The sequence below is a fragment of the Kitasatospora sp. NPDC088548 genome (assembly GCF_044753005.1).
Classification (GTDB): domain Bacteria; phylum Actinomycetota; class Actinomycetes; order Streptomycetales; family Streptomycetaceae; genus Kitasatospora.
Genome location: NZ_JBIVMI010000023.1, coordinates 89,501 through 147,171 on the forward strand (window position 1 = coordinate 89,501; position 57,671 = coordinate 147,171).

Consider the following 57,671-nt stretch of genomic DNA (forward strand, 5'->3'; position numbering starts at 1 on the left):
CGACGTGACCAAACCGCGCGCAGTGGCCGATCTGCTGGACGCACTACACCAAGCCAGGGCTGACGAAGCTGTCAGGACCGTGGGAGCACGAGCCGCCCACCTTACCGATTTGACCGAAACAGGCATGGTGGCGCATCTGCTGGACGCACTACAGCGGAACGGGGCTAACGAAGCCGCCAGGACCCTGGGGACACGAGCTGCCATGGACGCCACGGTGCTCAACGGGGGACCGGCACTCACGCTGCTGCGCACACTACGCGAAACGGAGCACTGCGATCTGGAGATTCTGGCTGCGCGACTGGTGAACGCCGGACACCATCCCAACAGTTTCGCACCGTACGGGCGCACACCTGAAGGTCAGATGACTTCGCGGTGGGTCCTGCGCGACGTCATCCGCGGCATTCCCAGCGACTGACGACTCGCAGGCGTGCCAATTCGCCGAGATCCTGGAGCCTGGTGCTCCGGCTGCCACTTCGCGTCATCGGCCCCTCGGCCCGGTGAGGACGAAGTCGTGCTGGGTGAGTTCGGCGCGCAGTCGTTGTTCGGCGATGTCGGCGTAGTGCGAGTTGAGTTCGATGCCGAGGAAGCGCCGGCCTTCGCGCAGGGCGGCGACGCCGGTGGAGCCGGCGCCGGTGAAGGGGTCGAGGACGGTGCCGCCTTCGGGGCAGATCTGGACGAGCTGCCGCATGATCTCCATCGGCTTCTGGATGGCGTGGTCCTGGTCCTTGCCGGGCTGGGTGGCGGTGAAGTGGCCGGGCAGGTAAAGGTCGCAGCTGGTGTCGAGGGTGCCCTTGACGCCCCAAGTGATGAATTCGGCGGACTGCTTGAAGCCGCTCTTGCGGGGCTGGCTGACGGGCTTGATCCAGGGGATGGCGCCTTTCCAGGTCCAGCCGGCCACCCGGAGAGCTTCGATGATGTCTGGCTTCTGCCGCCAGTCGGAGAAGATCATCGCGACTGCGTGCTCGGTGCTTTCCTGGTATGCCTCGGTGAGTAGGTCGGCGAGCCAGGCGAGCTGGTGGTCGCGGTTCTCGTCGGGGAAGGTCTTGAGGTCGTGGACGCGACTGCCGGTGAGCTTGCCGCGGGTGTCGCGGCTGGTGCGCCCGTCGCTGCTGTACGGCGGGTTGGTGATGACGGCGTTGACGGACTCGTCCGGGAGTGTCTTCATCACGGTGAGGGCGTCGCCTCGGTGCAGCTGGTAGCTCACGGGTCTTCCTTCCGCATGGTGTGGGCCTCGACTCCGCCCGAATCTGGGGCCACCCCCTGGCCCTCTACGAGATGACCACCACCCTGGCCATCTCACACAAACGCACCGGAGAACACGAGGACGCTCTCCGGCTCTACGAGGACGGCCGAACCCTCGCCATCGAGGACCAGGACCCCGTCCGCATCGCCCAGTGCACCGCCGGCATCGGCGCCACCCTGTACGAGGCCGAGCGGTCCGCCGTCGCCGAGCCCGAACTCACCCGCGCCATCGAGCTCTACGCCGACCTCGACGACCGGCGCGGCGTCGGCCTCGCCGAGATCCTCCTCGGCTCCGCCGCCGCCCGCCAGGGCAACACCGACCTCGGCATCCCGCTGCTCCAGCAGGCCGTCGCCGACCTCGAATCGCTCACCCCGCCCGACCCGCTGAACGTGGCCCGGGCGAAGGTCTTCCTGGGCGAGGCCCAGTCCCTGGCCGGCGAGCACGACGTCGCGGCGGGCACCATCAACACCGCCGTGCAGGAGTTCGTGCGCCTCGGCCACCGCCACTGGGCGGCCTACGGCATCGAGTTCCTCGGACAGGCCGCCGAACGCGGCAACCTGCCCGCACTCGCCGCCAGCTGGTACGCCGCCAGCCAGGACCAGTACCGGAACCTGGGCAGCAGCCGCGACGTGGAACGCCTGCAGAGTCGGCTGCTCGCGCTACTGCCCGGGTGAACTCCGCTCGCGGCCCCTGCGGTCCGCCCGCTCCGCACGCTGAGCGACGCCCCACCACACCGTCAAGACGGTTCAGCTCAGAGCTCAGGAATGTGAATCGCCATGCTCATCGTCGCCGTGCTGCCGGGTCGGAGGTCAGGCCGCTATCGCGGCCCGCAGCCGCGCCAAGGCGTCGCCCGCGCGTTCCCGGACCTCGGGCAGGCTGCGACCGGCCCGCAGGACGCGCTGGAGCTGATGCGGCAGATGGTGGAGGGTCGCCCCGTCGACCGCTGCGCCGAGCTGCTGCGCCGCTCCGGTGGAATCCCCTTTCCTCAGCAGCACGTCGCCCGCGGTGATCGCCGCGATGATCCGCCACTGGGAGGTCGCCGCGAGTCCGGCGACGGGCGCGCGGTCGAGCTGCCGGACGGCCTCCGCGACCCGGCCCGTGCTCATGAGACCCCGGAGGCGGACCTCGTGGAGGGTGAACCCGGAGAACAGGGCGGTGGGCGCCGCCTCGTCCAGGAGACGGTGACCCTCCTCGATCGCGGTGTCGAAGACGACGGCGTTGCCTGCGGCCCCGGCGGCGCGGGCGAGCAGGACGACCGCCTCGGCGCGTTCGGTGGCGGTGCGGGCGGTGTCTCGGGCCTGCCCGAGTCGGTCCAGCGCGCGCAGGTGCAACCCTGCTTTGCGGAGCTCGTTGCCGTGGTGGCGCAGAGCGTTGGCGTGCAGGCCGGGGTCGCCCAGGCGCCGGGCGACGTTCAGGCCCTTGCCGGTCCAGCGGGCGGCGGTGGCCAGGCGCTCCTCCGGCAGGACGTGGCCGAGGGCGACGCCGAGGCCGACTCGGGCCCGGGCGAGCAGGCGCAAGGTGTCGAGGTCGGCGTGGCCGTCGGCGGTGCGGGCCTCCAGGCGGGCGACCAACGGCCACAGCTCGGCGACGGCGGTGGTGGCCTGGCCGGCCTGGCGGGCGATCTCGGCCAGTCGCAGCACGGATTCGGCGAGCTGGATCACGAGTTGATGGTCTCCGTCCGCGTCGTCGGTGATACCGAGGCAGTGCGGCGGGAGGCCGAGGCGTTCGGCGATGTGGCGCAGGGCGCCCAGGTCGGTGATGGTGCGCGAGCCGGTCTCGATGCGGGAGACGTAGCTGGTGGAGTAGCCGAGGACGTCGGCGAGTTCCTGCTGCGGCAGCCCGTGGAGTTCGCGGTAGAGCTGGAGGATCTCGGGCAGGGCTCGGCGGCGCAGGATGTCCTGGGCCCTGGGGGTGGTCCAGTGCCAGCGGATGCCGCCGTGGGGGTCGATCCGGGTCACCGGTCAGGCCTGGTGGTGCAGTTCGTACCAGCGGGCGATGGAGTCCTTGTAGCCCTGCGGCATGGCCAGGCCGGGCACCTCGTCGCGGTGGAAGAGGCCGGCTTCCTTGTGTTCGTGGCTCACGACCGGGGCCTGGTGCGCGTCGGTCGCGTTGCAGCCGTAGGTGACGATGAAGACCTGGCGGCCGGGGATCGGTTCGTACATCCACACGTCCAGCAGGGGGCCGGCGGTGGCCGTCCAGCCGCTCTCCTCGTGGATCTCGGTGACAACCCGCTCTTCGGGGGTCTCGGTGCCTTCCAGCTTCCCACCGGGCAGCTCCCACTCCTGGCGCTCGTTCTTCAGCAGCAGCACCCGTTGCTGCGGGTCGAGGACGACGCCCTTGATGGAGATCGGGAAGGTCTTTGGCACGTAGGGCTGTTCAGTCTCGTTCATCGCTTCTTCCGAGGCACGCAGACGGGCACGGGCCTGTCGAAGGTAGCAGCCACGGGCCTCCGCGATGCCCCACGGTGCGGTGATCTCGCTTTGACAATCTGTCACTTTCCATCGGGTGGGTGGGGCGTGGAGAGTGTGTCGCCTCCCACCCACTCGGTCCCACGAGGGAGCTTCACCATGCCGTCGTTCAACACCAGTGGCACCAGCGGAGACGACTTCGTCACGGGCGGACTTGACGGAGCGGCGCGCGAGCAGGCCGGTGAGGTGTTGCGTGAGGGCGGCCTGCTGAGGCTCGCAAGGTTGGGCGGTCGGGACGATGTGCTCGTCGCGACCGGCCGGTTGATGTCCTCGTTGTGGCAGCACCGGGATGCCGACCCGGACGGGCTGACCGTCATCCACGACACCGGCCACCACAGCGGGCGACCGGGCTTCGCGGGCCTGGGGCGCGGCGCGCTGGCCCTGCACACCGAGTGCGCGCAGCACTCGGATCCGCCCCGGCTGCTTCTGCTGGCGTGTGCGCGGGCCGGCGACGCGGGAGGTGAGAGCCTGCTGGTGGACGGCCGGGCCGTCCTCGCCGAGCTGGCCGCGCACCACCCCGCCGCCATCGAGGCATTGTCCGCGGAGCGAGCCGCGTACTTCGGCGGATCGAGTGGCCACTTCGCCTCGGTGTTCCAGCAACTGCCCGCCGGGTGGTGGCGGTTGCGACTGCGCCAGGACGACCTGGCCCGGTTCTCCCCCGACGCCCAGGCCCACCTGCCCACCCTCCGCCAGGCCATCGAACGGAACACTCAACGACTCCGGCTGGCCCCCGGACAGGGCGTCGTGCTGAACAACCACCGTCTGCTGCACGGCCGCACCGCCTTCTCGGGCGAGCGGCTGATACTGCGCGCGCTGGGCGAGCCGCACCCCGCGCTCGGCCTCGGACCCGGCTTCCGCCAGCCGTGGTCCCCCACCAGCCTCTCCACCCCGCACGGGCGCGCCCACGCCGCAGAGTCCGTCGAACCGCCCGCCCCCGCCGGGCAGTCGGCCGTCGAATCGCGGCGCTGCCGACCCATCGACTCCTGGTGATGCGGGGCGCACCCGCGCCCCGGCTCCAGGCACCCGCAAGGGAAACCCTCAAGGAGGAGCCACCATGGCTCAGATGATCCCGGCCGAGACCAAGGCCACCACGGCCGTCGCGGTCAGCGACGAGTTCGACCTCGACGTGCGCACCGTCGAGACCACCGACGCGGCCAGCCTGCAGGTCCTCACCGACGACGGCTGCGGCTCCACCTGCGGCGCCTGCACCACTGGCGTGCACTGACCCTCCCGAGGGTTCCCCGGGACTTGTTCCCGGGGAACCCCCCGCCCCCGCCCACCTCCGAATCCCGAGGTCCGCAGCGATGCGCCCACCCCCTCCCACGGCCGCCTACCACGCCGCCGACGTGGCGCTCGTACGCGCCGTCGCCCGCCCCGACCTGCGAGTGCCGGCCTGGCCCGACCTCTCGGCCGCCGGACCTGCCGAGGCCCTCCAGCAGGCACAGTGGCTACGGGCCCTGTGGGCCGACGACCACCTCGCCCGCGCCTTTGAACTGGCCAGCCCGGCCCTCGCCGATCGCGTTGCCCAGTTGCTCGGCCACTCGCAACCCGCCGTGCGCGAAGTGCGGCGTGCCGCGCTCTCCACCGCCCGCTACCTCCTGCGTGCGGCCGGCCGCGCCACCCCGTTCGGACGCTTCGCGGGTGTGCAGGCGGCATCGTTCGGACCTTCCTGCGTGGTGCGTTGGGGCGACCGGCACCGCACTGTCACCAGTGCCTCGGAGTCCCTGCTCGCACAGGCTGTCGGCCTGCTGGAGTGCCGCCCCGCCGTGCTGGCACTCCTGGACGTGGCGGCGAACAACACCGTCCAGGTGCGGGGCGATCGCCTCGTCGTCCCCTATCGACCGGTCCCCCGGGCCGGCGGCAGCACGGCCACGGCCGAGACGACACTACGACACACCCGTCCCGTCGCCTTCGCCCTCTCTGCTGCCCGTCTTCCGCTCCGCTTCCGGGACTTGGCCGAAGCCGTCCACACCGAGTTCCCCGCCGCATCGGCCGAACAGGTCACCGGCATCCTGTCCGAGCTCGTCGCCCAGCGAGTGCTCATCACGAACCTGCACGCTCCGGCGACCGACCCCACCCCGCTCGGGCACCTCCTCACGGTCTTGTCGAAGATCAGCGCCGAGCACGTCCCCGAGGCAGCCGAGATCCTGACGGACCTCCGGACCCCCGGCAGTCGTCCTCCGGTGACCGCCGTCGACCTCCGACTGGACGCCGACCTGGTCCTCCCCCGCTCGGTGGCTGACGAGGCCGCCCGAGCCGCCCATCTACTGGCCCGGCTCAGTGGCGCGCCCAACGGCACGGCATCATGGCGGGCCTACCACCAGCGTTTCTACGAGCGCTACGGCCGCGGCACCCTGGTCCCGCTGCTCGACATGGTGGCCGACAGCGGAATCGGCTGGCCCGACGGCTACCCCGGTGCCCGGCCCGTCGAGAAGCCGCGCTTCGACGAGCGCGATGAGTTGCTCGCCGCGCTCGCCCAGCGAGCCGCTCTCGACGGCGCGCGTGAGGTCGTCCTTAACGAAGCGCTGTTGGCTTCCCTCCAGCTGGGCCCGGACGAACCCCGTCTTCCTCCGCACCTGGAGGTCATCACCCGCGTCCACGCCCGCAGTCGGGAGACGCTCGACCGGGGCGAGTTCCGGTTGGAGGTGGTCTCGGTGTCCCGGGCCGCCGGCGTCTCGGTCGGCCGTTTCCTCCACCTCCTCGAACCCGAGAACCGGACTGCCTTCACCACCCTGCTGGCGAACCTCCCGACGATGGACGAGCACGCCGTCACCGCCCAGATCTCGTTCCCGCCTCTGGATCCCGCCAGCGGGCATGTCACCCGAAGCCTGCCGACGGGTCGGCTGGTGATCAGCCTCGCCGAGCACCGCATCGCCGCCGAAGGCGTACTCAGCCCGCAGGACCTGGCGGTGGGCTGCGACGGGCGGCGCATGTACCTGGCGGCACCGGCACTCGGTGTGAGAATCGAGGCCGCCGCCACCCACGCCCTCAACCTCCGCCACCACACCCCGCCGCTCGCCCGGCTGGTCACCGAGCTGTCCCGCGCCCAGGCCGCACAGGTCACCCGATTCGACTGGGGTTCGCTCCACGCACTGCCCTTCCGTCCTCGGCTGCGGCACCGGCGGGTCATCCTCTCCCCCGCCATCTGGCGTCTCACCGCCGCCGAACTTCCCTCCGGCGACGCCTCGCAGCGACGGTGGGATGAGGCCCTCACGTCGTGGGCGGAGCGGCGCCGAGCCCCGCGGCACGTGTTGCTGGCCGCCGACAGCCAGGGCCTGCCGCTCGACCTCGACCATCCCGGCCACCGGGCCCTGCTACGCGACCACCTCCGCTCCACCCCGCACGCTGTCCTGGTCGAGGAGCCCGAGCCCGCCGACCTCGGCTGGGCCAGCGGTCGAGCCCACGAGATCGTCGTTCCCATCACCGTCACCCGGGCGCCGGCGTGGCCGCGCCTGCCCAAGCCCACCCCGAGCCGAATCCTGCGACGGGGCCACGGCGAAGCGCCGGGCACCTCCCGCGTACTGCTCGCCTCCCTCTACGGCGACCTGGAACGCCAGGACATCGTCCTCGCCCGACACCTTCCCGACCTCCTGGAGCGGCTCGGCAACCCGAAGTGGTGGTTCGTCCGCTTCCGTGACCCGCGCCACCACCTGCGGTTGCGCATCGCCCTGCCCGAGCCAGCCGCTTTCGGGCCCGCCGCCACCGTGATCAGCACCTGGACCTCCGACCTCAACCAAGCCGGACTGCTCGCGGAGGTCGTGTACCCCACCTCGTACCCGGAGACCGGCCGGTGGGGCGAAGGACCCGCTTGGGCTGCAGCAGAGGAAGTCTTCCGCGCGGACTCCGCCACCGTTCTCGCTCAGCTCTCCCAACCCACGCTGCCCGACCGGCAGGCGCTGCTCGCAGCCCACGCCGTCGCCATCACGGCAGGGTTCGCCGGCTCGGCCACCGCCGGGCTGCGCTGGCTCGTTGACAACGTCCCCTCCCAGGCACCGGCCGCCGTCCCACGACCCGTGTTCCGCGAGGCCGTACGCCTGGCCGACCCGGCTCACGACTGGGCAGCCCTGCGTGCCGAGCCCACCGGTGCCGCAATCCTGGGCGCCTGGCCCACACGCCATCAGGCGCTCGACGCCTACCGCCGCTTCTTCCCCAGCCCGCACACCGAAGGCGTGCAGGTGGACGACGTCCTCGGCTCCCTCCTCCACTGCTCCTTCGTCCGGGCGCACCGCATCGACTTCGACGACGAAGCCCAGGTCCTCTACCTGGCGCGCGCCACCGCCCTCGCCCGCCTCGCCCGGGACGGTGACCGGTGACCACCCCACACCCCGCTCTCCGGCTGTCCAACCGGATCGCCGAACTGCTCACCGACCCCGACGCCGTGCCGCCCGCCTGGTCGTCCCGCCCACAGTGGCGCCAGTCCCTCGCCCACGGCGCCCCCGGCATCGCCCTGCTCCACATCGAACGCGCCGCCACCGGCCGAGGCCCGTGGGAACCGGTCCGCACCTGGCTGTCCGTCGCCGCCGCGACCCCGGTGACGCGCGGCGCCGACAGCTACCTGTACTACGGTGCGCCGGCCCTCGCACACGCCCTCGCCTGCGCCACGCAGGCCCGGCCTGGCTCCTACCAGCGCGCCCTCGCCCACCTCGACCAGGTCGTGGCGAACGACGCGATGCGGCGCTGCGACGCAGCCCTCGCCCGGTTCGACCACGGCGACCTGCCGGCGCTCGCGGAGTTCGACGCCATCCGGGGCCTGGCCGGCATCGGCTCCGTACTTCTGGGTCGGTCGCCCGGCGGCGAGGCCATCCGTCGGGTCCTGGGCTGCTTGGTCCGCCTCACCGACGACGTCAAGCACGACAGCCGAACGCTGCCGGGCTGGTGGACGTTGGTCGGGCCCTCCGGCAGGCCGGATGAGCGGTTCCCGGACGGGCACGCCAACACCGGCGTGGCACACGGCATCGCAGGCCCCCTGGCACTGCTCGCCCTGGCCCTGCGCCTCGGCATCGAGGTTGACGGCCAGCGCGAAGCGATCCGCACCATCCTGGCCTGGCTGGAACGCTGGCGCGAAGGCCACGCCTGGCCGTACTGGATCACGCCCGCCCATCTGGACGGCGCCGGGCGCAGGCGATTGCTGCCGCCCCAGCGGCCGAGCTGGTGCTACGGCGCCGCCGGAATCGCGCGCGCCCAACAGCTCGCCGCCCTCGCCCTCGGCGACGACCACCTGCGCAACGACGCCGAGCGCGCTCTCGCCGCAGCACTGGCCGATCCGAAGGCACTCACAGCGATCACCGACTTGTCGGCCTGCCACGGCTACGCCGGTCTCGCCCACATCGCCCACCGCGCCGCCACCGACGCCCTCCCCCACAACGCGGACCACCTGCGCTCCGCCACCTCCCTGCTCCTCGACACCGCCCACCCGCCCCGCACCGACCCCGACGCGCAAGCCCACCACGTCCTCGCCACGGCGGGGCCCGCCTTCCTGGAGGGCGCGGCCGGCACCGCCCTCGCCCTACTCGCCCCCGCAACTGGCACCACGCCGGTGACCCGCTGGGACGCCTGTCTCCTGACCGCCTGACCAAGGACCCCCTTGATGACCACCGACTGGATCCAGCACGACCTCACATTCAACGACCCCTGCATCGTCGAACAGGTCGCCGCCCACCACCTGGCCCCCGTCCTCGACCACGCCCAGAACTCCGGCGTGCTGGAGGACTGGTGGTACATGCGCAAGAAGGGGCTGCGGCTGCGCTACCGCGCCGCCGCCTCCGCCCCCGTCGTCACCGCACTCCTGGACACGCTCGTCGAGACGGGACTCGTCACGGGCTGGGCCACAGTGGTCTACGAGCCGGAGACCGAGGCGTTCGGCGGCCCCGAGGCCATGGAGATCACCCACCGGCTCTTCCACACCGACAGCCGACACCTGATGGCCCGTGCCGCCAAGCCCGACCCGCCTGCACTCCGCAGCACCGAGACCTTCGTCGTCCTCGTCTCCGCCATGCTCCGCGCGGCCGGCCTCGACTGGTACGAACAGGGCGACGTCTGGGCCAAGTTCGCTGCCGAACGCCCCGCGCCGCCGGGCCTCGCCCCCGAACGGACCGCCGCGCTGAACGCCGCGATGCGCCGCCTGATGACCCTCGACACCCGCCGACTCGCCCGCCCCGGCGAACCGCTCGCCGGCCACATCGGCTGGGTCGACGCCTTCGAGACGGCCGGACAGGACCTCGTCCACCTGGCACGCGAAGGCCGCCTCACCCGCGGACTGCGCGCCGTCCTCGCCCACCTGTTGCTCTTCCACGCCAACCGCGCCGGATTGCCGATCGATCACCAATCCGCCACCGCCGCACGCGCGTTGGACACCATCTTCCACCCCGGCGAGGGCCCAGCACCCTCGCAGTCCACCATCCGCACAACCACTAGGGTCGCCCACGTGACTACTCTCAGCGACAGCGCCACCACCCCGACCGCCGAGCAGCTGCGCGACAGCCTCACCGACCGCCTGCTCGACCAGGAAGCCATCCGCACCAGCGGGGTCGAGGCCGCCTTCCGTGCCGTGCCCCGCGAGCACTTCCTGCCCGGCTTCCCCCTGGGGACCGCCTACGCCGACAACCCCACCTACACCAAGGCCGACGGCTCCGGCACCCAGATCAGCGCCGCCTCCCAACCCGCCATCGTCGCCCTGATGCTGGAACAGCTCGACCCGCAGCCCGGCGAGCGGATCTTCGAAGCCGGGGCCGGCACCGGCGTCAACGCCGCCTACCTCGGACACATCGTCGGCCCCGACGGGCACGTGGTGACCGTGGATGTGGACGAGGACCTCGTCGAAGGCGCTCGCAAGCACCTCGCCGACGCCGGCACCACCAACGTCGAGGCCGTCCTCGGCGACGGCGCGCTCGGCCACCCCGACCGCGCCCCGTACGACCGGCTGATCGCCACGGTGAGCACCAGCGAGATGCCCACCGCCTGGCTCCAGCAGGTCAAGCCCACCGGACGGATCGTCCTGCCCCTGCGCCTGCGCGGCACCGCCTCGCGCACCATCGCCTTCGAGCGCGGCGAGAACGGCTGGATGTCCGTCGACGACCAGCTCGCCGTCTTCATGCCGCTACGCGGCAGCATGGACGACGCCCGCCGCACCGTCGCCCTCACCCACGAGGGCGACGTCACTCTCCAGGTCCACAAGGACCAGCACGATGCTGTTGACGCCGACCTGCTGCTCGGTGTCCTCGACACCGAGCGCCACAACGTCTGGACCGGCGTCGCCATCCCGGCCGGCACCACCTACGAGTACCAGGACCTGTGGCTGGCCCTCACCCTCCCCAACTCCCTGATGCGGATGAGCGTCACCAGCAACGCCCGTGAACGCGGCATCACCCCCATGTTCGGCTGGGGCGCCATGGCCACCGTGGACGCCGGCTCCCTCGCCTACCTCACCCTGCGCCCCGGCGAGCCCGACGCCGAAGGCCGCAAGACGTACGAGACCGGCGTCATCGGCCACGGCCCAGCGGGCGCCGCCCTCGCCGACCTCGTCGCCGAGCAGATCCGCACCTGGAACACCGACTTCCGTGCCCGCGCCCTGCGCATCGAACTCCCCGACGCCCCCGCCACCGCCGACCCGGCGGCCGGCCGCTTTGCCCTGGACCGTCCCCACCACCCCATCACCGTCACCTGGGAGTAGCCCGCGTGCACCCGACCGGACCGATCGCCCAGCGCTTCCCGCTGGTCGCACGCCACCGGCCCGCGTGCCTGCCCCTGAACGACCGTGTCGGCCGGCTCTCCGAGCTGGCCGACACGGCCTCCCGGCAGAACGACCCGGGCCTCGCCTCCACCGTCTTCAACCAAGCCGCCCTCCTCGCCTCCGACCTCGCCCTGCCCACCTACGCCCGCGAGCTCTGCCACCGCCACGCCGCCCTCTACCTCACGCGCGGCCCACTCCCCGCGATGAGCGCCATCCGCGGCCTGGAACCGATCGTCAACCTCGCCCGCCTCCACATCCGCGCCGGCCGCCACCAACGCGGTCACCAACTCCTCCTCAACCTCTACCGCGCCGTCACCACCAGCACCGAGGCAACGCTCGACGGCGTCACCGTCCCCGCCCACCTCACCGAAACCTCCGAGCAGCGCGCCGAAGTCGTCGCGTGGCTGTGGCGCGTCGTCATCGCCGACGGCACCCGCGCCCTCACCACCGCCGGCCGCTGGACGGACGCCCTGCACCACATCGAGGCGCACCACGGCATCGGCCAACGCATCCTCGACGGCCGCCAAGTCGCCATCCTCGCCCGCGCCACCACCGGCGACCTCCCCGGTACCCTCGCCCTGCTGGCCGCCACCGAGCCAGGCGAAGCATGGGAGGACGCCGTCACCGCCGCCCTCACCTCGCTGTGCTGCCCCGACGACCGGCACGCCGCCGAGACCGCGATCGCTCACTGCCTCGCCTTCGAACCGGACGAGAGCCTAGCCGTGTTCACCACCCGCCTCGCCCTCACCGCGATCGACGCCGCCGGCCAGGCAACGCCCGCCACCCGAAACCTGATCGAGCAACTGTCCAGCAGAACGGGTGAATCCGGCGACGGCTACCCACTCCGGGATCTCCTCGCCCACCCAGTGGTCCTCGCTCACCTTCACACCGCCCAGGTGGAGTCCCTCAAGAAGTCCCTGGCGGCCTGCGCATTGAACACCGGCGCCCTGCCGCCACGCCTCAGAACTGTCCTGGAGAAAGCCCTCGCCTGCGCGAGGACAGTGCTGGAATCCGCCCCGCTCGATCCGATCCGCCCTGAGGTACCGGCCTGGACCGAAGCCGGCCAGTGATCAACACGTGGTGCACTCGCGCTCCGTGCGGGGGTGACCAGCGAGTTCGACAGGGCCGATGTCAGCGGAGGATGGTAGGGCGGATGCCGTAGCGGATGCGAAGCGGCGGCGGTGACTGCCGGAGGGCAGCGGTGAGGAGCTGGCAGTGAGTGATCGCAGTGGCATCGAGTGGACGGAGGCGACGTGGAATCCCACCACCGGATGTGACCGCGTCTCGGCTGGCTGTGACAACTGCTACGCCCTCGCACTCGCGAAGAGATTGAAGGCGATGGGTGCGGCCAAGTACCAAGCCGACGGCGACGCACGGACGTCCGGTCCAGGGTTCGCTCTGACGCTCCACCGGGATGCCCTGGAGGTACCGTACGGCTGGAAGAGCCCGCGGACGGTGTTCGTGAACTCGATGTCGGACCTCTTCCACGCGAAGGTCCCGCTCGACTTCGTTCGCCGGGTCTTCGCGGTGATGGCGGACACCCCTCAGCACACCTATCAGGTGCTCACCAAGCGGGCCAGGAGACTACGGCGCGTCGCCGATCGGCTGGACTGGCCGGCGAACCTGTGGATGGGGGTGTCCGTGGAGACCGCGACCGAACTCGACCGGGTCGACGACCTACGCACCGTTCCTGCCGCCGTTCGGTTCCTGTCCTGCGAGCCGCTGCTCGGTCCGCTCGACGGGCTCGACCTGGACGGCATCCACTGGGTGATCGCCGGAGGCGAGTCGGGCCCCGCCCACCGCCCGATGGAGGCAGCCTGGGCCCGGCAGGTACGTGACGCCTGCCTGGAGAAGGACGTCGCGTTCTTCTTCAAGCAGTGGGGCGGGCGCACGCCCAAGGCCGGCGGTCGACTCCTGGACGGACGGACCTGGAACCAGATGCCGTTGCCGGTCAGCGCGTGAGCAGTGGCCTCACCAACAGGTCGTAGACCTTCTCGCGCTGATGACTCATACCGTCGCTCGGTGTCCCACCCCTGCGGTGCAGCAGCTTGATCGCATCGCGCGCAGCAGTCTCGGTGACCTGACCGTAGTACTCGCCGAACACCTCCAGCGTGTGGTCGACCAATCTGATGGTGCGGCCGCGACGCAACAGACGAGCGAGGTTGTCGGCCATCGCGGGCACGGCGAGATCGCGGACCTTCTGCGGGTCGGGCCGTTGCAGACTGACCACGGGGAACAACCCGTCGTCCGTCGCCTCCTCCTGGAGTTCGAGTTGCTGCCACCAGGTGTCACGGGCCCGGGCGTGGGCGTCGCCGAACGCCCACAGGCCGTGCTGGCGGCGGGTGCCGAACACCAAGTTGTAGACGGCCTTGTGCCCTGGTGCCTTGGTGACCGGTACGGAGCGCATCTGCATGCCGACGGCTTTGCCCAGCCTGGCACTGTACTCCGCGGCGACCTTCTCGTCGGCCTCCCGGGTGTAGCCGCCCGCGAAGAAGTCGCGCCACCACGGGCCGCCGCACACCTCGTCGAGGCGCTGGTTGGTGCGCTCGATTCCCTTGGGGGACTGCGAGTTGCCCCCGATGCGGCGGATCGCCATCATGCTGAAGTTCAGGAGGAACTCGGTCGGCGGCTTGAGCCCGGGCCGGCCTTTGGCGAGCACATCCACGAGACGTTCGAACGGCAAGGCGAGCCCGCAGGGATCGAGGAAGAGGAACAGCGGCTGACCGGTCGCGGCGGCGAGCACCTCGTCGAAGTAACCGAGGACGTCTCCCCGAAACGCCCTGGCATCGACCCCTCGCGCCTGGTACTCCGCGACCAGCGAGCCGAGTTGAGCGAAGGACGGCGCTGACTTCTCCGCGAAGAAGCAGGTCCAGTGAATACCCGCCTTGGCCTGGAGGTCTGCCGCAATCTGCAGGATCCGGGCGGCCGAGCCCGGCTCGCCGTTCTCGTACCGACCCTCGCCCGCGTAGCCGTCGAGGTAGGTCACCCGCCTGCCGTACGCTCCGGTCATCCCGCCGAACTTGGGCATGTAGCGACTCAGCAGCGCGTGCTTGAAGACGCTCGGCAGTTCAGGCTCCGACCAGTACTCCCCCGACGTGCCTTTCGACATGCGTCCCCCTTCGCCGTCGGTCGATCCCAACCGCTGATCGATCCAGGGTGGACGAGGTGCGCGCGTCACGTAAAGAGCACGTGCGGGGTCGGCCTCCGACACCGGCTCGTACCTCAGCGCCGCCTTCCAGCCCGGCGATCGTGTCTGCGTCGGCCGTCCCGAACCATGCGGTGGCGCGTGCCTCCCGGCTGGCAGAGCGGAGACCCCCTATAGCCGTCGGATCCCCCGTCTACGCTCCGCCGCGTCGCCCGCCGGCCAGACCCGGCACGTCCAGCGGACGACGCGGCGTTGTCACGGTCTAGTCTTGAGGGTCCTGCTGCGGGATCGGCGCATCGAAGACGTCGACGACGAATTCCGAGGTGCCACTGCCCTCGTAGTCGACGTCGCGATGGCTGTGGAGCAGCGTGTGAATCCTCACCCACTGGCCGTCGGCACTCGCCCTGGCTGCCACGCCGAGGGCAGCACGAACGGGTCCCAGCCCGGGATGTGGCTCCTTGCTGGTCCAGGTCTCCAAGAGCGCGACTCCGGAGGGGAGTTCCCACGAACGTGGCTCGGCGCTGGCCGGCACGGAGACCTCGTCGTTGCGCAGCTGGACCACCCAGTCGACGTCGCCATCACTGTCGCGCTCGTTCGACATGCGGATTCCCAGGCCGATCATGTAGGCACCTTGGAGGTAGTCCTCGAGTTCGTCGTCGATCCGGCTGAAGCAGACGGCCTCGCGGACGATCTCGATCGGCCCGAAGCTGGTGAAAGCTCCCATCTCCGGCGGGCACTCGTCCTTGAGGTACCGCCTCGTGGCCATCTGGACAGCCTTGGGGAGGCCGTCCAGCACAGCCTGCAGCGCGACGTCATCGCGGTCCGCCAAGTAGGTGTTGAGCACCCCGACGAGGTCCTCGGTCAGCCGAACGTCGTCCCCGCCCAGCGTGGTGACCGCTTCCAGGCGATCGTGCGGGTCCTTGTGGAGGGCGAAGACCCGGCTACGCCCCGGGCTGGTGTGCGCAATGAAAGAGTTGACCATCGTTCTGTCCTGCCGGACCTCTCATGAGCGGTGCCGCTGCACACACTCGTGCGTCAGCGCCACCAGGGATAGGGAGAATCCGCACAGCGACGTGTCGCTCGGACTACGAATCCGCGCGCATGGTCGACCAAGCGGCGCTGTCAGACCCGGCACTGGAGCCCGGACCTGCATGGCGATGGCCACCTACCACGAGACCACGGCACTCCCAAACCGCCACTACGGAAGCAACTTTGGACACCTGTGGCAACCCGCCAGCCCTGAGGAGAGCCCGTGTCCACACAGTTCATGACCGTCAAGCAGACCGCAGAGCACCTGAACATGTCCGTTCAGTGGGTGTACCGCGAGGCGCCCAAGGTCGGCCTCGTCCCGTACCGCTTCGGGAGCGGGCGCAATGCGAAGCTGCAGTTCAAGGTCACCGAGGTCCATGCCTGGACGAAGCAGCAGCGGATGTCCGGCGGCTGATGTCGGACAACGACACATGTGGGACCCTGGCCAGCGATGAACAGGGCCCCACCTGATTCAGGCCGCGAGCCCGAGGTCGAGGACCTGGGCTGCGTGGCCGATGGAGCCGGGCATCAGGTGCCGGTAGATCTTGAACGTCACGTCGATGCTCTTGTGCCCCATCCACTCGGCGACGTCGGTGATCGGGATGTTGTGGCTGAGGCAGTTCGAGGCGAAGAAGTGTCGGAGGCCGTAGATCGTCATGCCCTCGGGGATGTCGACGTCGTCGGCCCGCTTGATCCGGTCCCACTGGTTCTGCAGGTAGTAGGACGGGTAGGGCTTGCTGATGTCCAGCGGGTGGCGAAGCGGATAGCCGTCGATGGTGCCGTGGGTGTCCGCGTACGTCAGCAGGCGGATCCGGGTCCGGGACGGCAGCGGGGCGTCCCGGTAGTCGCCCTCCTTGCGGTGCTTGAGCGGCGCGTAGTCCTTGGTCGTCTGGTTGACCTGCTCGGTGACGCGGTAGACGTCGTCGGCGACGATGTTGTTGATGTTGACGGCAAGGGCCTCGCCGTTGCGCAGGCCGCAGCCGCTCATCAGCTCGGCGACCAGGTTGAAGGTGTCGTCGCCGGCTTCGCGTATCCCGCCGAGTTGGACGAGCGACGGTATGACCGCGCGCTTCGGGTCGTACTGGGGCGGCGTGACGCCGTCGAGCGGGTTCTCCGGGTAGAGGCCGAGGCGGTGGGCGTCGAGCAGGATCGCCTTGAGCTTGTCGAAGGCGTTGGACTGGGTCGCCAGGCCGACGCCGTTGCGCTCCATGGTCCGGATGAAGGCGTCGACGACCTTGTGGTCGAAGGTCGCCATCCGGCGGCTGTGGAAGGCCGGGTAGAGGTGGTGCTCCAGCAGGGAGTCGAGGTGCCTCAGCGACGCCGGGGCGAGCGCGCGCTGGCCGGCCTTCCACTCCTCGGTGTACGTGCCGAAGTTCATCGCGCCGTACTTGCGGTTGCGCTCGGCCTTGCTCTGGCTCCATGGGTTCTCGCGCTTCGCCCGGTAGATCTCGGTGAGCCGGTCGATCGCCTTGTCCTGGGTGGCGAAGCCCGACTCCTCGGTCTGCCTCCCGGCCGCGTTGCGGAAGCGGATCACGTAGGTGTGCGGGCACTTCGACCACCGCGCCTGCGGGTGCTCGCAGGTCTTGAAGAAGGTGCCCATGCCGTGGGCCAGGGTCCTGGGTGCCATCGTGTGCGGTCTCCATCCCGTCCGATGCTGACGTTCTGCTGACCGCGGATGGTCCACCACGCCCCTGACCTGGGAAGAAACGCGGATCAGGTGGTATGTGGTGGAACTTCATCGGCCGCAGCCACCGGGACATCGTCGAGGCCCGCGAGGAGTGGCAGCGCGGGTCCGACCGCTTCGGCAGCGTCACCGGCCGCCCCGGAGACCGCCTTCCGGCCCCCGTCCTGCCGGGGGCGACCCTCACCCCGCGCGGTAATCCCCCTGTGCCACAGGCCGACTGAGATGGCGTCACCCAGATCTGGCCGACGGCGACGTCGGGGCACCACGGAAGCAGCGCGAGACCGCATGTCGGGCCGCGATGGGCCCGCCCGCCGTGGACCCACGCCGAGGGGGTGAACACCGCGCTGCCGGCCTTCCTCGCGAAGTGACCGGACCGGCCGCGGCGACCGGCCCGTCGCCGCGGCCGTCCTGGCCCGCCGGCGGCTCCGACCGGCCGAGCCCGTCCGCCTCCGGGAGGCCGCCACCTCGGCGACCGTCCGCCCACGGGGTCCGCGGCTCATCATTGATCCGCGATGACGGAGGTCATGGCACGGCGGCCTCCCGCCGCCCTCCGGCCGGACAACGGTTGCGGCCCGGACCGTCAGCGCCAACGGGCAGGCCCTGCGGGCGCCGACCTCCTCGGTCCTGTTGCTGTCGGCCGGACCGTTCAGCGGTGGTTGACGATGACGGAGATGCCCCAGCCGATCGCGGCGAGCACTGCGGCGAAGCACAGGCCTGCGACGGCGTAGCCGCCAGTCCGGGCCGGTGGGTTAAGGGCGCGCAGGCCGATGGCGAACAGGGCCGGCAGGCCTGCGCCGGCGAGCAGGCCGACCGCGACGATCTTCCACAGCGCGGCCAGGTTGATCCAGGAGTTCACCAGGTGACCTTCTCCGTGTCCGGGGCCGGGGCCGGGGCCACCGAACCCGTCCATGCGGCGTTGACGTTCTCCGGTGTCACGGCGGGGTGGCGGGAGGCCGCGAAGAAGGCGATCGAGGCCAGCACCAGCGCGATGAAGATCACCACAATGCCCGGGGTCCCGCCGATCCAGTGGGCGGCCCAGTAGGCCGCGGCACCGACCACGGCGGAGGTCGGCAGGGTGGACAGCCAGGCCACCGCCATCCGGCGGGCGATGTGCCAGCGCACCACGGCGCCTTTCCTGCCGACCCCCGAGCCCAGGATCGACCCGGTGGCCACATGGGTGGTGGAGAGCGAGTAGCCGAAGTCGGTGGAGGAGAGGATCACGGCGGCCGAAGCGGACTCGGCGGCCATCCCCTGCGGCGGCTCGATCTCCAGGAGCCCCTTGCCCAGCGCCCGGATGACCCGCCAGCCGCCGAGGTAGGTGCCCAGGGCGATCGCTGTCGCGCAGGATGCGATCACCCAGGTCGGGGACCTGGCCCCGGTGTCCAGGGTGCCGTTGGCGATCAGGGCCAGCGTGATGACGCCCATGGTCTTCTGCGCGTCGTTGGTGCCGTGGGCGAGCGAGACCATGGAGGCCGAGCCGACCTGGCCGAGCCGGAAGCCGCGCCCGCGCGGGCGTTCGGGCACGCCGCGGGTGAGGCGGTAGACGAGGTAGGTGCCGATCGCGGCGACCGTGCCGGCGATGAACGGAGACAGCGCGGCGGGCACGATCACCTTGGAGACCAGGCCCTGCCATTTGACGGCGGAAGCGCCGGCCGCGGCCATCGTCGCCCCGACTACGCCGCCGATGAGCGCGTGCGAGGAACTGGAGGGGATGCCGAGGAACCAGGTGGTCAGGTTCCACAGGATGCCGCCGACCAGGCCGGCGAAGACCACGGTCAGGGTCACGCCGCCGCTGTCGACCAGGCCGCCTGCGATGGTCGCCGCGACGGCGGTCGACAGGAACGCGCCGACGAGGTTCAGCACCGCCGAGACGGCGACCGCGACGCGCGGGCGGAGTGCCTCGGTGACGATCGAGGTCGCCATGGCGTTGCCGGTGTCGTGGAATCCGTTGGTGAAGTCGAAACCCAGCGCGGTGGCGACAACCAGCGCCAGGACCGCGTCGTTGCCGGTCACGGGCCCGAACCTAGCCCGTCGGTCGCACCGGCCCGGCCCCGCCGTGACCCGGCGCGCCGGGTCACCGCAGGGCCGCCAGCCGATCGGACCAATAGCGCGGCACGGGGGTTCCGCCCCGCGTGTCGACGAGACCCGCGCGGGGCGGCAGCGGGCCTTCACGCGGCCGACGCACAGGAGCCCGCCGGCGCCGTGGCGTTTCCCGGGTGGGAGTTGTCGAGTTATGTGAGCGGTACCGCGTTCGTCGTCGACGGCTTCACGACCCCGGTCATCTGACGCCGAATCAGCCATCAACCATCCGGGCGGCGCGGCCCGGACCGCACCAGGCAGACAGAACAGCCCCTGCAGGAGGGTCTCCGATGAACCAGAACGATGTGAGCGAAGCCGCCAAGGCTGTCGTCCGGCGCAACACCGAGGAGGTCCAGGGCGGCGGGAACTGGGCCCTGTTCGACGAGCTCTGGGCCGACGACTTCGTCGACCACACCCCCCAGCCGGGGCGCACCCCCGACAAGGCCGGCGCGCTGGAGCTCTACCGGGTACTGCGGGCGGCATTCCCCGACTTCCGCCCCGAGATCCACTGGCAGGCCGCCGACGGCAACCTCGTCACCACCTACAAGACCTACCACGGCACCCACAGCGGCGAATTCTTCGGGATCGCGCCCACCGGCCGGAAGGTCCACTTCGAAACCGTGGACGCCATGCGGGTGGTCGACGGCAAGATCACCGAGCACTGGGGGGTGGCGAACCTCTTCTCCCTCATGGAGCAACTGGGCGCCGGGACCGGTGCGGCGTGAACGAGCGGGGAGTTACCCATGACGCCATCACCACCTGGGACATCCCGCCGAGGTCCGACGTCACGCACCGGCGATGCCCGGCCCTTCGGCGCAGCCTGAGCAAGTACGCTCCACCGAAGGGTCTATGACGTCAGGTCAGAGTTTGTCGCGGTTCCAGTCGCCCGTGGAACCGACCTGGCCGGTAACGCCGATCAGCATCGCCATCCAGCGCTGGACGTCACCGAAGCCGCCGAGGTTGCCGACGCCGTTGACGTAGACGGAGGGGGCGCCGGGGCTGTTGGTGACGTCGTGGGCGCGGCGGGAGATCCGGTCCCGGGAGCCGGGCCGTCGGGGTGGTCCGACGGCCCGGTGCCGGGCGTGTTGGCGCCGGACAGCGGTGATCTGTGGTCGGCTGCACGATGTCGGTGCCGTCGGCCGGGGCCGCTCGGCGGTGGTGTGTGCCAGGACGGCGTCCGGGGCCGGCGGGTCAGGAGCCCCCGGCGTCGCGATCCGGCACGAACGACCGACATACCCCTTGAGTGAGGAGAGCACGATCATGACCACGGACGCTGGCCCCGGGCCACTGCGCGTGCTGGTCTTCGGCGCGTCGCTGAGGGCCGACTCGGTCAACGCCAAGCTCGCCTCACTGGTCGCCCGGATCGTCACCGACGCCGGGGCCGAAGCCGACCTCGCGGACTTCGGTGACTTCGACATGCCCCTCTACGACGGCGATGCCGAAGCCGCGCGAGGGCTGCCACAGGGCGCGCTGGAACTGCGGGACCGGATCGAACGGTGCGACGCCTTCGTGATCTCCTCGCCCGAGTACAACGCCTCCACGCCCGGTGTCCTGAAGAACGCGATCGACTGGGTCTCCCGGGTCCGGCCGCAGCCCTTCAAGGACAAGCACGCCATGCTGGTCTCCGCGTCACCCTCCCTGATCGGCGGCAACCGCGGTCTGTGGGCGCTCCGGGTGCCCCTGGAGCATCTCGGCACCCGGGTCTACCCCGACATGTTCAGCCTCGCCAACGCCTACCAGGGCTTCACCGACAGCGGCGACCTCGTCGACTCCGGTCTCCGGCAACGGCTGTCCGACACCGTCACGTCCTTCCTGCGCCTGGTCGAGGCCGATGTGCGCTACGTCTGCCTGCGACGCCGCTGGTACGAGTTCCTCGGTGACCGCACCGACGCCCCGGTCACCCAGCGGGCCCAGGACTGAGGACGGGGGCTACCCGACCCGTTCCGCGTACGCGCGTGCCCCTTGGGTCCGGCCCAACTGCTCCTGGGGGCCAACGTCGTCCGGGGCCACCCGTCCGGCACCGGCGTCCCCGGCGTACCGGTTCGCTTCGGCGCCCCAACATGCCGCGATCTAGCATGAAACGAGAGGTTCGGCTCGATGTCCCGCAGTACCGGGTGAGGAGGCCGCCATGGCGCAGTACGGCAGAGGCGGATTCGGACAGCCGGACGGTTCCCGGTATCCGCCGATCTCCGAGCACGGTCTGATCGGTGATCTCCGTACCGCCGCGCTCGTCGCCACCGACGGCACCATCGACTGGTACTGCTGCCCGCGATTCGATGCACCCAGCGTGTTCGCGTCCATACTCGACGCGGACCGGGGCGGCCGCTTCGAGCTGTCCGCGGACGTGCCGGCCCGTACCCGGCAGTTCTACTTCCCCGACACCAACGTCTTGATCACGCGCTTCTTCGCGGCGGACGGGGTGGCGGAGATCCAGGACTTCATGCCCGTCGTCGACGAGTCCCGCGAGGCGGACCGCCACCGGCTGATCCGGCGGGTGCTCTGTGTCCGCGGGACGCTCCCGTTCCGGGCGAAGATCGCCCCGCGCTTCGGCTACGGGACCGAGGCGCACACCGTGGAGCTCGGGGGCGGTTACACGGAGTTCCGCTCCCCCTCACTGTCCCTGACGCTGACCACCACCGTGCCGGTCGAGACCGACGGCATGGACGTGTGGTCACACTTCAAGCTGCTGGAGGGCGAGTCCGCGGTGTTCGCCCTCGACCGGGTGAGCGCCGGTGTCAGCCCGCGTTCCTGCCCCCACCTGGAGGCGGAGCGGCAGTTCGAGGCCACCGTCCGGTTCTGGCGCCACTGGCTGTCCCGCTCGCAGTACCACGGGCGGTGGCGGGAGATGGTGCATCGCTCCGCCCTGGTCCTGAAGCTGCTCACCTACGCACCCACCGGCGCGATCGTCGCCGCCCCGACCACCAGCCTGCCCGAGCAGATCGGCGGCGAGCGCAACTGGGACTACCGCTACGTCTGGGTCCGCGACGCGGCCTTCTGCACCTACGCCATGCTCCGCCTGGGTTTCACCTCGGAGGCCGAGGCCTTCATGGGCTTCATCTCCGAGCACGGGATCATGCGGGGCACCAACGTGACCGGCCCGCTGCAGATCATGTACGGCATCGACGGGCGCTGCGACCTGCCCGAGTACGAGCTGTCCCACTTCGAGGGCTACCTGGGGTCGGCGCCGGTCCGGGTGGGAAACGCCGCCACCCAGCAGCTCCAGCTGGACATCTACGGCGCGCTGATCGACTCCGTCTATCTCTACGACAAGTGGGGGCAGCCGATCAGCAGCGGTCACTGGGACGAGGTCGGCGACGTGGTGGACTGGCTCTGCGAGTGCTGGGATCAGCCCGACGAGGGAATCTGGGAGACCCGGGCGGGCCGGCGCAACTTCGTGTACTCGCGGCTGATGTGCTGGGTCGCGCTCGAACGGGCGATCCGGACGGCGAACCGGCGCGGACTCCCCGCCGACCTGCCCCGCTGGCGCCAGTCCCGCGACGCGATCTACCGGCAGATCATGGCGCGCGGCTGGTCGGCCGAGCGCGGCGCGTTCGTCCAGGGGCTGGACGACAAGGTCCTCGACGCGTCCCTGCTGATGATGCCGATGGCCAAGTTCATCTCGCCCACCGACCCCAAGTGGCTCTCCACCCTGGATGTGCTCACCTCGGACCTGGTCTCCGACTCCCTGGTCTACCGCTACGACCCGACGGCCAGTCCGGACGGACTTCGGGGCTCCGAGGGCACTTTCTCGATCTGCTCCTTCTGGTACGTCGAGGCGCTGGCCCGGGCGGGCCGGCTGGAGGAGGCCCGGCTGGCCTTCGAGAAGATGCTCACGTACGCCAACCATCTCGGCCTGTTCGCCGAGGAGATCGGCCGCACCGGTGAACAGCTCGGCAACTTCCCCCAGGCGTTCACCCATCTCTCCCTGATCAGCGCCGCATTCAATCTGGACCGCGCCCTGGGCTGACCGTGGCTTCGCGGGAGTCGCCCACCGCGCTGTGCCGCCCCGGCGACCAGCACGCCGCCGGCCCCGATACGCCCGCCGTCCCAAACCTGCTCGGGCGGCTGACCAGCCGAACGGGTGAATCGGGCGACGGCTACGCGCTGCGCGACCTCCTCGCCCACGAGAGCGTCCACGACCGCCTCGAACCCGGACGGACAGCCTGGCTCGAACGCGCGCTCGCCGCCTGCACACTGGGCTCCGCCACCCTGCCCGTGCCCGTCCGCGACCGGCTGGAGGCCCCCTCGCCCGCGCCCGGGAGGTGCTCGAAAAGTCACCGTTCGACCCGGGCTCGCCCGGAGGTAAATCCGCTTGAACGCCGCACTCGAACAGCACCATCATCGGACGCCGAACACCCCGTAGCACTTCCCTGAACTCAGCTTTGCGGTAGCCCACTTGGCTATCAGAGCGCCCTGGTTCAGTAATCCTGCGCACCCGCGCACCGACCGTGTCCGGAGGACCTGTGGCGAAGACCGGCACCGACCGACGGACAGTGCCCGCCCCGGAGATCGACCTCGACGTACTGACCGACCTCGCCCTCCGCGACACCTCCGGCCGGATCCTGATGATCCGCCGGGCCGCGCACGACGTTCTGCCCGGCCTGTGGGAGTACCCGGGCGGCGGCCATGAGGACGGTGAACCTGTGTCGGCCGGTGCGGCGCGGGAGCCGGCCGAGGAGACCGGGATCTCGATCGGGCGGCTGGCACCCGGCCCACACCACGACCTCGTGCACCCGCTCACCCGCGTCCTGCACACCGTCTGGGACGGGCCCGAGACGGTGCTGCGGCTCGGCGACGAGGGCCTGGCCTTGCACGTGGTCCCTCTCGACGAGGTGCTCGACCTCAAAGTCCCGCTCTACATGCACCACTACCTGCCGCTGCTCACCGCAGCGGCCGACAAGCGCCCCTGGAGGACCTCGTGACCCAGCTCGACGAAACCGGCCGCCCAGCGGACACGGCAGCCCGCGAGCCCGGGACGGACCCGCTGACCCTGGTCGTCGGCGTCCACCTCGTCCTGGTCGACGGCGACGCCGTGCTGCTCGGGCGGCGGCGCAACACCAGCTACGCCAACGGGCTGTGGCACCTGCCGGCCGGGCACATGGAGCGGAGCGAGCCGGTCACCCGCTCCATGACGCGCGAGGCCGAGGAGGAACTCGGCATCACCATCGCCGCGGACGACCTCGCGCTCGTCCACACGCTGCACCACCTCGACGCCGCCAACGGCCGCAGTCGGCTCCAGCTCTTCTTCCGCCCCGCGCACTACCGCGGGCAGGTGCGCAACGCGGAGCCGCACAAGTGCGAGGAACTGCGCTGGTGGCCGATTGGCCGGCTGCCGGCCGACATCGTGCCCTACACCGCGCACGCCCTGGGCGAGATCGCCTGCGGCAACCTGCTCTCCACCGTCGGCTGGCCGGCATGACGGCACACACCCTGCCCGACGACGCCGAGCGGCTGCTGCACGAGACGGCAGGTCCGTACGGGTTGCCGGGCGTACGCTCGCGGGACCGTGCGGGCCGACCGTCGGTGTGGGAGATCCGGACCGGCGACGGGCGCCGGCTGTTCGCCAAGCGGCACAAGAACGAGCTCATGCACCGGCGCGAGACCTCCGCCTACCGGCACCTCGCACCCGCCCTCGGCGAGGAAGGTCGGGCCCCGACCTTCCTCGCCGAGGACACCTCGTCGCGGTTCGTCGTCACCACAGCGCTGCCCGGCACCCCGGCCATCAAGGCCACCCTCGGCCCGGCCGAGGAACGGGAGGCGTACCGGCAGGCCGGCCTGCTTGCGGCACGCATCCACACCCACCCGACCTCCGACGGCGTGGTCGGCGAGCGGCTGCCCTGGAGCAAGGAACGCGAGGGGGCGTTCGCCCGTGCCCGCGACGCCCAGCTGTCCGACGAGGACGTCGAGGTCCCGGCCGAGGCCACCCGCATCGAGCCCCGGCATACCGCTCTCACCACCTGCCACGGCGACTTCGGCCCCCGGAACTGGCTCGTCCGCCGCGACGACGATGGCCGACTCATCGTCGGCGTGATCGACTTCGAGCGCAGCCAGGTCGAGGAGCCGGTGCGCCGCGGCCTGATGCGGGTCGTGCTCCAGCTCACCCCGTACCGGCCCGACCTCCGCACGGCGTTCCTGAGCGGCTACGGACGCGAACTGACCCCGGCGAGTGGGCGGCGTGCCGGGCCTGGGCAGCGATCGACTGCCCCGCCGTCCTGCGCTGGGCCTTGGACCACCACCACCACGACGAGGAGATCCTCGGCTACGCCCGCACCGTCCTGAAGCAGCTGCGCCACCCCGCACCGACCGTCTGAAGTCCCCATCCGCTCAGCCATCTTGGAGGTAGCACTGTGGAGAGCCTTCGCCAGGCCGTAGCCGTGATCGCCCACGACCAGGACCAGGGCCTGGTCGCGACCGTCCACTACGCGGCGAACAGCTGGAGCAACACGCTGGCGTGGACCATCCCCGGCGGCAAGGTCGAGGTCGGCGAGCGCCTCGACGAGGCCGCGGCCCGCGAGCTGCGGGAGGAGACCGGGCTGATCGTCGCCGCCGAGGACCTGCGGCTCGTCCACACGGTCCAGGTCGCAGTCGGCTGGGACGGCCGGGGTCCGTTCCTGCTGTCGGTGTTCCTCGCCACCGCCTGGCGCGGCGAACTGACGAACACCGAGCCGGACAAGCACCTCGATGTGCTCTGGTCCCCGGCCGACGCACTGCCCCTGCCGATGTTCCCGACGTCCCACGCCGCGCTCACGCTCTACCTGTCCGGCGGACGGGGCTTCTCCACCCACGGCTGGGAGGACGAGCGCTTCGACCCGCGCACCCTGGTCGGCGGGTGAGAGCGGTGGCCCGACACCGACGGCCACCCGGCCCGCAGTTGCCGGCGGACGCCGACGACCGGCTGCGTGCCATCGCCGACGAGCAGCCTGTCGTGGAGGAAGGCGTCGCCACCTTCCCCGGCAGCACTGTGCCGTACGCCTACCGCACTGTGCACCAGCCGGACGGCAGGACCGACCGTCACCTCGTCCGCCTCGATCCCCCGCCACCGGATCCGTCCCGCTGACCGCCTTCCTGGAGGAATCGCCGTGCCAGGCCTCTCTGTTCGCCCCGCCATCCCGCAAGGCGCCGACTGCAGCTCGGTCGAACCGCGTGCCACCGAGGCCGGTGCCCCGCCCTGCCGTTCCCTGGGCTTCGGTCCGCTCGACGGCTACCTGGTGCGGCGGCCCGGGCCCGAGGGGTGGGGCCGGTGAGCGGCTTCGACCTCGACGCCTACAACGAGCGGGCCCGCACCGGGCCGTGCTTCATCTGCTCGTTGCTCGCCGGCGTCCCCGGGTACGAGCACCGGGTCGTCCTGGACGACGGCGTCCATGTCGTATTCCTCGACCGCTACCCGACCCTGCCGGGCAAGCTGCTGGTGGCCCCGCGCGCCCATATCGAGGACGCCATCGGCGGGTTCACCGAGGAGGAGTACACGGCCCTGCAGCTGGTGGTGCACCGCGTGGCCACCGCGCTCGCCACGACCGTCCCGACGGAGCGCCTGTACGTGCTCAGCCTGGGGAGCCGGCAGGGCAACGCGCACGTCCACTGGCACGTCGCCGCGCTGCCTCCCGGTGTCCCGTACGAGCAGCAGCAGTTCCACGCCCTGATGACCGAGGGGGCCGGCGTCCTTCCGGACGACCCCGAGCAGTCCGAACACCTCGCCACCCGGCTCCGTGCCCACCTCCATCGATACGCCCACGGCGACGCCATGTCACCGGCGACTCGGCCGAGTCCCGCAGAGGAGACCACTTGAAGACCCGCCCGTCCAGCCCCGAGCCCGAGGGCGAGGTCTCCGACAGCGAGCGGTTCCTGTTCGGCGGCCGGCTGCGCTACGACTACAACTTCGACGACCACGAGCAGACCATGCTGAAGGTCGGATTCCTCACCATCGCCCGCCAGATCCCCGGGATGCTCCGCACCGCGCTGCGCCTGGCCTGGCAGGCCGATCGCACCGCGCTGGTGGCCGTTGCGGTCGCCGAACTCGGCCGGGCCCTGGCCACCGCGTTCGGCCTGCTCGCCACCAACCGCGCCCTCGCCTCCTTGTTCGCCGTGGGCAGCGCCGACCGGCTGCTGCGGGCAGCGCTGCCCGCGGTCCTCGCCGTCGGCGGGGCCTCCGCCGTGTCCGCCGTGCTGCGGACCGTCTCCCAGTGGGCGGGCGGCCGGCTGGAGCCCAAGACCGAACGGGCCGCGACCGTCGCCTATCTCCGCCGGGCCGCTCGCGTCGAACTCGCCGCGCTGGAGGAGCCCGACTTCAGCAGGATGCTGGAATCGGCGCGGTTCGGCACCGCAGCCGTCCGCCGGCTGATCAGCCAGAGCATCGCCGTGCTCACCGCGCTGCTCGGCCTGGTCGCCGCCGGCGGCGTCCTGCTCAGCCTCGACCCCGTCCTGCTGCCCATGCTGGTGCTGATCGCCGCCCCGAAGGGCTGGGGCGCGGTCCGCTCCGCCCGCCGCCGCTACGGCTCGGTGATGGCCTGGCTCCAGCACCACCGGGCCGCCTCCCTGCTCGCCCAGCTCATCACCCAACCGCACTCCGCGGCCGAAGTCCGCGTCCACGCCATCGGCCCGTTCATCCTCGGCCACTACACGGCGATGGCCGAGGCGTCCGAACAGGAGCAGAACCGCCTCGCGGCGGCGACCGCCGTCACCTCACTGCTGGCGTCCGTCCTCTCGGGCCTGGCCGCCGCCGCGACCTTCGCGCTGCTGGGCTGGCTCGTCCACGACGGGCACATGGCCCTCGCGGTCGCGGGCACCGCCGTGGTCGGCATCCGTACCGGCGCCGCCGACATCACCTCCCTCGTCGGCACCGTCAACAACCTCTACGAGGAGGCCCTGTTCGTCGCCGACCTGGAACGGCTCCAGCGCGAAGCCGAGCGCCGCGCCATCCCCACCGGCGGCACCGCCCTGCCCGAACGCCCGGACGTCATCACCCTGGAGGACGTCGCCTTCACCTACCCCGGCCGCAGCACCCCGGCCCTGTCCGGAATCACCCTGACGATCCCGCGCGGCCGGGTGGTCGCCCTGGTCGGTGACAACGGCTCCGGCAAGACCACCCTCGCCAAGGTCCTCACCGGCCTCTACCCGCCCGCCACCGGCCGGATGCTCTGGGACGGCGTCGACGCGACCGCCGCCGACCGCGACCAGCTGTTCGCCTCGGTCGCCGTACTCGAACAGGGCTTCCAGCAATGGCCGTTCACCCTGCGCGCCAACGTCCTGATCGGCCGGCCCGAGCACGGCGACGACCCGACGCTGCTCAAGCGGGCCGCCGACCACGCCGACCTGCACCCGATCGTCGAGGCCCAGGACAACGGCTGGGACACCCTCGCCGCCCGCGGCTTCAAGGGCGGCGTGCAGCTGTCCGGCGGCCAGTGGCAGCGCATCGGCATGGCCCGCGCCCACCACCGCGCCACCACCACCGGCCCCGGCGGACGCCCCGCCCACCTCGTCATCGCCGACGAACCCACCAGCGCCCTCGACCCGAAGGCCGAGATCGCCGCCTTCGCCCGGGTCCGCGAACTCGCCGACCGGGGCCAGGCCGTCATCCTCATCACCCACCGCCTGGCCGCCACCGCCGACGCCGATCTCATCTACGTCCTCCACGAGGGCCGGCTCGCCGAACACGGCACCCACGCCGAGCTGATGGCCGACCCGGCCGGCCGCTACCGGGCCTCCTACCTTCTCCAGGCCCGCCAGTACGCCACCGGGATCCCCCACCAGCGGGACGCGACGACCACGGCCGGCGTCGAACCCGCCTGACCACCCACCGATACGGAGCAGCCGATGCCCACCTGGGACGAGATGTGTTCAGCAGCCGAGGAGGTGCGCGCCCGCTACGACGACATCAACCAACGCGAACTGGGCCGCATCTGGGACCTGACGGACTTCGTCCTCGGCTTCACCGGCGACGTGGGCGACCTCGCGAAGCTGGTCATGGCCCACCAGGGCCACCGCGCCGATCTGGCCGCCGATGCCGGGAGGATCGGTCACGAGCTGTCCGACTGCTTGTTCTCGCTGATCGTCATCGCCAAGGAGTCCGGCGTCGACCTCGGCGACCGGTTCACCACCGACATGGCGGCCCTCGCCACCCGCCTTCGCCCCGCAACGGGCCCGGAGCCCGCCACCGGGGCACGCGTCGAAACGCCGTCGGCCCCGACAACGGCCACGGTCGGGGCAGGCGGTCGCGGCGGGGCGGCGGCCCGGACCTTCAAGGTCGAGCCGACCGGTCCCGAGGTGTAGGGCCGGGCAGGACCACACCCTCTCCCGGCACGCCGGGAGAGGGTGTGGTCGCGCCTGGTCTGCGCACCGTGCGGCCGTGGTGGTGGGTCAGTCGGTGGTTCGGAGGCCGGTTGCGGTTTCCGTGTCGGGCCGGACGGGGTGCGGCCGGGCGGTCGGTGCGGTGTCGTCGCGGCTTTCCACGAGGACGGCCGGTTCGAGGGGAGAGGCGATCTCCTGGGGCTTGCTGTGGGACGCCCAGTCGCGGATGCCGATGACGACCATGACGAAGAAGATCGCGTAGACTATTCCGGAGAAGTAGAGCTCGGAGTGGATGGCGAGGGGGACGCCGACCAGGTCCACGGCGAGCCAGACGAACCAGAATTCGACGTACCGGCGGGCCTGGCTGTACATGGCCAGGATCGAGCCGACGAAGATCCAGGCGTCCGCGAGGACCATCCACCAGGGTGCGCCGGGGTAGAAGGAGGCGTCCGCCGTCTTGAGCAGGGCGCCGAAGGCGAGACTTCCGGCGGCCATGACGGCGATCAGTGCGACGCGCTGGCCCCATGGCGCCCAGCGGACGTTGATGGTGCCTTCCTTGTCTCTGCTGCGGCGCCATGTCGCCCAGCCCCAGGACGCCGACGCTATGATCACGATCTGCCGGGCGGCGTTGCCTCCGAGGTGGACGTTGATGCTCGCGATCAGCAGCAGGACCGAGCCGAGGATCTGCACCGGCCAGGCCACGAGCGAGCGCCGCAGGGCCAGCCAGACGGTCGCGAGCGCCAGGATGTTGCCCAGGAAGTCGGACCAGTAGACGGGGACGCCGAAGAAGCTGAACTGCTCGTTCAGCCACTGGAATACGCTCATTACTCACGCCTTTGTTCGTTCGGAGCGAGGTGGGGGTTGTGCTGCGGGACCGGACCGGGCCGGTCGTGGCGCGCGAAAGCCGGCTGGGGGGCGGCGGTGGGCGTGGGGGTGCGCGCGCCGGGTGTGTGTGCGGGGTGGGAAGAGGGTCAGGCGGTCGCGGTGTCAGCGGTGTCAGCGAACGCGTTGAGCGCGTGGGCCAGGACGCGCCGCCCGCGTTCCGAGGCGAGGAACTCCTCGGAACGCAGGACGTCCTGCCGGGCGGCGCGCACCAGATCGTCGGGCGAGGCGAACTTCACCGTGTCCCGGATCCGGGCCACGAACCACAGTCCGACGCGCTCGCCGTAGAGGTCGTCCGACGTGTCGTGGCAGTACACCTCGGTGTGGATCTCCGCCGTGTCGCAGAAGGTGGGGTTGGAACCGACGCTGATCGTCGCGCGGTGCAGGGCGCCGGTGGGGTGGCGCACGACCCAGCCGCTGTAGACCGCGGGCGGTGGGACCGGCGAGCCGGGGTCGGGCGCGATGTTCGCGGTGGGGAAGCCGAGCCCGCGGCCCCGGCCGGCGCCGTGCACCACCGTGCCCGTGAGGTGCGCGAGGACGGCCGGGGCGTCACGCATGGGGGGTGAGCTCCCGGAACTGGCTGGTGTGGAAGACGAGCGGCTCCACACCGGGGAACAGCTCGGCCGTCATCAGCTCCATGAGCACGATCTCGTGGTCGCCGCCGTCGTAGGTGGCGCTCACCCGGGCCGTCAGCCACAGTGCGGCGTCGTCGATCACGACGGCGCCCTCGGGCGTCGCCCTCCACGCGACGCCGTCGAAGCGGTCGGCCTCGCGGGAGGCCAGGCGCCGGCACAGCCCGCCCTGGCCGCGGCTGAGCACGCTCAGTCCGAGGACGGGCGCCTGCGCCAGGCGCGGCCAGGTGGTCGAGGTCCGGGCCACGCTCACCGCGGCCATGGGCGGTTGCAGCGAGATCGAGACGAACGAGCTCGCAGCGAACCCGGTCGGTTCGCTCCCGCGCAGCGCGCCGATCGCGACGACGCCGGTCGGGTAGGCCCCGAACGCCTGGCGCAGCGTCGCCGGGTCGAGTTCCTCCGTCGGCGCGGTGGGCCGGGGCGGGTGGTGGGCGGACGTGGCCATGGTCTTCGCCGTCCTCTCGTCTCGGGTGGGGTTTCTCAGTGCCGGTGCCGTGCCGCGGGGTGGCTGTCCGGCAGCGCGCGGCCGGACGCCCCGGTGAGCCGTTCGCGCAGGCTCTCGCCCGGGGTGTACTCCCCCCGGAACACTCCGCGTGCCCGCAGGATCGGCAGGACCGACTCGACGAAGTCCGTCGTGGAGGTCGGCTGGACGGTCGGGGAGAGCAGGAACCCGTCGAGGTCGGCGCCTTCCGCGAGCGCGCAGATCTCGTCGGCGATCTCCTCGGCCGTGCCGACGACGGGCCGCGCCCCGACGCCGTGGGTGTGCCAGTCGGCGAGGACGTCACCGACCGTCTTGCCGGCGAAGCGGGCCACCTGGGTCTGCGACAGCTCGGTGGACAGGTCCGCCATGGGCGTGTGGGGCGGGTAGGAGGAGAGGTCGAGCCCGGTGAACATGGCGTAGCTGGCGACGGTCACCTCGGACCGCTGGGCGTCGAGGATGCGCTGGTAGCGGCGCTGGGCGTCGGAGGTCGTCGCGCCGACGACGCACGAGAACGCCGACATCACCTTCACGTCGTCGGCACGGCGGCCCGCCCTGACGGCCTCCTCGCGGATGGAGGCGGTGTGCCCGGCGAGCTGTTCGACCGAGCCGCTTCCCACGAACATGCACTCGCCGTGCCGGCCTCCGACGCGGCGGCCGGCGGGCGAGGCCCCGGCCTGGAACAGCACGGGCGTGCCCTGGGGGGAGCGCGCGGTGTTGCCGTATCCCTGCGAGCGGAAGAAGGGGCCCTCGTGGGTGACGAGGTGCACCTTGGCGGGGTCGGCGAACCTTCCGTCCTTGTCCTTCTCCAGCGCGTCGGGCTCCCAGGCCCCCTCCCAGTACTTGTAGACGAGGTCGAGGAAGTCCTCGGCCATCCGGTAGCGGTCGTCGTGCGCGACCATCTCCATGCCGAAGGCCTTGACCGCGGTGTCGGCGGTGCCGGTGGTCACGACGTTCCAGCCGATCCGGCCGCCGGAGAGCTGGTCGAGGGTGGCCAGGCGGCGCGCGAACGCGTAGGGGGGTTCCACGAGGACGGAGCCCGTGATGACCAGGCCCAGGTCGGTGGTGGTGGACAGGAGCGCGGCGGCCACGACCATCGGGTCGAGCCGCGGGAGGTCGAGGGTCTCCTCCGTGGCGATGGGCGGGCGGACTCCGTCGATCTCGGACCAGCCCCAGGCGTCGGCGAGGAACAGGAAGTCCAGTTTGGCGTCCTCGCAGACCGCGGCGAGTTCGCGCCAGTACCCGAGGGTGTCGAAGAGATGTCGCCGGCTGTCGGGGTGGCGCCAGGTGGCGGTGCCGCTCGCGTTGGTCTGCGCGTTCTCGAACAGGCCGAGCTTGAGGTTCCTCATGGGTGGTTCTCCGTTGTGCTGGTGGGGGCCCTGCGGGGTGTCAGGAAGCGGTGGGGGCCTTGGGGGTTTTGTCAGGGTGCCGGGCGGTGGGGGCCCTGCGGGTCGGGAAGGGCTCTGCGGGGGTCAGGAAGCGGTGGGGTCCGCGGGTGTGTCGAGCTGGGCCGCGTAGGGCATGGCGGCCTGCGCGCCCAGGCCGGTGACGGCGTGGGAGGCCGCGCGGACGGCGCGTTCGGCCGCGGCGGCGAGGCCCGCGCCGCGGGCGAGGGCGTCCGCGAGCGCGCCGCAGAAGGTGTCGCCGGCGCCGACGGTGTCGACGGCGGCCACCAGCGGGGCGGGGATGTGCGTGGCGCCGGCGCGGTCCGCCTGCTTCAGCAGGGCCCCGTCCGCCCCGAGGGTGACCACGACGGCCCGGCACGGGAGCGCGGCGCCCTCCAGCAGGTCCCGCGCGCCGTCGAGGGTGGCGGGCCGCTCGGTGCCCAGGAGCGAGGCCAGTTCGCCGAGGTTGGGGACGAGGACGTCGACGGCGGCCAGAACCCGTGCGTCGACGGGTCGGGCGGGGGCGGGGTTGAGGACGACGATCCCGCCCTGTTCGCGGGCCCGCAGGACCGCCTGGTCGACCACGTCGGAGGGGATCTCGTTCTGGACGAGGACGACCTCCCCCGCCGACCGGACGAGCCGCGGCGGCAGGTCCTCCACCCCGAGGCCGGCGTTGGCCCCCGGGTTCACGACGATGGTGTTCTCGCCGGCGTCGTCGACGACCACCGCCGCGATCCCGGTCGTCGTGTGTGGGTCCGACCGCACGGCTTCGACGTCCACGCCCTCGGAGGCGAGCGCCCCGAGGATGGCGGAGGCGTCCGCGCCGACCCTGGCGACCAGCCGCACCCGCGATCCGAGGCGGGCGGCCGCGACGGCCTGGTTGGCCCCCTTGCCGCCCGCGCCCTCCACGAAGCGCCGCGCGAGCACGGTCTCGCCAGGCCTTGGCAGGGCCCTGACGGTCAGGACGAAGTCGCGGTTCACTGAACCGACAACGGTGATGGACGGCATTGAACGCTCCTTGGGAGATCGATCTCCCACATGCTGGACCAGCACTCACACGCCGTCAAGTACCCTCATCCTGCACATCCCGCCCCGCACGGCCGCCCCACCGCCGTGGCGCACCCGCCCACCGACCGCGAAGGACACCCACGTGACAGCGCCCCGACTCCTCGACGTGGCCGAGGCCGCCGGCGTCTCCCGCGCCACGGCCTCACGTGTCCTCGCCGGCACGCCCCGCAACGTCGACCCCGAGCTCGCGCGCCGCGTCGAGGAGGCCGCACGGCGGCTCGGCTACCGGACCAACCACTCCGCCCGGGCGCTGCGCACCGGCACCACCGGCACCGTCGGCGTGGTCGTCCCCACGCTCGCCAACCCCTACTTCGTCCAGCTCGCCGACGCCATCGCCCAACAGGTCCGCGCCGCCGGTGGGCAGTTGGTGGTCTCCGACGCCGCCAACGACACCGCCGTCGAGGCCGAGCAGATCGAGACCCTGCTCGACGGCCGCGTCGACGGCCTGCTCGTCGTCCCCGTCTCCGCCGGCGCGTCCGGCCCCGCCGTCCGGGCCGCCGCCAGACGCGCCCCCGTCGTCCTCTTCGACCGCTGGGCCACCGACTCCGGCACCGTCGCCGTCACCCTCGACAACACCGCCGCGATGCGGCTGCTCCTCGACCACCTCGAAGGCCTCGACCGTCACCGGATCGCCCTGGTCGCCGCCGACCAGGCGTCCTCCTCCGGCGCGGAACGCCTCGCCGCCTTCACCGAGGCCCGCGGGGCCGACGCCACCACCGTCCTGCTGCCCAGCTTCACCACCGACGCCGGCCGCACCGCGGGCCGCCGCATCGCCGAACAGCACACCCGGATCGACGCCGTCGTCTGCGGCGCGGACGTCCTCGCGGTGGGACTGGTCAGCACGCTGCAGCGCTCGGCGGTCTCCGTGCCCGGACAGATCGCCGTCACCGGCTTCGACGACACCGAGATACTCGAACTCCTCGACCCGCCCATCACCTCCATCCGCCACCCGCTGGCCGCCATGGCCGAGCGCGCGCTGACGCTCCTTCAGGCACCCGGCCGCGAAAGGGCCGAACGGGTCGAGCGGTTCCCTCCCCGGCTCGTCGTCCGCGCCTCCACCGACGGATAGCCCCGAGAGGGGCGGCAAGCCCGGCGGGGCGGGATCTGACGGGCTGCCACCTGACGGGGTGGGAAAACCTGACGCGCGGAAACCTGACGGGCGGCCGCCTCGCCCCGGCCCTCGCCGCGCGTCGTCCGGACCGGCATCCGGGCGCCACGCATGAACGCGATCACGGAACGCCGGGTGCGATCCTGCCGAACCGGGCTGTTCGACCGCACCCTCATCCGGAACCGGGCCCACCTGCTCCACGCACCGCGCGAGTACGAGCAGTTCCACACGCGCCGGCCGGGCCGCGGCCCACGCCGAACGGTGGTCCGGCCACGCGCCGGTGACGGTGACGGCCACCCGGGTATGTCACCCGGTGGGCGCCGAGGTGGTCCGGAAGCGGTTGATCGCGTCGATGTGCCGGGCGCGCAGGTCGTGGTCGCGGATGCCCATGCCTTCGTGGGGGGCGAGGCAGAGGACGCCGACCTTGCCCTGGTGGAGGTTGCGGTGGACGTCGTAGGCGGCCTGTCCGGTCTCGTTCAGGGGGTAGGTCCTGGAGAGGGTGGGGTGGATCCTGCCCTTGGCGATCAGGCGGTTGGCCTCCCAGGCCTCGCGGTAGTTGGCGAAGTGCGAGCCGACGATGCGCTTGAGTGACATCCACAGGTAGCGGTTGTCGTATTCGTGGTTGTAGCCGCTGGTGGAGGCGCAGGTGACGATGGTGCCGCCCTTGCGGGTGACGTAGACGCTCGCGCCGAAGGTCTCGCGGCCGGGGTGCTCGAAGACGATGTCCACGTCCTCGCCGCCGGTCAGTTCGCGGATCCGCCCGCCGAGGCGCTTCCATTCGCGGCGGTCCTGGGTGTGCTCGTCCTTCCAGAACCGGTAGCCCTCGGCGTTGCGGTCGATGACCGCCTCGGCGCCCATCGCCCGGCAGATGTCGGCCTTCTGTCCACTGGAGACGACGCAGATGGGGTTGGCGCCGCCGGCGAGGGCGAGCTGGGTGGCGTAGGAGCCGAGGCCGCCGCTGGCGCCCCAGATCAGCACGTTGTCGCCCTGCTTCAGGCCCGCGCCGTTGCGGGAGACCAGCTGGCGGTAGGCGGTGGAGTTGACCAGGCCGGGGGCGGCGGCCTCCTCCCAGCTGAGGTGCCTGGGCTTGGGCATCAGCTGGTTGGACTTCACCAGGGCGATTTCGGCGAGGCCGCCGAAGTTGGTCTCGAAGCCCCAGATGCGCTGTTCGGGGTCGAGCATGGTGTCGTTGTGGCCTTCGGAGGATTCGAGTTCCACGGACAGGCAGTGGGCGACGACTTCGTCGCCGGGGTGCCAGGCGTTGACGCCGGGGCCGGTCCGCAGGACGACGCCGGCCAGGTCGGAGCCGATGACGTGGTAGGGCAGGTCGTGGCGCTTGGCGAGGGGGGAGAGTCTGCCGTAGCGCTCCAGGAAGCCGAAGGTGGGCAGCGGCTCGAAGATCGAGCTCCAGACGGTGTTGTAGTTCACAGCACTGGCCATGACGGCGACCAGCGCCTCGCCGGGGCCGAGTTCGGGGACCGGCACCTGCTCGATGTGGAGGGACTTGCGCGGGTCCTTGTCCCGGCTCTCCATACCGGCGAACATCTCCGCGTCCTGCTTGTGGACCGTGACGGCCCGGTAGGACTCGGGGAGCGGCAAGGCGGCGAAGTCCCGCCGAGTGGCCTCGCCGGAAACGACGGCGTTCACGATGGCTTCCACGTCAATCACCTCACGTCGGTTTGCTACTGCGACAGTTGTCTGGTGGTCGGGGCGGCTGAAGCCTTCGCCGGAGGAGCCGACGGCGCCGGAAGGATGCGGCGGGGAACGGTACGCGGGTGACGGGGACGCTTCCACTCACGGGACGCCCGGCGCCCGCTCGATATCGGCGACCAGCTCGCCCCGTCGCCGGCCACGAGCAGCCAGTCCCGGTCGGATTCCGGGCGCAGCTTCTCGACAATGTCCCGGTTTTCGGGATAGGCGACGTGCAGGTCGCTTATCCCCGGCAGCTGGCCATGGTTCATCGGCCGGCGCAGTGAACGGTGCGGGTGCGGCCGTCCCGCATAAGCGGGTGAAAAAGTGTCACAGCAGTGAAGTATCGCGGCGGCGACTGTCGTGCATACCCCTATCTTCGCCCGCCGACACCCCTATCTTCCCCGGTGTCGGAACCCCTATCCTCCCTGGTGATCGGGCGTTGTCCGCAGCATTGATCACTGTCCTCATCGCTCGGGTACCATCCCCCCCAACTGCCGCCAGCCATACGGGACCCGGCCGTCGGCAATCTGACCAAGGATTCGGAGTGTTGAGCATGCTGACCGGCAGAGGAGAGCAACTTGCCAAGCTTGTGGATGAATTCTCCCGCTGCCTCTCCGGCAATGCAGGCGTTGTGGTTCTCCAAGGGCCGGCCGGATTCGGCAAGACAGCAATCCTAGCGAAATTCGCACGGCAGTTGGAGCAGCACCGGGCCGTGGTTCTCCGTATCACCGGAAACCCCGGGGAGCGGGAGGTTCCGCTGGCGGCCCTGCGCCAGCTGCTCCACGACCCCGCGCTGCCGGCCCCGGAGCACGCGCCGCTGCGGGCGGCACTGGGCGTACGGACCCCCGCCGGTGCCGCCGCCCCCGACGCTACCGCAACGGCCGAAACGCCGTCCGGCGAACGCGCCTTCTGCCTGGCCCTCCACAACCTCGCGGCCCGCGTGCCCGTGGTGGTCCTGGTGGACGACGCGCAGCACGTCGACGCGCCGACGCTGCGCCACCTGCTGGCCACCGCACGCTCCGTACGCACCGACCCGCTGCTGCTCGTCCTGACCGAGACCGCCCACGAGCGGCACCGCGACCCGGCGTTGCGCACCCTCTTCCTTCAGCACCCGAACCTGCTCCGGCTCTTCCTGCGCCCACTTCGCCCGAATGACGTCGCCGAGGTGCTCGGCGAGACGTTCGGGGCGGCCGAGGCGCACCATCGCGCCCCGTCCTGGCACACCGTCAGCGGCGGTAATCCGCTCCTTCTCAGGGCCTTACTGGAGGATCATCACACCGCCGCCGCGCAGGGGCGCGCCCCGACGCCGGCCGAGCCCCAGGTCGGTGAAGCCTTCATCGCCGCGGTACGCAGCATTCTGAGACGCTCCGACCCGATCGCCGAGGACCTGGTGAAGGGGCTGTCGGTGCTCGGCCGCGCGGCGTCGCCCGAGCTGCTGAGCCTCATGCTGGACGTCAGCCGCGGCACCGTGACCCGCGGCGTACAGGCGCTGAACGCGATCGGGCTGATGGACGGCTGCGCGCTGCGCCACCCGCTGGTGCAGACGACACTGCTCGACGAGTTGGCGCCGCAAGGACGCGCCGCCCTGCACCGGCGTGCGGCCGAACAGCTGCGCCGCGCCGGTGGCAGCGGCCTCACCGTCGCCGAACACCTGCTGGCCGCCGGGTCTTCGACCTCGTTCGAGCCGTGGGCCGTCGATGTCCTGCGGTGCGCGGCCGAGCACGTGCTCGCCGGCGACGTGCCCCTGGCGGTGAGGTACCTGGAACTCGCCTGCGCCGCCTGCGCCGACCCGGCACAGCGCGTCGAGATCCGGCTCAGGCTCGCGGCCGTCCTGCTGCGGCTGGACCCCTCCGCGGTCGAAACCCATCTCATGGAGCCCCTCGCCCTGCTGGACAGCGACCGGCTTCCCGAGTCCTGCGCCGGTCCGCTGGCCCGGCTGCTGCTCGCGCTGGGGCGGGTCGAGGAGGCGCGACGGACGCTGCACCACTTCGGCGGCGCGGGAAAGGACGATCCCGGCACGGCGGACGTGCGCGGGATCCTCGACACCGCACTGATCGGTTCGACGCCGACGACGTCGGCCTGCGGTTCCGCCGCGCCGGCCGTGACACTGCCCGGCCCCACCCCGGCTCGCCCGGTCCGCAACGAGCCGACCGCCCTCGTCGCCGAGGGCTCACTGCAGCTACTGGCGCTCACCGAGGCGACGTTCGAGCCCGCCGTGACCGCCCTGTCCGCCCTGGCCCGGGGCAACCGCTGCGCGGCCGAGATCGAGGCGCGGTGGCAGCTGCTGACCGGCGAGGCCCGGGGATGGCAGACACCGGGCTGGCGGACCATACTCGCCATGATCCGCGGCGAGATCTCCCTGTCACAGGGCAACCTGCACAAGGCGGTGGAGTACGCCGCCGACTCCCTGGAGGGGGTCACGGAAGAGATCGGCAGCGTCTTCGCCGCAGGAGCGATCGCCACCCAGATCCTCGCCTACACGGCCATGGGACGGCTGAACGCGGCGGCCCGCCAGCTCAGCCGCCCGGTCCGCGACAGCGTGTTCCGGAGCGTCTACGGGCTGAAGTACCTGCGAGCCCGGGGACACTACTACCTGGCGACGGGCCGGGCGCACGCCGCACTCGGCGAGTTCCTCACGGCGGGGCGGCTCGCCAAGCAGTGGCACGTCGACCAGCCCGTGCTGCTGCCCTGGAACATGGACGCCGCGGAGGCATGGCTGCGCATCGGCGAGCGCGAGCCCGCCGAGCGCCTGATCAGACGCCAGCTCGACGAGACCGGCAGCTCCCGTATCCGGGGAACCGCGCTACGGCTGCACGCGGGGCTCGGCGAACCCGCGCTGCGTCCCCGGACACTGACCCTGGCGGTGGCGGAACTGGAGAGGTCCGGCGACCGGCTGGAACTGGCCCGCGCCCTGGCCGACCTCGGCCGGGCGCACCGGGCCCTGGGCGAGTTCAGCAGGGCCGGCGCGATCACGGACCAGGCCTGGCGGCTGGCCAAGGAGTGCGGGGCCGACGCCCTGTGCGAAGCCATTCGGCCGGGCCGGCTGAAGGCGCATGAGCAGTCCCGGGCGGACGACAACGAGTCCAGCCCCATCTCCAGACTCAGCGATTCGGAAATACGGGTGGCCGCCCTCGCGGCACGGGGCTCCACGAACCGTGAGATCGCGGCCGAGCTGTACATCACCGTGAGCACCGTCGAGCAGCACCTCACCCGCGTGTACCGAAAGCTCAACATCCGTGGGCGGCGGCAGCTCGTGATGGACCTCGGCGTGGACCGCCTCCCCATGGCATCCGGAATCGCCTGACGGAACCGGCCGGACACGGATGGTGACGACCTGTCGGGAGCGGGCCGGAAGAGACCATTCGACGACACATGGAGAACCGTGACCGGCGGGGACCCCTGCGGAAGCCCCTGAACTGCCAGGAATGCCGTAGGGGGTGGCATTCGAGAAATTAGGGGTTGGTCCCCCTGACCGTGCGCGATAGCCTCCCACCAGCTCCAGCTGCCCAATTCTGCTTCCGCATTTGATTTTTCTGTGGAGAGGCAATCCGAGTCGCGATGTCTGGGAACACCGAGATGCACAACGATCCGATCGCCGTTGTCGGACTGGCCTGCCGCCTTCCGCGCGTGACCACCCCGGACGAATTCTGGGCACTGCTCCGTGATGGCACCGACGCCACTACCGGAATACCCGAGAACCGTTCCGGGGCCACCGGACCCGGCCGGGAAACCGGCCGGGGCGGATTCATCGAGCAGATCGACCGGTTCGACCCGGCATTCTTCGGCATATCGCCGCGGGAAGCCGCCGCCATGGATCCGCAGCAGCGCCTCGTGCTCGAACTCGGCTGGGAGGTGCTGGAGGACGCGGGCGCCCTCCCGTCCTCCCTGGCAGGCAGCCGCACCGGCGTGTTCGTCGGCGCCATCGCGGACGACTACGCGGCCCTCCAGCACCAGCGGGGCCTGCCGGCCCTCACCCAGCACTCGCTGACCGGACTGCAGCGCGGCATCATCGCCAACCGCGTCTCCTACACCCTCGGACTGCGCGGCCCCAGCATGGTCGTGGACACGGGCCAGTCCTCGTCACTGGTCGCCGTCCACATGGCCTGCGACAGCCTGCGGCGCGGAGAGTCGCACATCGCGCTGGCCGGCGGCGTCAACCTCAACGTCGCCCCCGAGAGCTTCGTCGGCGCGTCGAGGTTCGGAGCCCTCTCGCCCGACGGCCGGTGCTACACCTTCGACGCCCGGGCCAACGGCTACGTCCGGGGCGAGGGCGGCGCCCTCGTGGTCCTGAAGCCGCTCTCCCGGGCGGTCGCCGACGGCGACCGGGTCTACTGCCTGATCCACGGCTCCGCGACGAACAACGACGGCGGCGGCCTCAGCCTGACCACGCCCGACCGGGCCGGGCAGGAGGAAGTGCTGCGCGAGGCCTACCGGCTCTCCGGGGTCGACCCCGCCGAGGTGCAGTACGTGGAGCTGCACGGCACCGGCACCAAGGTCGGTGACCCGGTCGAGGCGGCGGCCCTCGGAGCGGTACTGGGCGCGGCCCGGTCCGCCGACGCCCCGCTGCGGGTCGGCTCCGCCAAGACCAACGTCGGCCACCTGGAAGGCGCGGCCGGCATCACCGGCCTGCTGAAAACCGTCCTTTCCCTGCGCCACCGGGAACTCCCGCCAAGCCTCAACTTCGAGACGCCCAACCCCGCCATCGCGCTCGACGTGTTGAACCTCCGCGTCCAGACCGAGCTCGAAGCGTGGACCCGCCCCGACGACGGACCCCTGATCGCCGGCGTCAGCTCGTTCGGCATGGGTGGCAGCAACTGCCACATGGTGCTGTCGAGTTGGTCGGGGACGGCACGGCCCTCGGCCACGTCGCCGGCTGCGCCCGGGGGCACTGGTTCCGTGGTGCCGTGGGTGGTGTCGGGCAAGTCCCCGGCCGCACTGCGCGCCCAGGCCGCGCGGCTGCGTGAGCAGGTGGCGGCGTCGCCGGAACTGTCACCCGTGGACGTGGGCTTCTCGCTCGCGACCGCCCGCACCGCGTTCGAGTACCGCGCCGCCGTGACCGGGCGCGACACCGGTGAACTGGCCAGCGCCCTGGAGGCGTTGGCCTCCGGTGACACCACCGGTACGCAGGCGACCGACGGCCCGACCGCGTTCATGTTCACCGGCCAGGGTGCGCAGCGGGTCGGTATGGGTCGGGAGTTGTACGGGGTGTTCCCGGTGTTCGCGGCGGCGTTCGACGAGGTGTGCGCGGTGGTGGACGGGTTTGTGGACCGTCCGCTGCGTGAGGTCGTCTTCGCGGATCCGTCCGACCCTGCGGCGGCGCTCCTGGAGGGCACCGCGTATGCGCAGGTGGCGCTGTTCGCCGTCGAAGTGGCGCTGTTCCGCCTGGTCGAGTCCTGGGGTGTGCGGGCGGACTTCCTGGTCGGACACTCCGTGGGCGAACTCGCGGCAGCCCACGTCGCCGGGATCTGGTCCCTCACCGACGCCTGTGCTTTGGTCGCCGCCCGAGGCCGCCTGATGCAGGCCCTCCCCACAGGCGGGGCCATGGTCTCGGTCATCGCCCCGGAAGAGGACATGCTGCCGTTCCTGACCGGCTTTGAGGGCCGGGTGGCGGTCGCCGCCGTCAACGGCCCCACCTCCACCGTCCTCTCCGGGGACGAGGACACCGTCCTCGATGTCGTGGCCGCCGGCGGCTGGAAGTCCACCCGGCTGCGGGTCAGCCACGCCTTCCACTCCCCCCGCATGGAACCGATGCTGGAAGAATTCCGGCACATCGCGCAGAGCCTCGAATACTCCGAGCCGCGCATCCCGCTGGTGTCGAACGTGACCGGCGACATCGCCTCGCCCGAGCTGGTCTGCTCGCCGGAGTACTGGGTACGTCATGTCCGCGACTCGGTGCGGTTCCACGACGGCATGACGGCCCTCAACGCCCGCGGAGTGACCCGCTTCGTCGAGCTCGGCCCCGCCGGAGTCCTCACCGCCATGGGCCAGTCCTGCGTCCAGGACGGACAGTTCGTCCCCCTCCTGCGCAAGGACCGCCCCGAAGAGGAAACCGCCGTCACCGCCCTGGCCCGCATGCACACCCTCGGCCTCACCATCGACTGGAACGCGTTCTTCACCGGACACAACCCCCACCGGATCGACCTGCCCACCTACGCATTCCAACGCGACCGCTACTGGCTCGACGCACCGGTCCCCGAGCTCGACGCCGCCGGTGCCGAGGAGCCGTCCACCTGGCGGGACCACCTGGCCGCCCTGCCCGACGAGGCCGAGCGGCAGCAGGCCGTCGAGGAACTCGTCCGCAAGCATGCCGCGTTCGTCCTCGGCCACACCACGCCCGAAGCGATCGACACGGACCGGGCGTTCAAGGAACTGGGCTTCGACTCGCTCACCGCGGTCGAACTGCGCAATCAGCTGAACGCCGCCACCGGACTGCGACTGCCCGGCACGATTCTCTTCGACCACCCCACACCCGCGGCCCTGGCCCACCACATCCGTTCGTCCGCCGTGGATGCCGTGGACGCCGCAGACCTCGGCGCGCAGGACCGCAACGCCGCCCTCCCCGCGTCGTCCCGGCCGCCGACCGCCGCCGATGGCGACCACGACCCGATCGCCATCGTCGCGATGAGCTGCCGGCTCCCGGGAGGCGTACGGACCCCCGAAGACCTGTGGGACGTGGTCGCCGCCGGCCGGGACGCCGTGTCGGGATTCCCCACCGAGCGCGGCTGGGACCTGGCGGACCTGTACGACCCCGACCCGTCGAAGCAGGGCAAGAGCTACGTCCGGGAAGGCGGATTCCTCCACGAGGCGGGCTGGTTCGACCCGGCCTTCTTCGGCATCAGCCCCCGTGAGGCACAGGCCATGGACCCCCAGCAGCGCCTGCTGCTGGAAACCTCCTGGGAGGCCCTGGAGCGCGCGGGTGTCCGGCCCGCGTCGCTGAAGGGCAGCCGCTGCGGGGTGTTCGTCGGCGCCATGCCCCAGGACTACGGGCCCCGCATGGAGGAGCCGGCCGAGGGGTACGAGGGCTACCTGCTGACCGGCAGCACCACCAGCGTCATCTCCGGCCGGATCTCCTACACCCTCGGTCTCGAAGGCCCCGCCGTCTCGGTGGACACCGCTTGCTCGGCTTCCCTGACGGCCATCCACCTGGCGGTACAGTCGCTGCGCCGCGACGAGTGCTCCCTGGCGCTGGCCGGCGGTGTCACCGTGATGTCCAGCCCCGGCATCTTCGTCGAGCTCAGCCGGCAGAAGGCGCTCTCCGCCGACGGCCGCTGCAAGGCGTTCTCCGCGCGGGCGGACGGCACCGGCTGGGGCGAGGGCGTCGGCATGCTCCTGCTGGAACGGCTGTCCGACGCCCGGCGCAACGGCCACCAGGTGCTCGCCGTGATCCGCGGCAGCGCCGTCAACCAGGACGGCGCGAGCAACGGCCTGACCGCCCCGCACGGCCCTTCGCAGCAGCGGGTGATCCGGGCGGCGCTCACCGACGCGGGCCTGTCCGCCCGGGACGTGGACGCCGTCGAGGCGCACGGAACGGGCACCGCCCTCGGCGACCCGATCGAGGCCGGGGCGCTGCTCGCCACCTACGGCCAGGACCGGACGGACGGACGGCCCCTCTGGCTCGGCTCGCTGAAGTCCAACTTCGCCCACCCCCAGGCGGCGGCCGGTGTGGCCGGCGTCATCAAGATGGTGATGGCCATCCGCCACGGCCTGCTGCCGCAGACCCTGCACGTCGACGAGCCGTCTCCGCACGTGGACTGGGAGTCGGGCGCCGTACGGCTGCTGACCGACCCGACGCCGTGGCCGTCGACCGGGCGCCCGAGGCGCGCCGGCGTCTCCTCCTTCGGCATCAGCGGCACCAACGCCCACGCCATCATCGAGCAGGCCCCGCAGGAGGCCGACGCACCGCCCGCGCAGGACTCCGGCGGGCAGTGCGCCGCCGGGACGACCACGGCCACGGCGGACCCGGAGCCGGAAACCTCCGCCGCCCTCCCCGGTCCCCTTGCCTGGACGATCTCCGGCAGGACGGAACAGGCACTGCGGGCACAGGCCGAGCGGCTGCGTGCGCACCTCGCGGCCCACCCCGGCGCCGGACTCGCCGACACCGGGTACTCCCTCGCCACCACGCGCACCGCGTTCGGCCACCGCGCCGCGGTCGTCGCGGACGACCGCGAGGGGTTCCTCCAGGGACTCACCGCACTCGCGGACGGCACGACCGCGCCCAACCTGGTGCAGGCCACGGGCGGCGACCGGCGCAGAGTCGCCTTCGTCTTCCCCGGCCAGGGCTCGCAGTGGCTCGGCATGGCACAGGAACTGTGGCACGACTCCCCCGTCTTCGCCGGGCAACTGCGGGCGTGCGCCGACGCGTTCCGGCCGTTCGTCGGCTGGTCGCTGCTGGACGTGCTGCACGGCGAACCGGACGCGCCCTCGCTGGACCGCATCGATGTGATCCAGCCGACGCTGTTCGCGGTGATGGTGTCGCTGGCGGCCGTGTGGCGGTCGTACGGGATCGAGCCCGCGGCCGTGGTCGGACACTCCCAGGGCGAGATCGCCGCAGCGTACGTCGCCGGCGGTCTGACGCTCGAGGACGCGGCCCGCATCGTGGCGCTACGCAGCCTGCTGTGGTCGGAACTCAGCGGGAAGGGCGGCATGATGGCCGTCTCCCTGCCCGCGGACGAGGCCCGCGAACGCATCGGGCGCTGGTCCGACCGGCTGTCGATCGCCGCCGTCAACGGCCCGAGGTTCGTGACCGTCTCCGGCGACCCCGGGGCGCTCGACGAGCTGTTTGCCGCGCTGGAGGCCGAGGGCGTCCAGGCCCGCCGGATCCGCGGTGTCGACACCGCCGGCCACTCCGCCCAGGTGGACATCCTCCGTGACCGCCTGCTGGAGGGGCTGCGGACGGTGACGCCGCTGGCCTCCCGCATCCCCTTCTACTCCACCGTGACCGGCGGCCGGCTGGACACCCGCGAGCTGGACACGCGCTACTGGTACCGGAACATCCGCGACACGGTCGAATTCGAGCAGGCCGGGCGGGAGCTGCTGGCCGCGGGCTGCACCGGATTCGTCGAATGCAGCCCCCACCCGGTGCTGGCGACGGCTCTCCAGGAGACGGCCGAGGACGCCGGGGCCGACATCGCCGTCGTGGGAACGCTGCGCCGCGAGGAAGGCGGAGCGCGGCGCTTTCTCACCTCCCTCGCGCAGGCCCAGGTCCAGGGGATCGAACCCGACTGGGAGGCCGTCTTCGCCGGGCACGGCGCGCGGCGGGTGGAGCTCCCGACCTACGCCTTCCAGCGCGAGCTGCACTGGCTCTCCCGCCCCGCCCCGGCCGGTGACGTGTCGACGGCGGGTCTGGAGCCGGCCGACCACCCGCTGCTCGGCGCCGCGGTCGCCCTGGCCGGCGCGGACGGTTACCTGTTCACCGGCCGCCTGGCCGTGCGGACGCACCCCTGGCTCGCCCACCACACGGCGCTGGGAACCCCGGTGCTGCCGGGCAGCGCCTTCGTCGAACTCGCCGTCCGCGCCGGGGACCACGTCGGGTACGAGCGGATCGAGGAACTGATCGTCGAAGCGCCGCTGGCCCTTCCCGCCGAGGGCGCGGTGGTGATCCAGGTCCGTCTGGGCGCGGCCGAGGACGACCGCCGGACGATCGAGGTGTACGCGCGGCCGGAGCAGGCCGGGCCGGAGCAGCCCTGGCGGCGGCATGCCACAGGTCTCCTGGCGGCCGGCGGCACGGCTGAGCCGTTCGACCTGACGGCCTGGCCGCCGGCCGGCGCGGTTCCGGCGGAGGGCGCCGGGGCGGACGGGATCACCGCCCTGTGGCGGCTCGGCGACGAGGTGTACGCCGAGGCCGCCCTCACCGAGGACACCACGGGCGAGGCCGCGCTGTTCGGCCTGCACCCCGCGCTGCTGGAGGCCGCCCTGGGCGCGGCGGACGCGGTCGGCCGTGACGACGACGGTGCCGCGGGCGCGGACCACGACGCCCGGCTGGCGTTCGCCTGGAAGGGCGTCTCGCTCCAGGCGACCGGTGCGTCCCACCTGCGCGTCCGGCTGACCCCCACCGGCCCCGACGGGGTGTCCGTCGCGCTCGCCGACCCGACCGGCCGGCCCGTGGCGGCCATCGACGAGGTGGCGCTGCGGGCGACCCGCCCGGAGGAGATCCAGGGCGGCCGGCCCGCGTTCCACCAGTCGTTGCAGCGCGTGACGTGGAGCCCGGTATCCGGCGGCGGATCGCCCGGGCCCCGCCGATGGGCGGTCCTCGGCGACGACGGCCTCGGACTGCGTGCCGGCCTCAACCTGCCGGCTTTCCGCATGGACGCGGACCCGGCCGACGCACCGGACACGGCCGCACCGGACACGGTGCTGACGGCCTGCACCCTGCCCCACGGCACCGCCACGGGGACCGCGGACGCCGTACGGGACGTCACGCACCGGGCGCTGGCGCTCGTACAGCGCTGGCTCTCCGACGAGCGGTTCGCCTCCTCCCGGCTGGTGTTCGTGACCCGGGGCGCGGTGGCGACCGCCCCCGACGAGGACGTGCCCGATCCGGCCCACGCCGCCCTGTGGGGGCTGATCCGGTCCGCGCAGACCGAGGAGCCGGACCGGTTCGTGCTCGTGGACCTCGACGCGGACCCGGAGTCGCTGCGCGCCCTCCCGGCCGCGCTGGCCTCCGGTGAGCCGCAGAGCGCCGTCCGCGCCGGCGCCGTGCTCGCTCCCCGGCTCGCCCGGGTACCGGCCGACGCCCCGGCCGCTCCCCCGCGCTTCGACCCGGACGGCACCGTACTGATCACCGGCGGAACCGGGACGCTGGGCGCCCTGGCAGCCCGTCACGCCGTGACCGAGTACGGCGTACGGCACCTGCTGCTCGTCGGGCGCCGCGGACTCGCCGCCGAGGGCGCGAAGGAGCTGCGGTCCGAACTGACCGCGGCCGGCGCCTCGGTGACGGTGGCCGCCTGCGACGTCGCGGACCGCGAATCGCTCGCGGACCTGCTGGCCCGCGTACCCGCCGAGCATCCGCTGACCGCGGTGATCCACACGGCCGGCGTCCTGGACGACGGCGTCGTCGCGGCCCTGACCCCGGCGCGGGTCGACGCGGTCCTGCGGCCCAAGGTGGACGCGGCGGTGAACCTGCACGAGCTGACCGCCGGCCTGGACCTGACCGCCTTCGTGCTGTACTCCTCCGTCGTCGCCACCATCGGCGGCGCCGGCCAGGCGAACTACGCCGCGGCCAACGCCTTCCTGGACGCCCTGGCCCGCCACCGCCGGGCGCACGGCCTGGCCGGCCAGTCGCTGGCCTGGGGCCTGTGGGCCGAGCGCAGCACCATGAGCGTCCACCTGGACGACACCGATGTGCAGCGGATGGCACGGTCCGGCGTCGCCGTCATGCCCTCCGCGGAAGGCATGGCCCTGTTCGACACCGCCCTCGCGGTGGGCGATGCCGCGCTCGTACCGGCACGCCTGGACCTGGCGGCGCTGCGCGCCCAGGCCGACACCCGGCCCGTACCCCACCTGTTCCGGGGCCTGGTACGGATGCCGAACCGGCGGGCGGCACAGGGCCTCGCCGACTCCGGCACCTCCTCACTGGCCCAGCAGCTGGCGGGGCTGCCCGAGCCGGAGCGCCACCGGTTCCTGCTGGACCTGGTGCGCTCGCACGCCGCGGCCGTCCTCGGACACGGCTCCCCGGAGGCGATCGCCCCGACCCGGGCGTTCCGCGAGGTCGGCTTCGACTCGCTGACCGCGGTGGAACTCCGCAACCGGCTGAACACGGCCACCGGGCTGCGGCTGCCGACCAGTCTCCTCTTCGACTACCCGACCCCCGAAACACTCGCCGCGCACATCCGCACCGCCGCACTCGGGGAGCCGGACACCGCCGCACCCGCGCCGGCGACGGCGGGAGCGGCCGCCGCTTCGGACGACGACCCGATCGCCGTCGTCGCGATGAGCTGCCGGTTCCCCGGCGGCGTGCGGAGCCCGGAGGACCTGTGGCGGCTGGTGGCCGACGGCGGCGACGTGATCTCCACCTTCCCCACCGACCGGAACTGGAACGTCGAAGAGCTCTACGACCCCAACCCCGACCAGCGGGGCAAGACCTACGCCAAGGAAGGCGGATTCCTCTACGACGCCTACGACTTCGACCCGGAGTTCTTCGGGATCTCGCCGCGTGAGGCGCTGGCGATGGACCCCCAGCAGCGCCTGCTGCTGGAGACCTCCTGGGAGGTCGTGGAGCGCGCGGGCATCGACCCGTCCAGCCGGCGCGGTACGCCGACGGGCGTGTTCATCGGCACCAACGGGCAGGACTACGCCTCGCACCTGCGGCAGCTGCCCGAAGACCTGGAGGGCTACCTGCTGACCGGCAAGGCCGCCAGCGTGGTCTCCGGTCGCATCGCGTACACCATGGGCCTGGAGGGCCCGGCGGTGACGGTCGACACGGCCTGCTCGTCGTCGCTGGTGGCGCTGCACCTGGCGGCGGAGTCGCTGCGCCGGGGCGAGTGCTCGATGGCGCTGGCCGGCGGTGTCACCGTGATGTCCACCCCCAGCCTCTTCATCGAGTTCAGTCGGCAGCGCGGACTGGCCCGCGACAGTCGCTCCAAGGCGTTCTCCGCGGCCGCCGACGGAACGAGCTGGGCCGAGGGGGCCGGGATGGTCCTGCTGGAGCGGCTGTCCGACGCGCGGCGCAACGGGCACCGGGTGCTCGCCGTGATCCGGGGCAGCGCGATCAACCAGGACGGCGCGAGCAACGGGCTGAGTGCGCCGAACGGTCCTTCGCAGCAGCGGGTGATCCGGGCCGCGCTGGCCAACGCCCGGCTGAAGCCCGAACAGGTCGACGTCGTGGAGGCGCACGGCACCGGGACGACGCTGGGTGACCCGATCGAGGCCGGTGCCCTGCTGGCGACCTACGGCCAGGGGCGTTCCGTGGAGCGGCCGTTGTGGCTGGGGGCGCTGAAGTCCAACCTCGGTCACACGCAGGCCGCTTCCGGTGTGGCCGGCGTCATCAAGATGGTGATGGCGATGCGGCACGGCGTGCTGCCCGCGACCCTGCACGCCGGCGAGCCGTCCCCGCACGTCGACTGGTCGGCGGGCGCGGTCGAGCTGCTGACCGAGGCCCGGCCCTGGCCCCAGACCGGCGCGCCGCGCCGGGCCGGTGTGTCCGCGTTCGGGATCAGCGGCACCAACGCACACACCATCCTGGAACAGGCACCGGAAACCGACGACGAGCCCTCGGCCACGTCGCCGGCTGCGCCCGGGGGCACTGGTTCCGTGGTGCCGTGGGTGGTGTCGGGCAAGTCCCCGGCCGCACTGCGCGCCCAGGCCGCGCGGCTGCGTGAGCAGGTGGCGGCGTCGCCGGAACTGTCACCCGTGGACGTGGGCTTCTCGCTCGCGACCGCCCGCACCGCGTTCGAGTACCGCGCCGCCGTGACCGGGCGCGACACCGGTGAACTGGCCATCGCCCTGGAGGCGTTGGCCTCCGGTGACACCACCGGTACGCAGGCGACCGACGGCCCGACCGCGTTCATGTTCACCGGCCAGGGTGCGCAGCGTCTGGGGATGGGTCGGGAGTTGTATGGGGTGTTCCCGGTGTTCGCGGCGGCGTTCGACGAGGTGTGCGCGGTGGTGGACGGGTTGGTGGACCGTCCGCTGCGTGAGGTCGTCTTCGCCGATCCGTCCGACCCTGCGGCGGCGCTCCTGGAGGGCACCGCGTATGCGCAGGTGGCGCTGTTCGCCGTCGAGGTGGCGCTGTTCCGTCTGGTCGAGTCCTGGGGCGTGCGGGCGGACTTCCTGGTCGGGCACTCCGTGGGCGAACTCGCGGCAGCCCACGTCGCCGGGATCTGGTCCCTCACCGACGCCTGTGCTTTGGTCGCCGCCCGAGGCCGCCTGATGCAGGCCCTCCCCACAGGCGGGGCCATGGTCTCGGTCATCGCCCCGGAAGAGGACGTTCTGCCGTTCCTCGCCGGCCATGAGGACCGCGTCGCGGTCGCCGCCGTCAACGGCCCCACCTCCACCGTCCTGTCCGGGGACGAGGAGACGGTGCTTGAGGTCGTGGCCGCCGGCGGCTGGAAGTCCACCCGGCTGCGCGTCAGCCACGCCTTCCACTCCCCCCGCATGGAACCGATGCTGGAAGAGTTCCAGCACATCGCCGAGGGGCTCACCTACCACGAGCCGCGCATCCCGCTGGTGTCGAACGTGACCGGCGACATCGCCGCACCGGACCTGGTGTGCTCGCCGGAGTACTGGGTGCGTCATGTCCGTGAATCGGTGCGGTTCCACGACGGCATGACGGCCCTGAGCACTCGCGGAGTGACCCGCTTCGTCGAGCTCGGCCCCGCCGGGGTCCTCACCGCGATGGGCCAGTCCTGCGTCCAGGACGGACAGTTCGTCCCCCTCTTGCGCAAGGACCGCCCCGAAGAGGAAACCGCCGTCACCGCCCTGGCCCGCATGCACACCCTCGGCCTCACCATCGACTGGAACGCGTTCTTCACCGGACACGACCCCCACCAGGTCGACCTGCCCACCTACGCCTTCCAGCGCGACCGCTACTGGTTCGCGACACCCGCCGTCCCCGACGCGCCGACGGCCGGAGCACACGGCATCGCCTCCGCGTCGTCGTCCGACTCCGTGGACGTGCGTTTCTGGGAGGCGGTCGAGGGCCAGGACCCGGACGCGCTGGCCGCGATGCTCGAAGTCGACCCCGCCACGCCGCTGAGCGGCATGGTGCCCCTGCTGTCCTCCTGGCGCCGCAGGCAGAACGACCACGCCACCACGGAGGCGTGGCGGTACCGGATCGCCTGGCACCCGGTGGCCGCCGAGCCGCGCGGCGTCCTGTCCGGCACCTGGCTGGTGGCCGTTCCGGCGGTTCCGGCCGCAGGAGCCGGCGGCGACGCACAGGCCGCCGTCCTGCGCGCCCTGCGGGAGCGCGGAGCGCGGGCGGTCACCGTCGAACTGGCCGAGGACGATCGCGACGCGGTCGCCGCCCGGCTGCGGGAGGCCGCGGCCGGCGAGACACCGGCGGGCGTGCTGTCCCTGCTCGCCCTCGCCGACGGTCCGCACCCGGGGCGCCCGGTCCTGCCGTACGGTCTGGCGCTGAACCTGGCGCTGGTGCAGGCGCTCGGGGACACGCGGATCCACTGCCCCCTGTGGCTCGCGACCCGCACCGCCGTCTCGGTGAGCCCGACCGACCCCGTCGACCGCCCCGAGCAGGCGACCGTCTGGGGCCTGGGCCGCGTGGTCGGCCTGGAGCACCCCGAGCGCTGGGGCGGCCTGGTCGATCTGCCCGCCACCGTCGACGAGCGCGCCGCGGCCCGGCTGGCCGGAGTCCTCGCCGCCGAGGGCGACGAGGACCAGCTGGCGGTGCGCACCGCGGGCGTGTTCGTACGTCGGCTGGTGCACGCCCCGCTGGGCGCGCCGGCCGACGAGGTCAAGTGGCAGCCCAACGGCACCGTTCTGATCACCGGTGGCACCGGCGGTCTGGGGGCGCAGGTGGCCCGCTGGCTGGCCCGTACCGGGGCCGAGCACCTGGTGCTCACCAGCCGGCGCGGTTCCGCGGCGCCGGGCGCCGCGGACCTCGAAGCCGAACTGCGGGGCCTGGGCGCCCGGGTGACGGTCGCCGCGTGCGACGTCGCGGACCGTGCGGCGCTGGCCGGGCTGCTGCACGGCCTGGAGGCCGAAGGATCGCCGGTGCGTGCGGTGTTCCACGCCGCCGGGGTGGTCCACTTCCAGCAGATCGCCGACAGCACGCCGGCCGACTTCGCGGCCATGGCCGAGGGCAAGGTGTCCGGAGCCGTCCATCTCGACGAGCTTCTGGACGGGCCCCGCGTCGAGGCATTCGTGCTCTTCTCGTCCGTCGCGGCCGCCTGGGGCAGCGGCGGCCAGGGCGCCTACGCCGCGGCCAACTCCTTCCTGGACGCGCTCGCCGAGAAGCGCCGGGCCCGCGGCCTGGCGGCCACCTCGGTGGCCTGGGGCCCCTGGGCGGACAAGGGCATGATCGAGGGCGACGGGGTGGAGGAGCACCTGAGCCGCCGGGGGCTGCCCCCGATGGCGCCGGACCTGACGGTGGCGGCCCTGCACGGGGCGCTGGCCCGCCAGGAGACGACGCTGGTCCTCGCCGACGTCCGGTGGGACCGGTTCGTGCCGGGCTTCACCGCCGCCCGCCGCCGCCCGCTCATCGACGAACTGCCCGAGGTCCGGCGGGCGCTGGAAGCGGCCGCGGAACCCGGGGCCGCCGCACCGGAGAGCACCGGCAGCGTGACGGACGGCCTGGCCGGCCTGCCGGACGCCGAGCGGGAGCGGCTGCTGACGGATCTGGTGCGTACGCACACCGCGGCCGTCCTCGGCCACTCCACCCCGGACGCGATCGCCGACGACCGTGCCTTCAAGGAGCTGGGGTTCGACTCGCTCACGGCCGTGGAACTGCGCAACCGGCTGAACGCCGCCACCGGGCTGTCGCTGCCCGCCACGCTGATCTTCGACTATCCCGCCCCGGCTCCGCTCGCCCGGTTCCTGCGGGCCGAGCTGTTCCCGCAGCAGCCGATGACGGCCGACTCGGTCCTCGACGACCTGGACCGGTGGGAGCAGGCGCTGGCGGAGCTCACCGCGGACACCGGCGTACGGGAGCGGCTCACCACCCGCCTGCAGAGCCTCGTGGCACGGCTCGAAAGCACCGCCGGCACCGCCCCGCAGAGCGGCGCCGCGGCCTCGGTCGAGGAGCAGCTGATGGCTGCTTCCGCCGACGAGATCTTCAATCTGATCGACAACGACTTCGGGGCGTCCTGATGGCCAACGAGCAAGAAGAGAAGCTTCTCGGCTACCTCAAGCGGGTCACCGCCGACCTGCACCGGGCCCGCCAGCGCCTGCAGGAGGTGCAGGACAAGGAGCGGGAGCCGATCGCGATCGTGGGCATGGGCTGCCGCTTCCCCGGCGGGGTGCGCTCGCCCGAGGACCTGTGGGAGCTGGTCGCCGAGGGCCGGGACGCGGTCTCCGCGTTCCCCACCGACCGCGGCTGGAACGTGGACGCCCTCTACGACCCGGACCCGGCCGTCTCCGGCACCTGCTACACCCGGCAGGGCGGCTTCCTCTACGACGCCGGCCAGTTCGACCCCGCCTTCTTCGGGATCTCGCCGCGCGAGGCGCTGGCGATGGACCCGCAGCACCGGCTGCTCCTCGAGGTCTCCTGGGAGGCCGTCGAACGCGCCGGGATCGACCCGCTGTCGCTGAAGGGGGAGAAAGCGGGCGTCTTCGTCGGCGCGACCTCCTTCCAGTACGGCGGGGACCCGGCGGTGGCGGACCCGGGCGTCGAGGGCCATCTGCTGATCGGCAACGTCACCAGCGTGGCCTCGGGCCGGATCTCCTACACCCTCGGTCTCGAAGGGCCCGCCGTCACCCTGGACACCGCGTGCTCGTCCTCGCTGGTGACCCTCCACCTGGCCGTTCAGTCGCTGCGCCGGGGCGAGTGCTCGCTGGCCCTGGCGGGTGGCGCCGCGATCATGGCCAACCCCGGTGTCTTCGTCGAGTTCAGCCGTCAGCGCGGCCTGGCCCCCGACGGCCGCTGCAAGGCCTTCGCCGCGGCCGCCGACGGCACCGGCTGGGGCGAGGGCGCGGGCATGGTGCTGCTGGAGCGGCTGTCGGACGCGCGGCGCAACGGGCACCCGGTGCTCGCGGTCGTCCGGGGCAGCGCGATCAACCAGGACGGCGCGAGCAACGGCCTCAGCGCGCCCAACGGCCCCGCCCAGCAGCGGGTCATCCAGCAGGCGCTGGCTGCGGCCGAACTGACCACGGCCGACGTCGACATGGTGGAGGCGCACGGCACCGGCACCAGGCTCGGCGACCCCATCGAGGCACAGGCGCTGCTGGCCACCTACGGCCGGGGCCGGCCGGCCGGTCAGCCGCTGTGGCTCGGCTCGCTGAAGTCCAGCATCGGCCACACCCAGGCGGCCGCCGGGGTCGGCGGGATCATCAAGACCGTCCTGGCGATCCGTCGGGGAGTGCTGCCCAAGTCCCTGCACATCGACGAGCCCTCGCACGACGTGGACTGGTCGGCCGGCGCCGTGTCGCTGCTCCGCGACGAGACGCCGTGGCCGGAGCTGGGACGCCCACGCCGGGGCGCGGTGTCGGCGTTCGGGGTCAGCGGCACCAACGCGCACGTCATCCTGGAGCAGGCCCCGGCCGAGGAAGACCCGGAGACGGACGACGCGGCGGCCCCGGCCCCGGTGCCGTGGACGCTGTCCGGCCGTACCGACGCCGCGCTGCGGGCCCGCGCCGTACAACTGCGCCAGCACCTGGACCGCCACCCGGAGTACGGCCCGGCCGAGATCGGGGCGGCACTCGCCCGCACCCGGTCCGCGTTCGAGCACCGCGCGGTCGTGGTCGGCCGCACCCGCGAGGACTTCCGCACCGCTCTGGACGCGCTCGCCGCCGGCGGCGCCGCCGCGGGGCTGGCCGAGGGCGTCGCGGTGAACACCACCCGTCCGGTCTTCCTGTTCCCCGGCCAGGGCTCGCAGTGGGCGGGTATGGCGGGAGAACTGCTCGAAACCTCGCCCGTGTTCGCCCGGACGATGGCCGACTGCGAGCGCGCCCTGGCGCCGTTCGTGGACTGGTCGCTGGACGAGGTGGTGCGGGGAGCGCCGGGCGCGCCCTCGACGGAACGCGTGGACGTGGTCCAGCCGCTGCTGTTCGCGGTGATGGTGGCCCTCGCCGCCGTCTGGCGCTCCCACGGCGTGGAGCCCGCCGCCGTGGCGGGTCACTCCCAGGGGGAGATCGCGGCGGCGTGTGTGGCGGGCGCGCTGTCGCTGGAGGACGCCGCGCGCGTGGTCGCCCTGCGCAGCCGGGCGCTGCGGGCGCTGTCCGGGGACGGCGGCATGATGTCGGTCTCGCTGCCGCAGGACGAACTCGTCGAGCGCATGGCGCCGTGGGGCGAGCGTCTGTCGCTGGCGGCGGTCAACGGCCCCGGCTCGATGGTGGTCTCCGGCGAACCCGAGGCGCTGCGCGAGCTGCTGGCGTCCTGCGAGGCCGACGGCGTCCGGGCACGGATCATCCCCGTCGACTACGCCTCGCACTCGCGGCAGGTGGAGCGGATCCACGGACAGTTGCTGGAACTCCTCGCCCCGATCAGTCCCCGCCCGTCCGAGACCGTCTTCTACTCGACGGTCACCGGCGGCCCCGTCGACACCTCCGTCCTGAACGCGGAGTACTGGGCCCGGAACCTGCGGCAGACGGTCCAGCTGGAGCAGGCCACCCGCCGGATACTGGCCGCGGGCCACCGGGTGATCATCGAGGTGAGCCCCCATCCGGTCCTGGCCTTCGCCGTGCAGGAGACCATCGAGGCGGTCGGCGCGGAGGCGGCCGTGGTCGGTTCGCTGCGCCGCGACGAGGGCGGCCCCGACCGGATGCTGCTGTCGCTGGCACAGGCGTACGTCCGCGGTGCCGCGGTCGACTGGGCGGCCGTCCACACCGGGCGGCGCACCCGCCCGGTGGACCTGCCCACCTATCCGTTCCAGCGGCAGCGCTACTGGCTGGAGACCGCCGTCGCGCCGTCCGCGACCGGGCAGGACCCGGCGGAAGCCGCCTTCTGGGCGGCGGTGGAGCGCGAAGACCTCCCGGCGCTGGCCGCGACGCTGGACGCCGGCACCGCATTCGGCGCCGGCACCGGCGACGCGGCCGAGGCCGCGGACCCCGGTACGGCCGCCGCGCTGCGGGCGGCGCTGCCCCTGCTGTCCTCGTGGCGCCGTCGGCGGACGGACGGCGCGGCGCTGGACTCCTGGCGGTACCGGATCGGCTGGCGGCCGCTCCCCGAGCCGGCCGCCGCGCCGCTCACCGGCACCTGGCTCGTCGCCGTACCGGCAGGACACACCGCGGACCAGCCGGTCACGGCCGTTCTCACCGGCCTCGTCGGCCTCGGCGCGGACCTCGTCCCCGTCGAGATCACCACCGGCACGGACCGCACCGCCCTGGCCGAGCTGATCGGCGCGACGCTGAAGGACACCGACGCGGCACCCGCCGGGGTGCTCTCACTGCTCGCCCTCGACGAGGCACCCCAGCCCGGCGCCCCGTCCGTACCCGCAGGGCTCGCCCTCACCATGACGCTGGTTCAGGCGCTGGGCGACACCGGGACCGAGGCACCGCTGTGGCTGGCGACCCGGGGAGCGGTGTCGACCGACGCCTCCGACCGGCTCGACAGCCCCGCCCAGGCGGCCGTCTGGGGGCTGGGCGCGGTGATCGGTCTGGAGTCCCCGCAGCGCTGGGGCGGCCTGGTCGACCTGCCGGCGGTCCTCGACGACCGGGCCCTGGCCCGGCTGGCCGCCGTGCTCGCCGGTCGGGCCGACGCGGGCGGCGGCGAGTCCGAGGACCAGCTCGCGGTGCGGCGCCCGGGCGTGTTCGCCCGCCGTCTGCTCCGCGCCGCCGCGCCGCCCCCCGCAGCCGGCTGGCGGCCCGGCGGCACCGTCCTGATCACCGGTGGGACCGGCGGGGCGGGCGCCGGAGTGGCTCGCAGACTGGCCGGGGAGGGCGCCGAGCACCTGGTGCTGATCAGCCGGCGCGGCGGCGCGGCACCCGGCGCCGGGGAACTGGAGGCCGAACTCACCGCGTCCGGTGTCCGGGTCACGGTCGCGGCCTGCGACGTCGCGGACCGCGCCGCGCTCGCCGAACTGCTGGGCTCCCTGCCGCGGGACCTGCCGGTGACCGCGGTGGTGCACGCCGCAGGTGTGCTCGACGACGGCGTCCTCGACTCCCTGACGGCCGAAGAGGCCGACCGGACCCTGCGGCCGAAGGTCACCGGGGCGCTGAAC

Annotated in this window: 41 protein-coding genes and 1 pseudogene (1 of these 42 cut by a window edge); 26 read left to right on the plus strand and 16 right to left on the minus strand. The window is 72.2% G+C overall.

From position 1 onward, the window contains the following. Positions 1-415, plus strand: a 415-nt coding sequence (locus ACIP82_RS26610; RefSeq protein ID WP_400656866.1) for a hypothetical protein, incomplete at its 5' end; no start/stop codon positions are given. Positions 416-478: 63 nt separating this feature from the next. Here ACIP82_RS26610 and ACIP82_RS26615 read toward each other — a convergent pair. After that, positions 479-1,204: a DNA-methyltransferase gene (locus ACIP82_RS26615; RefSeq protein ID WP_400656869.1), complete on the minus strand. Its 726-nt coding sequence runs from the start codon at positions 1,202-1,204 to the stop codon at positions 479-481. Between the two features lie 71 nt (positions 1,205-1,275). On the opposite strand from ACIP82_RS26615, the gene ACIP82_RS26620 reads away from it, so the two are divergent. Next, a complete protein-coding gene (locus ACIP82_RS26620) occupies positions 1,276-1,917 on the plus strand; it encodes a tetratricopeptide repeat protein (RefSeq protein ID WP_400656871.1) in 642 nt (213 codons plus the stop codon). Positions 1,918-2,052: 135 nt separating this feature from the next. Here ACIP82_RS26620 and ACIP82_RS26625 read toward each other — a convergent pair whose 3' ends face one another. Continuing rightward, positions 2,053-3,201, minus strand: coding sequence for a helix-turn-helix domain-containing protein (locus ACIP82_RS26625; RefSeq protein WP_400656873.1), 1,149 nt, complete (start codon positions 3,199-3,201; stop codon positions 2,053-2,055). Positions 3,202-3,204: 3 nt separating this feature from the next. Beyond that, positions 3,205-3,633, minus strand: a complete 429-nt coding sequence (locus tag ACIP82_RS26630) for an NUDIX domain-containing protein (protein ID WP_400656875.1) — start codon at positions 3,631-3,633, stop codon at positions 3,205-3,207. A gap of 177 nt (positions 3,634-3,810) precedes the next feature. On the opposite strand from ACIP82_RS26630, the gene ACIP82_RS26635 reads away from it, so the two are divergent. The 7 genes from ACIP82_RS26635 (at position 3,811) to ACIP82_RS26665 (ending at position 13,402) form a co-directional block, all read left to right on the plus strand. Next, entirely contained in the window at positions 3,811-4,701 is an 891-nt protein-coding gene (locus ACIP82_RS26635) for a TauD/TfdA family dioxygenase (protein ID WP_400656878.1), read from the plus strand. 73 nt (positions 4,702-4,774) lie between these two features. Then, entirely contained in the window at positions 4,775-4,936 is a 162-nt protein-coding gene (locus ACIP82_RS26640; protein ID WP_400656948.1) for an FxLD family lanthipeptide, read from the plus strand. A gap of 79 nt (positions 4,937-5,015) precedes the next feature. Then, on the plus strand, positions 5,016-8,024 hold the full coding sequence (locus ACIP82_RS26645) for a lantibiotic dehydratase (RefSeq protein ID WP_400656880.1): 3,009 nt from the start codon (positions 5,016-5,018) through the stop codon (positions 8,022-8,024). Next, the gene (locus tag ACIP82_RS26650; protein WP_400656882.1) at positions 8,021-9,283 is read left to right on the plus strand and encodes a lanthionine synthetase C family protein; all 1,263 of its coding nucleotides are present in this window, start codon (positions 8,021-8,023) and stop codon (positions 9,281-9,283) included. The genes ACIP82_RS26645 and ACIP82_RS26650 overlap by 4 nt, the downstream gene beginning before the upstream one ends. A 15-nt stretch (positions 9,284-9,298) precedes the next feature. Beyond that, on the plus strand, positions 9,299-11,380 hold the full coding sequence (gene fxlM / locus ACIP82_RS26655; protein WP_400656884.1) for a methyltransferase, FxLD system: 2,082 nt from the start codon (positions 9,299-9,301) through the stop codon (positions 11,378-11,380). Between the two features lie 5 nt (positions 11,381-11,385). After that, a complete protein-coding gene (locus tag ACIP82_RS26660; protein ID WP_400656886.1) occupies positions 11,386-12,510 on the plus strand; it encodes a hypothetical protein in 1,125 nt (374 codons plus the stop codon). A 145-nt stretch (positions 12,511-12,655) separates the two neighbouring features. Next, on the plus strand, positions 12,656-13,402 hold the full coding sequence (locus ACIP82_RS26665) for a DUF5131 family protein (RefSeq protein WP_400656888.1): 747 nt from the start codon (positions 12,656-12,658) through the stop codon (positions 13,400-13,402). On the opposite strand, the gene tcmP is transcribed toward ACIP82_RS26665, so the two are convergent. Further along, complete coding sequence (gene tcmP / locus ACIP82_RS26670) at positions 13,392-14,549, minus strand: three-Cys-motif partner protein TcmP (RefSeq protein WP_400656890.1); 1,158 nt, start codon at positions 14,547-14,549, stop codon at positions 13,392-13,394. The two genes, ACIP82_RS26665 and tcmP, sit on opposite strands and share 11 nt — an antisense overlap. Positions 14,550-14,847: 298 nt before the next feature. Continuing rightward, the gene (locus tag ACIP82_RS26675) at positions 14,848-15,567 is read right to left on the minus strand and encodes a hypothetical protein (protein WP_400656892.1); all 720 of its coding nucleotides are present in this window, start codon (positions 15,565-15,567) and stop codon (positions 14,848-14,850) included. Between the two features lie 270 nt (positions 15,568-15,837). On the opposite strand from ACIP82_RS26675, the gene ACIP82_RS26680 reads away from it, so the two are divergent. Beyond that, on the plus strand, positions 15,838-16,029 hold the full coding sequence (locus tag ACIP82_RS26680) for a helix-turn-helix domain-containing protein (RefSeq protein ID WP_400656894.1): 192 nt from the start codon (positions 15,838-15,840) through the stop codon (positions 16,027-16,029). Between the two features lie 57 nt (positions 16,030-16,086). Here ACIP82_RS26680 and ACIP82_RS26685 read toward each other — a convergent pair whose 3' ends face one another. Then, positions 16,087-17,241, minus strand: a complete 1,155-nt coding sequence (locus ACIP82_RS26685) for a tyrosine-type recombinase/integrase (protein WP_400656896.1) — start codon at positions 17,239-17,241, stop codon at positions 16,087-16,089. A gap of 95 nt (positions 17,242-17,336) precedes the next feature. Between ACIP82_RS26685 and ACIP82_RS26690 the strand changes: the two genes are divergently transcribed. After that, positions 17,337-17,519 carry a hypothetical protein gene (locus tag ACIP82_RS26690; protein WP_400656898.1) on the plus strand — a complete coding sequence of 61 codons (183 nt, stop codon included), beginning with the start codon at positions 17,337-17,339 and terminating at the stop codon, positions 17,517-17,519. A 425-nt stretch (positions 17,520-17,944) separates the two neighbouring features. Here ACIP82_RS26690 and ACIP82_RS26695 read toward each other — a convergent pair whose 3' ends face one another. Both ACIP82_RS26695 and ACIP82_RS26700 read right to left on the minus strand, forming a co-directional pair. After that, positions 17,945-18,154 carry a hypothetical protein gene (locus ACIP82_RS26695; protein WP_400656900.1) on the minus strand — a complete coding sequence of 70 codons (210 nt, stop codon included), beginning with the start codon at positions 18,152-18,154 and terminating at the stop codon, positions 17,945-17,947. Further along, the gene (locus ACIP82_RS26700; RefSeq protein WP_400656902.1) at positions 18,151-19,311 is read right to left on the minus strand and encodes an anion permease; all 1,161 of its coding nucleotides are present in this window, start codon (positions 19,309-19,311) and stop codon (positions 18,151-18,153) included. Before ACIP82_RS26700 ends, ACIP82_RS26695 begins: the two co-directional genes overlap by 4 nt. Positions 19,312-19,667: 356 nt before the next feature. On the opposite strand from ACIP82_RS26700, the gene ACIP82_RS26705 reads away from it, so the two are divergent. Continuing rightward, a complete protein-coding gene (locus ACIP82_RS26705; RefSeq protein ID WP_400656904.1) occupies positions 19,668-20,102 on the plus strand; it encodes an ester cyclase in 435 nt (144 codons plus the stop codon). A gap of 135 nt (positions 20,103-20,237) precedes the next feature. On the opposite strand, the gene ACIP82_RS26710 is transcribed toward ACIP82_RS26705, so the two are convergent. Further along, positions 20,238-20,639 (minus strand): hypothetical protein, encoded by a 402-nt coding sequence (locus ACIP82_RS26710; protein WP_400656906.1) that lies wholly within the window; start codon positions 20,637-20,639, stop codon positions 20,238-20,240. Between ACIP82_RS26710 and ACIP82_RS26715 the strand changes: the two genes are divergently transcribed. The 10 genes from ACIP82_RS26715 to ACIP82_RS26760 all read left to right on the plus strand — a co-directional run bounded on the left by ACIP82_RS26715 (position 20,638) and on the right by ACIP82_RS26760 (position 29,643). Next, positions 20,638-21,297 carry an NADPH-dependent FMN reductase gene (locus tag ACIP82_RS26715; RefSeq protein ID WP_400656908.1) on the plus strand — a complete coding sequence of 220 codons (660 nt, stop codon included), beginning with the start codon at positions 20,638-20,640 and terminating at the stop codon, positions 21,295-21,297. The genes ACIP82_RS26710 and ACIP82_RS26715 overlap by 2 nt on opposite strands. Positions 21,298-21,505: 208 nt before the next feature. Beyond that, the gene (locus ACIP82_RS26720) at positions 21,506-23,344 is read left to right on the plus strand and encodes a glycoside hydrolase family 15 protein (RefSeq protein ID WP_400656910.1); all 1,839 of its coding nucleotides are present in this window, start codon (positions 21,506-21,508) and stop codon (positions 23,342-23,344) included. Between the two features lie 496 nt (positions 23,345-23,840). Continuing rightward, positions 23,841-24,299 carry an NUDIX hydrolase gene (locus ACIP82_RS26725; protein WP_400656912.1) on the plus strand — a complete coding sequence of 153 codons (459 nt, stop codon included), beginning with the start codon at positions 23,841-23,843 and terminating at the stop codon, positions 24,297-24,299. Continuing rightward, the gene (locus ACIP82_RS26730) at positions 24,296-24,796 is read left to right on the plus strand and encodes an NUDIX domain-containing protein (RefSeq protein ID WP_400656914.1); all 501 of its coding nucleotides are present in this window, start codon (positions 24,296-24,298) and stop codon (positions 24,794-24,796) included. The genes ACIP82_RS26725 and ACIP82_RS26730 overlap by 4 nt, the downstream gene beginning before the upstream one ends. Then, positions 24,793-25,656, plus strand: coding sequence for an aminoglycoside phosphotransferase family protein (locus ACIP82_RS26735; protein WP_400656916.1), 864 nt, complete (start codon positions 24,793-24,795; stop codon positions 25,654-25,656). The genes ACIP82_RS26730 and ACIP82_RS26735 overlap by 4 nt, the downstream gene beginning before the upstream one ends. A gap of 68 nt (positions 25,657-25,724) precedes the next feature. Next, positions 25,725-26,210 carry an NUDIX domain-containing protein gene (locus ACIP82_RS26740; protein WP_400656918.1) on the plus strand — a complete coding sequence of 162 codons (486 nt, stop codon included), beginning with the start codon at positions 25,725-25,727 and terminating at the stop codon, positions 26,208-26,210. Between the two features lie 5 nt (positions 26,211-26,215). Continuing rightward, a complete protein-coding gene (locus ACIP82_RS26745; protein ID WP_363614284.1) occupies positions 26,216-26,434 on the plus strand; it encodes a hypothetical protein in 219 nt (72 codons plus the stop codon). A gap of 183 nt (positions 26,435-26,617) precedes the next feature. Beyond that, entirely contained in the window at positions 26,618-27,163 is a 546-nt protein-coding gene (locus tag ACIP82_RS26750; RefSeq protein WP_400656921.1) for an HIT family protein, read from the plus strand. Beyond that, complete coding sequence (locus ACIP82_RS26755; protein WP_400656922.1) at positions 27,160-29,163, plus strand: ABC transporter ATP-binding protein; 2,004 nt, start codon at positions 27,160-27,162, stop codon at positions 29,161-29,163. Before ACIP82_RS26750 ends, ACIP82_RS26755 begins: the two co-directional genes overlap by 4 nt. A 24-nt stretch (positions 29,164-29,187) precedes the next feature. Further along, positions 29,188-29,643, plus strand: a complete 456-nt coding sequence (locus tag ACIP82_RS26760) for a hypothetical protein (protein WP_400656924.1) — start codon at positions 29,188-29,190, stop codon at positions 29,641-29,643. A gap of 87 nt (positions 29,644-29,730) precedes the next feature. Here the strand turns inward: ACIP82_RS26760 and ACIP82_RS26765 are convergent, their stop codons facing one another. From ACIP82_RS26765 to ACIP82_RS26785, 5 genes are all read right to left on the minus strand, one after another. Beyond that, a complete protein-coding gene (locus tag ACIP82_RS26765; RefSeq protein WP_363614276.1) occupies positions 29,731-30,486 on the minus strand; it encodes a nicotinamide mononucleotide transporter family protein in 756 nt (251 codons plus the stop codon). Positions 30,487-30,632: 146 nt separating this feature from the next. After that, on the minus strand, positions 30,633-31,100 hold the full coding sequence (locus tag ACIP82_RS26770) for a riboflavin kinase (RefSeq protein ID WP_363614274.1): 468 nt from the start codon (positions 31,098-31,100) through the stop codon (positions 30,633-30,635). Next, entirely contained in the window at positions 31,093-31,620 is a 528-nt protein-coding gene (locus ACIP82_RS26775; RefSeq protein WP_400656927.1) for a flavin reductase family protein, read from the minus strand. The genes ACIP82_RS26770 and ACIP82_RS26775 overlap by 8 nt, the downstream gene beginning before the upstream one ends. Before the next feature lie 35 nt (positions 31,621-31,655). After that, positions 31,656-33,002: an NtaA/DmoA family FMN-dependent monooxygenase gene (locus ACIP82_RS26780; RefSeq protein WP_400656929.1), complete on the minus strand. Its 1,347-nt coding sequence runs from the start codon at positions 33,000-33,002 to the stop codon at positions 31,656-31,658. A 123-nt stretch (positions 33,003-33,125) separates the two neighbouring features. Next, complete coding sequence (locus ACIP82_RS26785) at positions 33,126-34,046, minus strand: ribokinase (protein WP_400656931.1); 921 nt, start codon at positions 34,044-34,046, stop codon at positions 33,126-33,128. A 142-nt stretch (positions 34,047-34,188) separates the two neighbouring features. Here ACIP82_RS26785 and ACIP82_RS26790 point away from each other — a divergent pair, with 142 nt between their 5' ends. Next, positions 34,189-35,175: a LacI family DNA-binding transcriptional regulator gene (locus ACIP82_RS26790; protein WP_363614266.1), complete on the plus strand. Its 987-nt coding sequence runs from the start codon at positions 34,189-34,191 to the stop codon at positions 35,173-35,175. Between the two features lie 345 nt (positions 35,176-35,520). On the opposite strand, the gene ccrA is transcribed toward ACIP82_RS26790, so the two are convergent. Further along, the gene (gene ccrA / locus ACIP82_RS26795) at positions 35,521-36,873 is read right to left on the minus strand and encodes a crotonyl-CoA carboxylase/reductase (RefSeq protein WP_400656934.1); all 1,353 of its coding nucleotides are present in this window, start codon (positions 36,871-36,873) and stop codon (positions 35,521-35,523) included. 150 nt (positions 36,874-37,023) lie between these two features. Beyond that, positions 37,024-37,175 (minus strand): annotated as a pseudogene (locus ACIP82_RS26800) (metallophosphoesterase); the annotation flags it as partial. 284 nt (positions 37,176-37,459) lie between these two features. On the opposite strand from ACIP82_RS26800, the gene ACIP82_RS26805 reads away from it, so the two are divergent. The 3 genes from ACIP82_RS26805 to ACIP82_RS26815 form a co-directional block, all read left to right on the plus strand. Next, a complete protein-coding gene (locus tag ACIP82_RS26805) occupies positions 37,460-40,210 on the plus strand; it encodes an AAA family ATPase (protein ID WP_400656950.1) in 2,751 nt (916 codons plus the stop codon). 272 nt (positions 40,211-40,482) lie between these two features. Further along, the gene (locus ACIP82_RS26810) at positions 40,483-53,664 is read left to right on the plus strand and encodes a type I polyketide synthase (protein ID WP_400656936.1); all 13,182 of its coding nucleotides are present in this window, start codon (positions 40,483-40,485) and stop codon (positions 53,662-53,664) included. Further along, positions 53,661-57,671: the 5' portion of a type I polyketide synthase gene (locus ACIP82_RS26815; protein WP_400656953.1), read on the plus strand. Its footprint extends 963 nt past the window's final position; 4,011 of the gene's 4,974 nt are visible here — the first part of the coding sequence; it begins with the start codon at positions 53,661-53,663; its stop codon lies off the right edge, out of view. The genes ACIP82_RS26810 and ACIP82_RS26815 overlap by 4 nt, the downstream gene beginning before the upstream one ends.

Bases quoted from the DNA above. Each gene is read 5' to 3' on its own strand.
- ACIP82_RS26785 (WP_400656931.1), bottom strand. From the start codon at position 34,046: ATGCCGTCCATCACCGTTGTCGGTTCAGTGAACCGCGACTTCGTCCTG.
- ACIP82_RS26705 (WP_400656904.1), top strand. From the start codon at position 19,668: ATGAACCAGAACGATGTGAGCGAAGCCGCCAAGGCTGTCGTCCGGCGC.
- ACIP82_RS26630 (WP_400656875.1), bottom strand. From the start codon at position 3,633: ATGAACGAGACTGAACAGCCCTACGTGCCAAAGACCTTCCCGATCTCC.
- ACIP82_RS26735 (WP_400656916.1), top strand. From the start codon at position 24,793: ATGACGGCACACACCCTGCCCGACGACGCCGAGCGGCTGCTGCACGAG.
- ACIP82_RS26805 (WP_400656950.1), top strand. From the start codon at position 37,460: ATGCTGACCGGCAGAGGAGAGCAACTTGCCAAGCTTGTGGATGAATTC.
- ACIP82_RS26620 (WP_400656871.1), top strand. From the start codon at position 1,276: ATGACCACCACCCTGGCCATCTCACACAAACGCACCGGAGAACACGAG.
- ACIP82_RS26720 (WP_400656910.1), top strand. From the start codon at position 21,506: ATGGCGCAGTACGGCAGAGGCGGATTCGGACAGCCGGACGGTTCCCGG.
- ACIP82_RS26715 (WP_400656908.1), top strand. From the start codon at position 20,638: ATGACCACGGACGCTGGCCCCGGGCCACTGCGCGTGCTGGTCTTCGGC.
- tcmP (WP_400656890.1), bottom strand. From the start codon at position 14,549: ATGTCGAAAGGCACGTCGGGGGAGTACTGGTCGGAGCCTGAACTGCCG.
- fxlM (WP_400656884.1), top strand. From the start codon at position 9,299: ATGACCACCGACTGGATCCAGCACGACCTCACATTCAACGACCCCTGC.
- ACIP82_RS26775 (WP_400656927.1), bottom strand. From the start codon at position 31,620: ATGGCCACGTCCGCCCACCACCCGCCCCGGCCCACCGCGCCGACGGAG.
- ACIP82_RS26710 (WP_400656906.1), bottom strand. From the start codon at position 20,639: ATGATCGTGCTCTCCTCACTCAAGGGGTATGTCGGTCGTTCGTGCCGG.
- ACIP82_RS26765 (WP_363614276.1), bottom strand. From the start codon at position 30,486: ATGAGCGTATTCCAGTGGCTGAACGAGCAGTTCAGCTTCTTCGGCGTC.
- ACIP82_RS26690 (WP_400656898.1), top strand. From the start codon at position 17,337: ATGTGGTGGAACTTCATCGGCCGCAGCCACCGGGACATCGTCGAGGCC.
- ACIP82_RS26645 (WP_400656880.1), top strand. From the start codon at position 5,016: ATGCGCCCACCCCCTCCCACGGCCGCCTACCACGCCGCCGACGTGGCG.
- ACIP82_RS26780 (WP_400656929.1), bottom strand. From the start codon at position 33,002: ATGAGGAACCTCAAGCTCGGCCTGTTCGAGAACGCGCAGACCAACGCG.
- ACIP82_RS26640 (WP_400656948.1), top strand. From the start codon at position 4,775: ATGATCCCGGCCGAGACCAAGGCCACCACGGCCGTCGCGGTCAGCGAC.
- ACIP82_RS26770 (WP_363614274.1), bottom strand. From the start codon at position 31,100: ATGCGTGACGCCCCGGCCGTCCTCGCGCACCTCACGGGCACGGTGGTG.
- ACIP82_RS26685 (WP_400656896.1), bottom strand. From the start codon at position 17,241: ATGGCACCCAGGACCCTGGCCCACGGCATGGGCACCTTCTTCAAGACC.
- ACIP82_RS26760 (WP_400656924.1), top strand. From the start codon at position 29,188: ATGCCCACCTGGGACGAGATGTGTTCAGCAGCCGAGGAGGTGCGCGCC.
- ACIP82_RS26810 (WP_400656936.1), top strand. From the start codon at position 40,483: ATGCACAACGATCCGATCGCCGTTGTCGGACTGGCCTGCCGCCTTCCG.
- ACIP82_RS26675 (WP_400656892.1), bottom strand. From the start codon at position 15,567: ATGGTCAACTCTTTCATTGCGCACACCAGCCCGGGGCGTAGCCGGGTC.
- ACIP82_RS26635 (WP_400656878.1), top strand. From the start codon at position 3,811: ATGCCGTCGTTCAACACCAGTGGCACCAGCGGAGACGACTTCGTCACG.